This window comes from Pseudomonas sp. BMW13 (assembly GCF_013357275.1).
GTDB lineage: Bacteria > Pseudomonadota > Gammaproteobacteria > Pseudomonadales > Pseudomonadaceae > Aquipseudomonas > Aquipseudomonas khazarica.
In genome coordinates this window covers 1-55,988 of the sequence record NZ_SUKD01000011.1, presented here as the reverse complement: position 1 = coordinate 55,988, position 55,988 = coordinate 1, and the positions used below count along the sequence as shown (strand labels likewise).

The following is a 55,988-nucleotide window of genomic DNA, read 5'->3' as shown; positions in this document are numbered from 1 at the left end:
CTGCTGATCGAGTCCACCGGCATCAGCGAGCCGCTGCCGGTGGCCGAGACCTTCACCTTCCGCGATGAGCAGGGGCGCAGCCTGTCCGACCTGGCCCGGCTCGACACCATGGTCACGGTGGTCGACGGGGTGAACTTCCTGCGCGATTTCCACGCGGCGGACAGCCTGGCCAGCCGTGGCGAAACCCTGGGTGAGGAGGACGAGCGCTCGATCACCGACCTGCTGATCGAGCAGGTGGAGTTCGCCGACGTCATCCTCATCAGCAAGATCGACCTGATCAGCCAGGCCGAGCGCGAGGAGCTGATGGCCATCCTGCGTGGGCTCAACACCCATGCCGAGATTGAGGTCATGAGCATGGGCCGGGTCGCCCTGGACACGATCCTCGACACCGGCCGCTTCGACTTCGACCGCGCCTCGCAGGCGCCGGGCTGGCTCAAGGAGCTGCGCGGCGAGCACGTGCCGGAAACCGAGGAATACGGTATCGCCTCCAGCGCCTACCGCGCGCGGCGGCCCTTCCACCCGCAGCGCTTCTTCGACTTCCTCAGCCGCGAGTGGAGCAACGGTCGCCTGCTGCGCTCCAAGGGCTTCTTCTGGCTGGCCAGCAAGTACCAGGAGGCGGGCAGCTGGTCGCAGGCTGGCGGCCTGATGCGCCATGGTCTGGCCGGGCGCTGGTGGCGTTTCGTGCCCAGGCAGCACTGGCCGCAGGACGAAGAAGGTCTGCAGGCCATCATGAAGCACTGGAGCGCCGAGGTCGGCGATTGCCGCCAGGAGCTGGTGTTCATCGGCCAGAACATCGATTTCGCACGCCTGTGCCGTGAGCTGGACGACTGCCTGCTGAGCGACGCCGAGATGGCCGGTGGCCCGGAGGCCTGGCGCCTGCTCGCCGACCCGTTCGGGCCCTGGCAGCAGGAGGCGGCCTGATGTTCGCCCTGCAGTTGCCGAAGGCCTCCCGGCAGGTGCTGGGCGAAGGTGTCGAGGTGCTTGGCGAGGTGCTGCACGACAGCGTCAATCTGGCGGTCTGGCAGCGCCAGCTGCCGGCGCGGATCAGCCTGTTCGCCGAGACCTTGCTGGCCCAGGGCGAGCCGCTGGCGCAGTCGATGACGCTGGAGCTGGCGCAGCCGGACAGCGAGCCGAACCTGTTCGGCCTGGTGGCGCAGTACGCCGACATGCCGGGGCAGAGCGCCTTCCTCGCCGACGTGGCCTGGCTGGTGGGCGCCTATGCCTGCCTGCTCGATGCGCGGCGCATCGGCCTGCGCCTGCGGGTGCTGGACAAGGCCATGTGCCCGCGCTTCCACGTCGATCATGTGCCGCTGCGGCTGATCACCAGCTACGCCGGCGTCGGCAGCGAGTGGCTGGAGGAGGGGGGCATGCCGCGCAGCCGGCTGGGTCAGGCGGCTGCCGAGCCGCAGGATGAGGCCTGCATCCGCCGCCTGGTCGCTGGCCATGTGGCCTTGGCCAAGGGTGAGAAATGGCAGGGCAACGAAGGGCGCGGCCTGATCCACCGCTCGCCGCAGCCTCCGGCCGGCGAACGACGCCTGCTGCTGACGCTGGACTGGCTGGCCTGAGGCGAGCGCTCCATGTAAAGGACGCCGCTGGCCGGCCAGGTGCCGGAGACACCGACGGGGCAAAAAAAAGCCGGAGCGACTGCCCCGGCTTCAAGCACCAAGAGATCATGTCGACGCGTGACTCGACATGAGGGTTACGTGAGGTACCCGTGGCTATTAGGCGCTTGTTCGATGACGCTTTGATGTCAGGGCTTGATCCACTTGCCGCGATACTGGCTGGTGCAGGCGGGCTCCAGATACAGCGCATCGCTGGCCACGCCGTAGTAGTGGATGTCCTGCTGGTACAGGTCGTTGCCGGCGAGCGCGTTCTGGCAGACCCCGTAGGCGCCTTGCGGGCATTGCTCGACGAACTCCACCTCGACCTTCTGGCCCTTCAGCTGCGGCTGGCAAAAGCCCTCGTGGAACAGCGAGGAGGGGATATTGCGGTTCTCCTGGCACACCTTCACATCCAGGCGCTCCGCCTGGCTACGCACGATACAGGCCTCGGCGAGCGCCAGGCCCGGCAGTAGGGAAAACAGCAACAACCATGCACGCATCTGCTCGACTCCGGGAAAAACCGTCCGCGAATCTAGCACGCCGACCCGTTGCAGTCTGTGCCATGAAGCACCGACCATAGGCCCATGCTCACTCACATCCCCACTCATCTGATCGCCGGCCCGCTGGGCGCAGGCAAGACCAGCCTGATTCGTCATCTGCTGGCGCAGAAGCCGGCGCACGAACGCTGGGCGGTGCTGATCAACGAATTCGGCCAGATCGGCCTGGACGCCGCGCTGCTGGAGCAGGGCGACGATGCTGTCGCCATGGCCGAGGTGGCGGGCGGTTGCCTGTGCTGCGTCAACGGCGCGCCGTTTCAGGTCGGCCTGGGCCGCCTGCTGCGCAAGGCCAGGCCCGACCGCCTGCTGATCGAGCCGTCCGGCCTCGGTCACCCGGCGCAGTTGCTGGTGCAGCTGCGTCAGCCGCCCTGGCTCGGCGTGCTGGCCGTGCAGCCGGCGCTGCTGGTGCTCGATGCCCAGGCGCTGGCTGAGGGCCAGGCGTTGCCGGAGGTGCAGCGTGAGGCCCTGGCGTATGCCGGCTTGCTGCTGCTGAACAAGAGTGCCGGGCTGGATGCGGCGAGCCGCGCGCGGATTGCCGCCGCGCTGCCACCCGTGCCACTGCGGTGGAGCGAGCATGGGCAACTCGATCTGGCCGAGCTGCCGGGCGTGGCGGCGCAGGCCGCAACGGGCGGGGTCGGCGCCGGGTTACCCACAGGTGCGGCGAGCCTGCCGCAGATCTGGCGCAACGCGGCCGAGCCGATCTGCCAGGTGCAGGCTCAGGCGGAAGGCTGGAGCATCGGCTGGCGCTGGCACCCGAGCCAGCGCTTCGACCTGGCGTCGCTCGGGCAGTGGTTGCAGGGCCTGGACTGGCGGCGTGCCAAGGCGGTGGTGCACGGCGCGGCCGGCTGGCGTTCGCTCAATGCCGTGCAGGGGCAGGCGTTGCAGGACTGGGGGACGAGCGAATGGCGCAAGGACTCGCGTCTGGAGCTGATCTTCGCGCAGGCGCACGACGCCGATGCGCTGACGGCGGCGTTCGCCCGCTGCCGGATCGCCCCGGCTGGCTGATACACTCGCCGCGCTTTCATCGCTGTGGATAACCTCATGCAACTGCTGTCCTGGTCTCACGCCACTTCTGCCGGTTTCACCCTGCGCGGCTGGCACAGCCCGCCGTCGGGCAAGCCGCTGCTGCATTTCCTGCATGGCAACGGCTACTGCGGGCGGGTCTACACGCCGATGCTGACGCTGCTGGCGGAGGACTTCGACCTCTGGCTGTGCGACGCCCAGGGGCATGGCGACAGTGATCATGGCGGCCGCTTCCACGGCTGGAACCGCAGCGCCGAGCTGGCGGTGGAGGCATTCGAGGCCCTGCGCGGCCCGTTCGGCGAGGTAGCGCGCTTTGCCGTCGGGCACAGCTTCGGCGGGGTGCTCACCAGCCTGATCCTGGCCCGCCATCCCGAGCTGTTCCGACGCGCCGTGCTGCTCGACCCGGTGCTGTTCAGCCCGGCGATGATCGGCGTCATGGCACTGTCCGACGTGGTTGGCCTGGCGCAGCGCACCGGGATGGCGAAACGGGCGCAGAAGCGCCGCCGGCAATGGCCGGACCGCGCCAGCGCCCATGCTGCCCTGCACGGTCGTGGCATGTTCAAGGGCTGGGATGAAGCGGCCTTCGCCGCCTACGTCGAGCATGCCTTGAAGGATGTCGAGGGTGGCGTCGAACTCAAGTGCCGGCCGAGCCGTGAAGCCGACATCTTCGGCTCCTACCCGCGCCGGCTGTGGCCGTCGCTGGGCAAGATCTCGACGCCGACGCAGGTGATCCACGGCGCGCGTACCTACCCCTTCGTGGCGAAATCGGTGGCGCGCTGGTGCGCAGGCAACGGCCACGTCCGCAGCCAGGTGGTGCCGGGCGGGCACTGCTTCATGCAGGAACAGCCGGCAGACAGTGCCGAACGGGTCGCGAATTTCCTGCTGCAACGCGGCTGATGGGGCACCGCGTCATGTAGGAGCCGGCTTGCCGGCGATCGAGTGGCAGAGTATCGCCGGCAAGCCGGCGCCCGGGACCAAGGCTGCGCGCTGCCTTACTGCGCCTTGCGGCGCCAGTCTTCCAGGCGGATGACGTTGCCCGGATGCTGCACCGAAACCGGCTCGGGCTGCGGCTCCAGAACCGGGTGCGGCTCCAGCTCGATGCGCCCGAGGTGTGCGCCGAACATGCTGATCTGCCCGCGCAGACGCTGCTCGCCGGTGACGGTGAACTCGAAGTCGTAGAGCCGGGCCAGCCGGCGGTGGCCCCTGGCGTCGCGCTGGATGGCCAGGCGACGCAGCGCCACGGCACCGTCCAGCAGCTCCACATCGAGCTTGGCGCAATGCTGCTTGGCCAGTTGCAGGGCCCGTTCGCGAATGCCGTGGCCGCGCCACAGCCAGGCGCAGACGGCGGCGAACAGTATCAACAGGAATGCATCGAACAGGTTGATCATGGTGACTCCGACTTCGGGAGACAGAGCTTAGCCTATCCGCCAAGCAGTTCTCAGCTACCAACTTGCCCTTGTGTCGGCTGTGCATTAGCGTGCGCGCATTCAACTGGAAAAGGACGTCACCATGCACTGCCCCGCCTGCCGTACCAGCCGCCTGCAACCGGCAAAACTCGAAGACGGCCTGCTGGGCCATGGTTGCCCGCAGTGCTCGGGCACCCTGGTCAGCCTGCTGCATTACCGCGACTGGGCCGAGCGCCAGCCGGAGCAGGAGGGTGTGGCGACACTGGCTGCCGAGGAACAAGTGGGCGAGTCCAGCCATGCCCTGAGCTGCCCCAAGTGCGCCAAGCTGATGAGCAAGTTTCAGATCAGCGGTACCCGTGCCAACCGTCTCGACCTCTGCGGCACCTGTGACGAGGCCTGGCTCGACAGCGGCGAGTGGCAACTGCTCAAGGCGCTGGAGCTGAGCCACCGCATGCCGGCGATCTTCACCGAGGCCTGGCAGCGCCAGGTGCGTCAGCAGGCCAGCGAGCAGGCGCGGCGCGAGCGCTTCACGCGCATCGCGGGGGACGAGGCGATTGCCCGTGCCGACGAGATTCGCGAGTGGCTCAAGGACCATCCGCAGCGCCGCGAACTGTTGTTCTACATCGGCCACGACTGAAGGCGCGGCCTCTGGCAGGACGTGCTCAGGCCTTTTCCTCGCTCAGTGCCTTGTAGCGCAACTGCAGCTCCTCGCGGATCTGCCGGCGCTGTGCGGCCTGGCGTTGACGGCGCAGGCCGTCCGGGGTGTCCGGTTGCAGTTCGGGCACCGCTGCCGGGCGTCCCTGGTCGTCCATCGCCACCATGGTGAAGAAACAGCTGTTGGTGTGGCGCACCGAGCGTTCGCGAATGTTCTCGGTGATCACCTTGATGCCGATCTCCATCGAGGTGCGCCCGCAGTAGTTGACCGAGGCGAGGAAGGTGACCATCTCGCCGACGTGTACCGGCTCGCGGAAGATCACCTGGTCCACGGACAGGGTCACCACGTAGCGCCCCGCGTAGCGGCTGGCACAGGCGTAGGCCACCTCGTCGAGGTACTTGAGCAGGGTGCCGCCGTGGACATTGCCGGAGAAATTGGCCATGTCCGGGGTCATCAGTACGGTCATCGTCAGTTGCGCGGTTCCGGCTTCCATCATGGCTCCGAGTACGTGTGGGGCTGCTGAGAGTAAGGCCCGTCGGCCCTGGGGATGCAAGATTCAAACTAGACTCGCCACTTCCTGTTGCAAGGATGCCATCCATGCCAATCCGCTCGAAACGTCTGTACCTGTCCCTGCTGCTTGCCGTCGCCGGCAGTGCGCAGGCAACCGAGGACTGCGCCACCGTGGTGCAGTGCAACCAGCGCGGCACGGCCGCCTACCAGGCCGGCCAGTATGCGACGGCCATCGAAGCGTTCGAGCGTCAGTTACGACGTGTCGAGCAGGGTGACTCGGCACAGTTGGAGCTGGCCCTGAACAACCTGATCCTGGCCAACCTGCGCGCTGGCGATGCCGGCATGGCGCGGGCCTGGCTGGGCGTGGCCCTGGACAGGCAGCTCAACGGCGCCTCGACCCGCCTGCACCTGGGCAAGGTGGCCGAGGCGCTGGACTACCAGGCGCTGGCCGCCAGTCCCCAGGGTCGCTATCTGCGCTACGGCGGCCAGGCGGTGTGGAGCGAGCTGCAGATCAGCGCCGACCCGCAGGGCGGCTATCGCGCTCGCTTCTCGCCGCTGCGCGCCGGGGCGCGGGTGGAGGAATACGGCCCGGCAGCCATCGGCAAGCTGGACGGTCGCCTGCACGGCGATGGCGCCGCGATGACACTGCAGGATGCCCAGCTGGGCGCCGGTTGCGCCGTGCAGCTGCTGCGCGAAGGCATCGCCCTGCGCGTGCTGGAGGTGTTCACCGAGGGCTGTCAGGACTACGGCGGCATGGGCATCAGCGTGGCGGGCGGGTACATCAAGGTGAGCCGGTGATGCGCAGAGGGATCGTTGCACTGCTCGCGAGTCTGCCGGTGCTGCTGGTCGTGAGCGGCTATGCCTGGATGCGGGATGAGCCGCTGAGTGCCGACGCCCAAACCTGGCTCGAACAGGCCCAGGTCGATGCGGGGCAGAGTCGGGCCTATGTGTTTCTCAATGGTCTGGATGCCGATTCTGGGCAGTCGCCAGAGGCACTGGGTGCCGAGCGGCTGCAGGCCTATCGCACCTGGCGCAGCAGCCACGGCCCGTTGGATGAGGGTTTTACGGAGCCGCTGGTCCCGACGTTGGCTATAGCGAATGGACCATTGTTCTGTGCGATAGAGAAAGATGGCTGTCTGAGCACACTGCTGAGCGGGGTGTCTGGCTGGGTGGAGACGGATGAGCAGCGTCTTCTGCGCGAGCGCTACTGGCAGTTCCTCCAGCTCGATGACTACCGCAATCTGCTGGAGGACAGCATCATGGCCCCATTGCCGCCCTACCACTACCTGGTGAATGGCCAGCAGCTGCTGGCTCTGCAGCTGCTCAAGGCGGCTCAGGCGGGGGAAGGTGAGCAGGTTCGGGTGCGTCTCGACGAGGAGCTGCAGCTGCTGCGAGGGCAGATGCGCCGCGCCGATACGCTGATCGCGAAGATGATCATGGTGCGTATGGTCGAGCGCAACATGCGCTGGCAGGCCGTGCTCTATCGCCAGGGGCTGATGCCCGCGGCGAGCAGCGTGCCGGCATTCGATCAAGCCGAGCGCAGCTTGCTGAGGCCGCTGCAGTATGAGTTTCGGAGTGTGGCCCTGATGTTCAAGAGCCAGTCCAGCAGCAACCTGGACTGGAAGGAGCGCCTGCTCATGTGGTGGGGGCTGCGTCCGCAGATGAGCATCAACGCCAGCCTGAGTTTCTATCAGCCACTGGCTGAGCTGTCGCAGCTTCCGCCTGCGGAGTTTGCCCCTAAGGTCCAGCAATTGCCTGAACCTCAGTGGCAGAAGAGCCGGCGCAATCCCGTGGGTAACGTGCTGCTGGGTATGGCCATACCGGACTTTCGTGACTATGCCGTGCGTGTGCAGGACCTTGAGGCCCAGCGCCGTCTCCTGCAAGGGATGTCTCAACTGCCTCAAGGTGTGCCAAGTGCCGAGCAGTTGCATGCCTTCGACAACCCCTACTATCCGGGCCAGCCGGCGCTGCTCGATGAGCGTGACCGGCTGTGCTTTGCCGGACCTTTGCCAGTGCGAGACGGCGCGCGCTGCCTGCCGCTGTGAACGGGACGTAGCCCGGATGCAATCCGGGGGGCGGTTTGGCAGCGTCCCCGGATTTCATCCGGGCTACATGGCGCAGTCGGGTGGGTGACGCTTGTTCATCCACCTGCCCGACTCAGGCGTGGCTCAGGTACCAGCGCCAGTCCTGTTCGCCCACTTCGCCCATGAACTGGCGGTACTCGGCCCATTTGATCGCGAGAAACACCTTGAGGAAGTCCTCGCCCAGCGCTTCGCGCGCCCAGCTTGAACCTTCCAGGTTGCGCAGGCCCGTAGCCCGGATGCAATCCGGGGGGGCGGTTCGGCAGCGTCCCCGGATTTCATCCGGGCTACATGGCGCAGTCGGGTGGGTGACGCTTGTTCATCCACCTGGGCGAGTCAGGCGTGGCTCAGGTACCAGCGCCAGTCCTGTTCGCTCACTTCCCCCATGAACTGGCGGTACTCGGCCCATTTGATCGCGAGAAACACTTTGAGGAAGTCCTCGCCCAGCGCTTCGCGCGCCCAGCTTGAAGCTTCCAGGTTGCGCAGGGCGGTAAGCCAATCCGTGGGCAGCGTTTCGCGGGCCTGTTCGTAGCCGTTGCCGACGATGGCCGCCCCCGGATCGATCTGCTCGCGGATGCCCTTGTGGATGCCGGCGAGAATCGCTGCCGCCGCCAGGTAGGGGTTGGCATCGGCGCCGCAGATGCGGTGTTCGACATGACGGCTGTGGGCCGGCCCGCCCGGCACGCGGAAGGACACGGTGCGGTTGTTCACCCCCCAGCTCTTGGCCAGCGGTGCATAGCTGTTGGCCTGGAAACGGCGGAAGGAGTTGGCGTTGGGGCAGAAGATCGCCAGCGCATCGTCGAGCGTGGCCATCATGCCGCCGATGGCGTGGCGCAGCAGCGGCGTGCCCTGCGGGTCGTCGCTGGCCATCAGGTTGTTGCCGTTCTCGTCGGCCAGCGAGACGTGCATATGCAGACCGCTGCCGGCCAGGTCGCCGAAGGGCTTGGCCATGAAGCAGGCCTGCAAGCCATGTTTGTTGGCCACGCCCTTGACCAGGCGTTTGTAGCGCACGCCTTCATCGACGGCCTGCAGGGCGTCGAAACGGTGCTCCAGGGTCAGCTCCAGCTGGCCCGGCGCGTATTCGGAGATCGCCGTGCGCACCGGCAGGCCCTGCACCTCGCAGGCGGCGTAGAGGTCGTCGAGGAACGGCTGCAGCTGTTCCAGCTCGTAGACGCCATATACCTGTGGCGCCTGTGGGCGCACGCCGTTCATCTGCACGGCAGGCTGCGGGCGACCATTGGCGTCGCGCTGCTTGTCCAGCAGGTAGAACTCCAGCTCCACCGCCATCACCGGGTGATAGCCGTCGGCCTTGAGCGCATCGATGGCCCGCACCAGCACGTGGCGTGGATCGCCCGGCGTGGCTGGCAGGCCCTGGGTCGGGTGCATGCTCACCTGCAGCTGGCCGGTGGGCACGGTGCGCCAGGGTTGCAGGGTCAGGCTGCCGGGTAGCGGGTAGGTCCAGCAGTCGGCATCGGCCACTTCCCAGACCAGGCCGCTGGCCTCGACGTCCTCGCCCTGGAGGGTCAGCGACAGGATCGAGCTGGGCAGCGGCCGGCCGTTCTCGTAGATGGCCAGCAGCTCGTCGCGGTGCAGCAGCTTGCCGCGCGGGATGCCATTGGCGTCGATCAGCATCAGTTCGATGCTGCGCACCTCGGGGTGGCGTTCGAGGAAGTCGTAGGCTTCCTGAGGGGGGGCGAATTGCATGTGGGTCCTCGTAGAAGGTCGTGGGGCGCGTCTGTGGGAGGCGCTTCAGCGGCGACTGTCGCGGCTGAAACCCCTCCCACAGGCATCCTTTGGGGCTTACTCGCGGGCGCCGGGGATGGCCAGTAGCTCGCTCAAGGCCAGGTCGAGTGTGACGATCAGCTTGTCCACATCCTCGGTCGTGGTGCTCGGACAGCACAGGGTCATGTTGTGGAACGGGGTGATGAGGACGCCGCGGTTGATCAGGTACAGGTGCAAGGCCATCTGCAGCTCGTCATGGAAGGCGGCCTCGGCTTCGGCCCCGGTGCGCGGCGGCGTGGCACAGAACTGGAATTCGCAGCGTGCGCCCAGCTCGGTCACCGACCAGTCGAGGCCGTGCCGGCCTATCAGCTGACGGAAGCCATCGGCCAGGCGCGCAGCCAGCGGCAGCATGCGGTCGTAGGCGTCCTGGGTCATCACCTGCTCCAGGTTGGCGCGCATGCAGTGCATGGCCAGGGCGTTGGCCGACAGGGTGGTGCCCATGCCGCTGTGGCCATGACCCTGGCTGCCTTCGCTGGCGCGCTGGCGGGCTTGGTTCATGGCGCTGGCCATCGCCGCGCTGCAGCCGAAGATACCGCAGGGCACACCGCCGGCGATGGGCTTGCCGACCACGAAGAAGTCCGGCTCCAGCCCCCACAGGCGGGTACAGCCGCCGATGTCGGTGGAGATCGTATGGGTCTCGTCGATGATCAGCAGGCTGCCGTACTGGCGCGTCAGCTCGCGGCAGCGCTGCATGAAGCCCGGATCGGGGAGGACCATGCCGATGTTGGTCATTGCCGGTTCGCAGAGCAGGGCGCAGACATCACCCTGGGCCAGGGCGGCCTCCAGTGCTGCGACATCGTTGAAGGGGATGGCGCGGCTGTGCTCGGTCAGGTCGTAGGCCTGGCCGATCAGCCCCGAGCGGTGCACCGTCTGGCCGTCCCTGTGGCGCACCATCACGTCATCGACGGTGCCGTGGTAGCAGCCATCGAACACCAGCAGGGTCTTGCGCTGGGTGATGGCGCGCGCCCAGCGCAGCACGTAGCGGTTGGAGTCGGTCGCCGTGGCGGTGACCTGCCAGTAGGGCAGGCCGAAGCGCTGCGCCAGCAGTTCGCCGCAGACCACGGCATCCTCGCCGGGGAGCATGGTGGTCAGGCCGTTGCCGGCCTGTTCGGCAATGGCGCGGGCCACGGGATCGGGCGAGTGACCGAACATGCTGCCGGTGTCGCCCAGGCAGAAGTCGATGTACTCATGACCGTCCACGTCGAAGAAGCGTGCGCCCTTGGCGCGCTCGACGAACAGCGGCACCGGTGTCGACCAGTCGGCCATCCAGTGCATCGGCACGCCGCCGTACAGCGAATGGCGTGCACGTTCGGCCAGGGCGGCGGATTTCGGGTTGCGGGACAGGAACAGCTCGCGTTCGGCAGCGACGAAACGCTCCACGGCGGCTTGGCTGATACCACTGGCAGTGGTCATGGGAAGTACCTCGATGGGGTTTCGAGCATCATATTTTGTGATCACAAAATAGTAAACGATAGGATTTAACCGTTCATTCATGCAGTAAACTGCTAATTTGTGATCACAGAATATTTACGCTATGGCGTTTTTTCACACAAAATCCATATCGACGTAGACTTGTCGGATTTTTCCAGCGGAGCCTTCCATGCGCGACTGTAGCCTCACCCTTGCTCAACTGCCGGCGCCACCGAGGGAGCCGGCCCATGGCTGACAACCTGCAGGAACAGCTGTACCAGAACATTCGCTCGGGCCTGCTGGCCGGGCGCTTCCAGCCGGGCCAGCGGCTGAAGATCCGTGACCTGGCTGCCGAGTGGGGCACCAGCCCGATGCCGGTCCGCGCCGCCCTGCAGCGGCTGGTGGCCGAGGGGGTGCTGGAGGGCGAGCAGCAACGCTCGGTGCGGGTGCCGTCGATGACGCGTGAGCGCTACGAGAACATCTTCCAGGTGCGCCTGGCGCTGGAGGGCATGGCGGTCGAACTGGCGACGCCACGGCTGGACAGCGCGGACCTGGCGCTGCTGCGCGACTGCGTGCAGCGCATGGATGCAGCCATCGAACGACGCCAGGTGCAGGACTACCTGAACGCCAACAGCCAGTTTCATCTGCACCTGTATGGCGCGTGCGGCAACCCGGTGCTGCTGCGCTCGATCGAGGCGCTGTGGCTGCAGATCGGTCCCTTCTTCAACCGCCTGTTCACCGGCGCCGACCTGTCGCTGCGGCTCAACGACTTTCACGAGGACGCCTTCGCCGCCATCGAGGCTGGCGATGCCAAGGGGGCGCGCCAGGCCATGGAGCAGGACCTGCTGTACTTCGCGCGGTTTCTGCTCAATCTGCTGGCGCTGGAACAGGGCGAGGTGTGAGCCGGGTTTGCCTGATGGGCTGTGCTGGTCGCGGCTGAAGCCCCTGCCTCGGGCTCAGGTGTAGCGGCCAGCCGTGGGCGCCGCGTTGGCGGCGACGCCGATCAGCTTTCCAGCCAGACGTCGCGGCACCAGTGCCAGACCGAATCCCAGCTCTCGTCGGTCAGCTCACCCTCGTCGCCGTCCCACAGCCACACCTGGCCTTCCACGTCCACGGCGTAGTAGTCGCGGCCGTCCTGGCACAGCGGCACCAGGTCGCGTGGCAGGCCGAGGTCCCAGGCCACCGAGGCCACTTCCGGCAGGTAGGTGTGCGATTGCGGGTCGCTGGCGGTCACCGGCTCCAGGCGGCCATAGACCACGTCGCTGACCTTGAGCAGGAACTCGCGCAGCTCGAAGGGCAGGTGGATGAGGATCTGCTCCTGAATCTCCACCAGGGTCTCTTCCTCCGGCAGCTCCAGCGGTACCGGCACCGGTTCGTTGAGTTCGCGCAGCTGTTCGATGACTTCTTCCACGGTGTCGGCTCCTGATGCGGTGGGATCGGCTTTATACAGTAGCTGCTGGGTGGAATGAAAACCTCCGGGCGTCGCGGCATACTGCTGATTTTTACGGAGCACCCTTATGCCGTCTCTCTCCTGGCAATGCCTGCACCACCGCGAACTCGATACCGCCACGCTCTACGCGCTGCTGGCGCTGCGTACCCAGGTGTTCGTGGTCGAACAGAACTGCCCGTATCTGGAAACCGATGGCCAGGACCTGCTGGGCGACACCTGCCACCTGCTGGCGCGCGACGAGCATGGCCTGGTGGGCTATCTGCGTCTGCTCGATCCGCAGCGCATGGACGGTGAGGTGGTGATCGGCCGGGTGGTGATCGCCGCGTCGGCGCGAGGCAGCGGCCTGGGGCACCAGCTGATGGAGCGGGCGCTGGCCGAGTCTGGGCAGCGCTGGCCTGGCGTGCCGCTGTACCTGTCGGCGCAGGCGCACCTGCAGGGCTACTACGGGCGCTATGGCTTCGAGCCGGTGACCGAGGTCTACCTGGAGGACGACATCCCGCATATCGGCATGCGCCGGGCGGCGGGCGAGCAGGCGTCCGGCTAGGTCGCCGCTGCAGCGCCGCCCTCGGATGTGCCCGCTGCGCCGCTGCCGAACGGGCTGACGGTGTTGCAGGTGCGCTCCCGGCCGCGCAGGCCGGCCAGGGCCGAAACGAAAAACCCCGGGCAAGCCCGGGGTTTTCATGCTGCGCTGCTGATCAGTTCTGGCGGATGCCGGCGATCAGCCAGGGCTGGTTGTCGCCCTGGGCGCGTTCCAGGCGCCAGCTTTCGCTGAACGCTTCGCCCTGGTCGAAGCGCGAGGTCTTCGACAGGCCGCTGAAGGTCAGGGTGGCGATGGTCTTCTCGGCGTTGTCGTCGACGCCTTCGAGCTGCACGTCGAGCTCGTCGATGTAGGTGGACTGGAAGCCGTCACCCAGCTCGGCGCGCTCGCGCTTGAGGAAGTCCAGCAGTTGCGGGGTGACGAACTCGGCGATCTTGTCCATCTCGTTCGCGTCCCAGTGCTGCTGCAGGTTCATGAAGTGCTCGCGGCCGGCAGCCAGGAAGCTCTGCTCGTTGAACCAGGCCGGGGCGTTGATCACCGGGCGCGCTGCCGCAGCGCCGCTGCCGCCGAAGATCGAGGTCGGTGCGGCCTGGGCCGGCATTTCGCGCTGGTACGGAGCGCCAGCGGTGGCGGCTTGCGGCTGCTGCTGAGCACGACGGGCGGCGAGGAAGCGGAAGATCAGGAAGGCGATCAGGCCGAAGATCAGGAAGTCCATGATCTGCAGGCCTTCGAAGCCATCACCCATGAACATCGAGGCGAGCAGGCCACCGGCGGCCAGGCCGGCCAGCGGGCCGAGCCAGCGCGATGCGCCGCTGGCGGCAGCGGGTTGACGACCTGCGGTGGGCGCGGTGGTTGCCGGTTGCGACTGCGGCGTGGCCTGGCGAGTCTGGTGGCTGGGCGCGGAACCGAAGGACTTGCCGCCGCCAAAGCGCTTGGCGTGGGCTTCGAAGCTGAAGGTCAGCGCCAGGCACAGGACCATGGCGATACTGAGGAAACGCTGCATCACGGTTTTCTCTCTTGTGGAAAAGCTTGGGCGGCATCTTGCCCGGCAAGGATGGGCGTGGCCAGTGACAGAATGTTTCTGGCTTTTGCCTGGCGCGGCAGGCCCCGCGCGGACGAAATCCGCGCGCCTGCCCGAACGACGAACGGAGCTCGCAGGCGCCGTCCATTCAGCGCCAGTCGTAGAGTTCCTTCTCCGACAGCGCCTGCATCGAGGTGGCCAGCGCCTGGAAGGCCTGCATCGAGGCCCAGATGCGGCCGTTCAGTTCGCTCTGCGCGGCCAGTTCACCGAGTACCTGTTCGGTTTCCTGCTGCATGGCCAGCAGCACCTCGTCGGGGAAGCGCTTGAGCAGCGTGCCGCTTTTCTTCAGCTCGTCCAGCGCCAGGGCGTTGTTGAACACGTAGTCGTCCATCATGTCCAGGGTCGAGGCGCGGGCCGCCTCGGTGACGATCGCCTGCAGGTCGGGCGGCAGGCTGTCGAAGGCCTTCTGGTTGATCAGCAGCTCCAGCACCGACTGCGGTTCCTGCCAGCCGGGGTAGTAGTAGTACCTGGCGGCTTTCTGCAGGCCGAAGGCGAGGTCGTTGTAGGGGCTGACCCAGTCGGTGGCATCGATGGCGCCGGTCTGCAGGGCGGTGAAGATCTCGCCGCCCGGCAGCACCACGGTGGTGGCGCCGAGGCGACTCCAGACCTCGCCGCCGATGCCCGGCATGCGGATCTTCAGGCCCTTGATGTCGGTCAGGCCGTTGATTTCCTTGTTGAACCAGCCGCCCATCTGCATGGTGCTGTTGCCCGCCGTCAGCGGCTTGAGGCCGAAGGGCGCGTAGGCTTCGTCCCACAGCGCCTGGCCGCCGCCATGGCTGAGCCAGGCGTTCATTTCCAGGGTGGACAGGCCGAAGGGAACGGCGCCGAAGAACTGCGCGGCCGGCACCTTGCCCTTCCAGTAGTAGGGCGTACCGTGGCCGAGCTCGGCGGTGCCACGGGAGACGGCATCGAACACTTCCAGCGCCGGCACCAGCTCGCCAGCGGCGTAGACCTTGATGGTCAGGCGCCCGGCGCTCATGGCGTTGATCCGCTCGGCCAGACGCTCGGCGGCGACGCCGGTGCCCGGGGCGTTCTTCGGCCAGGTGGTGACCATCTTCCAGTGGAAGCTTTGCGCAGGCGCCTGGGCTGCGTCGGCAGGGGCGGAATCGTCCTTGCAGCCGGTCAGGCCGAGGGCGAGCAGGGGCAGGAGAAGCAGAGAGCGAAGACGCATGGACAGTCATCCCTAAGAAAAACGGGGCCTTCAGTGGCCCCGTTCGATTGGCTCAGCGCCAGTTGTACAGCTCTTTCTCGGTCAGTGCCTGCATGGCGCTGGCCTCTTCGAGGAAGGCTTTCTGCGAGGCCCAGATGCGGCCGTTGAGGTCGCTGGCGGCCGCCAGTTGCTCGAGCACGGCTGCGGACTGTTCGCGCATGGCCTGCAGCACGTCGTCCGGCAGGCGCTTGAGCTGCACGCCTTCGGCCTTGAGGCTGCCCAGCGCCTTGGCGTTGTTGAACACGTAGTCGTCCATCATGTCCAGGGTGGCCGCGCGTGCCGCCTCGACGACGATGGCCTGCAGGTCGGCCGGCAGGGCGTCGAAGGCCTTCTGGTTGACCATCGACTCGACCACCGCCTGCGGCTCCTGCCAGCCCGGGTAGTAGTAGTACTTGGCGGCCTTGTGCAGGCCGAAGGCCAGGTCGTTGTAGGGGCCGACCCAGTCGGTGGCGTCGATGGCGCCGGTCTGCAGGGAGGTGAAGATCTCGCCGCCGGGCAGGTTGACGGTGATCGCGCCGAGCTTGCTCCAGACTTCGCCGCCGAGGCCTGGCATGCGGATCTTCAGGCCCTTGATGTCATCCAGGCTGTTGATCTCCTTGTTGAACCAGCCGGCCATCTGCATGGTGGTGTTGCCAGCGGACAGCGGCTTCACGCCGAACGGCGCGTAGGTCTCGTCCCACAGTGCCTGGCCGCCGCCGTGGCTGAGCCAGGCGTTCATTTCCAGGGTGGACAGGCCGAACGGCACGCTGCTGAAGAACTGCGCGGCCGGTACCTTGCCTTTCCAGTAGTACGGGGTGCCGTGGCCCATCTCGGCGGTGCCGCGGGAAACGGCGTCGAACACTTCCAGGGCGGGCACCAGCTCACCGGCGGCGTAGACCTTGACGGTCAGGCGCCCGGCGCTCATGGCGTTGATGCGCTCGGCCAGGCGCTCGGCTGCGGTGCCGAGGCCGGGGAAGTTCTTCGGCCAGGAGGTGACCATCTTCCAGTGGATGGTCTGTGCGGGCGCGGCTGCGGCTGCGGTTTGCTCGCTGCCAGCCTTGTCTTCCTTGCAGCCGAGCAGGCCGAAGGTGGCCATCAGGGCCAGGGCGGCGCCGAACAGGTTGCGGCGATTCATCGATGGTTCTCCAGATACGGTAGGTTCTAACAGGCTTCCAGCTTGGCATAGGCCAGCATCAGCCACTTGCTGCCTTCGTTTTCGAAATTCACCTGTACCCGCGCCTGTGCGCCGGCACCCTCGAAATTGAGGATGGTGCCCTCGCCGAACAGGCTGTGTCGCACACGTTGCCCCAGGTTGAAGGGCGTCTGCGGTACGGCGCTGCCGGCGAACAGGCTGCTGCCACCCATGGAACTGGTGTTCACCGGGCGGCTGACGCTGTTGTTCAGGCGGACTTCCTGAATCAGTGGTGCGGGTATTTCGCGGACGAAGCGCGATACCTTGTTGTAGGTCTCGCTACCGTAGAGACGCCGGGTTTCGGCGTAGCTGATCACCAGCTTCTGCATGGCACGGGTAATGCCGACATAAGCCAGGCGGCGCTCTTCTTCCAGTCGGCCCGGTTCTTCCAGGCTCATCTTGTGCGGGAACAGACCCTCTTCCATGCCCACCAGGAACACCAGCGGGAATTCCAGGCCCTTGGCGCTGTGCAGGGTCATCAGTTGGATGCTGTCCTCGTTCTCGGCGGCCTGGGTGTCCCCGGCCTCCAGCGAGGCGTGGGTGAGGAAGGCCTGCAGCGGGGTCAGCTCGTCGTCTTCGTCATTCTCGAAGGTGCGTGCCGCGCTGACCAGTTCCTCGAGGTTCTCCACGCGGGCCTGGCCTTTCTCGCCTTTTTCCGCTTCGTGGTAGGCGAGCAGGCCGCTCTGCTCGATGACCACCTGGGTCATCTGGTGCAGGGGCATCGCCAGGACCTTCTCCGCCAGGCCTTCGATCAGCTCGATGAAGCCGCTCAGGGCGCTCGAAGCGCGGCCCGGCAGGGCCTTGTTGGCGAGCATCAGGCGGATCGCTTGCCACATGTGCACGTCATGCGCGCGGGCGTATTCGCGAATGGTCTCGATGCTCTTCTCGCCGATACCGCGCGCCGGCACGTTGATGATGCGCTCCAGCGCGGCATCGTTGCCGCGGCCGTCGAGCAGGCGCAGGTAGGCCATGGCGTTCTTGATCTCGGCGCGCTCGAAGAAGCGCTGGCCGCCGTAGATGCGGTAGGGGATCTTCTCGCGCAGCAGCGCCTCTTCCAGCACCCGCGACTGGGCGTTGGAGCGATAGAGGATGGCGATCTCGCTGCGCTTGAGGCCGTCCTTGCGCAGGGCGTCCTCGATGCTCTCCACCACGTAGCGGGCTTCGTCGTGCTCGTTGAACGCGGCGTACAGCGCCAGGGGCTCGCCGTCGCTGCCGTCGGTCCACAGCTCCTTGCCCAGGCGCCCGTTGTTGTTGGCGATCAGGGCGTTGGCGGCCTTGAGGATGCCGGCCGTGGAGCGGTAGTTCTGCTCCAGGCGGATCAGCTGGGTGTCGGGGAAATCGCTGGAGAACTGCTGGATGTTCTCGATCTTCGCGCCGCGCCAGCCGTAGATCGACTGGTCGTCGTCGCCGACCACCATCAGGCTGTCGCCGCCCTTGGCGAGGAAACGCAGCCAGGCGTACTGCACGGCGTTGGTGTCCTGGAACTCGTCGACCAGGATATGGCGGAAGCGCCGCTGGTAGTGTTCGAGCAGGCCCGGCTTGTCGCGCCAGAGGTCGAGCGCGCGCAGCAGCAGCTCGGCGAAGTCGATCACCCCGGTGCGGGCACAGGCCGCCTCGTAGGCTTCGTAGATGCCGCGCATGGTGGCGAGGAACAGGTCGCCGCCCGCCTGGATGTGCGCCGGGCGCAAGCCCTCGTCCTTCTGGCCATTGATGAACCACTGCGCCTGCTTGGCCGGCCAGCGCTGTTCGTCCAGGCCGAGGTCGCGGATCACCCGCTTGATCAGGCGTTGCTGATCGTCGGAGTCGAGAATCTGGAAGTTCTCGGCCAGGCCGGCTTCCTGCCAGTGCGCGCGCAACAGGCGGTGGGCCAGGCCGTGGAAGGTGCCGACCCACATGCCGGCCGGGCTGTGCCCGAGCATGTCCTCGATGCGCTGGCGCATCTCGGCGGCGGCCTTGTTGGTGAAGGTCACCGACAGGATCGAATGAGGCGAAGCACCCATGGCCTGAATCAGGAAGGCGATGCGGTGCACCAGCACACGGGTTTTCCCGGAGCCGGCACCGGCCAGTACCAGTTGGCGGCCGAGCGGGGCAGCCACGGCCTGGACCTGGGCGTCGTTGAGCGAAGCGAGGAGGAGTTCGGGGTCGTTTTGCATCGCGGCATTCTAGGGGGCCGGACAGGGGAGGGCAAACCGTGTCGACCAGGCGGTTTGCCGAGGCCTGCGCGCGGAGTAGACTGCGCCTCTCAATGGATCTGAAGGAGTCGTGACGCCGATGTCTACCGGTACCCACGCCATGGAAAGCCCCCTGCTGGGCATCGACCTGGGCACCACCAACAGCCTCATCGCGGTTTGGCGCGAGGGGCGTGCGGAGCTCATTCCCAATGCCCTCGGCGACGTCCTCACGCCGTCGGCGGTGAGCCTGGACGAAGATGGCAGCATCCTCGTCGGCAGCGCTGCCCGTGCCCGGCTGACCACTCATCCACTGCGCAGCGTGGCGGCGTTCAAGCGCTACATGGGCAGCGACAAGCGTTTCACGCTGGGCGACCGCCAGTTCACCCCGGAAGAACTCTCGGCGCTGGTGCTCGGCTCGCTCAAGGCCGATGCCGAGGCGCACCTCGGCATGCCGGTGAGCACGGCGGTGATTTCGGTGCCCGCCTATTTCAGCGATGAACAGCGCAAGCGCACGGTGTTCGCGGCGGAGCTGGCCGGGCTGCGCGTCGAGCGCCTGATCAACGAACCGACCGCCGCGGCGATGGCCTACGGCCTGCACGAGCAGCAGTTCGAACGCACCCTGATCTTCGACCTGGGCGGTGGCACCTTCGACGTCACCGTGCTCGAATACGCGCTGCCGCTGATCGAGGTGCATGCCTCCACCGGCGACAACTTCCTGGGGGGTGAAGATTTCACCGAAGCCCTGCTCGGGGCCTGCCTGGACGATTGGCAACTGGCGCGCAGCGCGCTGGACAGCCAGGCGCTGGCGAGCCTGGAAGATGCCCTGGAGCAACTCAAGCGGCGCCTCGCCGACGGTCCGCAGACGCTGGACTGGATGGGCCGCCAGTGGCAGCTGGACGAGGCGCGGGCGCAGCAGATCTGGACGCCGCTGCTGACCCGTCTGCGCCAGCCCATCGAGCAGGCCCTGCGCGATGCGCGGCTCAATCCGCGCGACCTCGACAGCCTGGTGCTGGTCGGCGGCGCCACACGCATGAGTGCGGTGCAGCAACTGGTGGCGACCCTGTTCGGCCGTCTGCCCTACCGGCACCTCGACCCGGACACCATCGTCGCCCTCGGCGCCGCCGCCCAGGCCGCCTGCAAGGCGCGCGACCATGCCATCGAGGAAGTCATCCTCACCGATGTCTGCCCCTATACCCTGGGGATCGCCTCGCGCCGCAGCGACGAGCAGCCCGGCGCCTTCTCGCCGATCATCGAGCGCAACACGGTGATCCCGACCTCGCGGGTGCAGCGCTACTACACCACCCACGCGCAGCAGGAGTACATCCGCATCGAGGTCTACCAGGGCGAGCGCCCCTGGGTGCGCGACAACATCTTCGTCGATGCCTTCGAGGTGAAGCTGGTCCAGACCGGCCAGATGCAGGCACTGGATGTGCGCTTCAGCTACGACATCAACGGCCTGCTGGAAGTGGACGTGACCCTGGAGAACGGCCAGCGCCACGGCCATGTGATCGACCGCAGCCCCACCGGCCTGAGTGCCGAGGCACGGGCCACCAGCCAGGCGCGCCTGGCCGGTTTGAAGATCCACCCGCGCGATACCTTGCCCAACCGCACGCTGCTGGCACGCCTGGAACGCGCCTGGATGCAGACCCTGGGGGCCGAGCGCGAGCAGATCGGCCAGTGGCTGGACGAGTTCCAGAACGTGCTCGGCACCCAGCAGGAGCAGCCGATCACCGCCGCGCGGCAGCGCCTGGAGCAACAGCTGCAGGCGCTGCGCTTCTAGCCGGCCGGCGGCTCGCGGAAGCCGTTGAGCTGGCGCAGGCGGGCCTGCAGGCCCTGCCCGGCGTCGGCCCGTCGGCCAGCGGGCGGGCCGTAGCGGTTGGGCAGCGGGTCGCCCGGCCAGAAGAACAGCAGCAGCGCTATGTAGGGCATAAAGAAGCTGCCGGCCAGCAGCATCACCAGGGTGCCGGCGCCACGGCTCATGTCGTGCAGGCGGCGCAACTGGCAGCCGATCAGCGCCAGGCCGATGACCAGCAGCGTCGCCAGGGCCAGACCGTTGCCGGCCTTGCTGGCGAGGCCGGCCAGGGGCACGGCGATCGCCGCCAGGGCGATGGTCTGCAGGGTGAAGTTGAGCCGGTTCAGGCGCCCGCCCAGTCGCCAGGGTTGCCACTGCGCGCGCAGGCTGTCGGGCTGATGCCGAGGCAGCAGGCGTTCGCTGCGTGACAGCAGCAGGGTGATCGCCAGGCGCACCGCGATGGGCGTCACGGTGCTGTCCTTGGCCTGCTGCAGCGAGCGCAGCTGACCCGAGGTGGGAACGCCAGGCTTGGTCTGATACAGGGTGCGCATCGACTCGAAGATCGTCTGCATGGTCGAGAAGGGCAGTCCGTTGTCCTTGCAGATCGACTGCGCCAGGGACTCGGGACGTGCCTTGACCAGGCCTTCGCGGAACGCGTCGAACCAGGTGCTGGGCCCGGTGAAACCGTGCAGCCGCTGCAGGGCCTGGTCGCGCAGCGCGCGCGGCAGGTCCGGGTCGTGGTAGAGCAGGGCGTCGAGGATCATCTGGCCGAGGGGATCGCCCGCCAGCTCATGGCCGTGGTGCCGGGCGCCGGCTTCGATCCGGGCGACCGAGGGCAGCCGGCGGCTGCCCAGCAGCACGCTCGGGCTGACCAGTTCGGCCGCCAGCAGTCCCTGCAAGGCATCGCCTTCGTCGAGGTCGAACAGCCACTGCTGAGGCGCGGCGTCGGCCGCCAGCCACTGCGTCTGCAAGGCGTGGGCCGGATGCTCGGCGGAAGTGGGCACGCGCCCGACACGCTCACGCAGCCGTCCCAGCCACTGCAGTGGCTGCTCCAGCAGGCCGATCAGCAGCAGGGTCTGGCGCTGCAGCTGCCAGCGCGCCTCGGGCTCGGCGGGCAGCGGCGGCAACGCCTGTCCCGCTTGCAGCAGGCGCAGTTGCAGCTTCAGGCAATAGGGATGCAGACCGTCCGCCAGCGGGGCGAGCACGTCCTGCAGGCGTTGCAGGGTGTCGGGTGCATAGTGGCGCAGGCGGCGAAGCCAGCTCAGCATCTGCGCGCGGGCGACGCTGTTGTCGCCCAGGGCCTGGGGCAAGGCCGCGCCGGGCGTGGCCAGCGCATGTTGCAGTGCCTGCACGGCGGGCGATTCGCGCAGCCATTGCAGCTGTTGCCCGGCCAGGTAGGCGAAGCCTTGCTGCACGACGGCAGCGAGCGGATGTTCATCGACCGTCAGGTTCAGCAGCGGCTCGATGTCCGCCGCCTCGCCACGCTGCAGCAGCCAGGCCTGGCGATACAGGCGGGTCAGCGGCGTATCCAGTGCGCTGAACAGTTCGGCGAGGAACGGCCATTCGCTGTCGCCCAGCTGCCAGGCGACGAAGGTGCGTGCGAGGGCCGGCAGGTCGGTGTCGGCCGCGCGCAGCCAGCGGGCCAGGGTCTGCGGGCTCTGCGCCGGCTCGCCATCGCCCAGACGGTTGTCGTCCAGGGCGTACTGTCGGTCCACATCCTGCTGGCTGCGGTCGCAGGCCATGATCAGCAGGGGCAGGTGCTCCGGCGCATGGTAGGCGCTCCACGCCAGCAGCCAGGCGGCCGCTTCGGGCATCTCGCGTTCCAGCCACAGGCGCGTCCACAGGTCGAGGGCATCCTGGTCATGGTGCTGCTTCTGCAGCGCCAGCAGGTAGAGGATGTCGAGATCGTCCGGCTGCTCGGCGTGACGCGCCTGGTAGTGCTCCAGGGCACCGCTGAGGGCCACGCCGGCCAGGGTGCACTGACGGTACAGGTGCGGGTAGTAGGCCGGGTCGGCGGGCATCGGCAGGCACAGGTGCAGGGAACTCCAGCCGCGGAACTCCTGCAACGGCCGGTTCTGGAACAGGTGCTCGAGGGTGCGCACGTACCAGAGGTTCTCCACCTGCGCCACGCTCGGCCAGTCGCTGAGGGTGGCGAGGTCGAACGGGTCGGGTTCGGCGATGCGCTGCAGCAACTGGTCGAGCGGCTCGGCTTCTTCGAAGGGCAGCTGCATCAGGCGGTTGGCCCAGGCCATGCGCTCGGTCAGCAGCTGCGCGCAGTGGTGCGACAACGGCCCGTTGCTGAGCAGCAGGTGACGCAGCGAGCCGTCGATGCTCTCCAGCACGTCCAGCGGCAGCTGGTCCAGCGACCGGCAGTAGTCCTGCCAGGCCCCGGGGCGAAAGCGCCGGCCGGCATCCTGCAGCAGCTCGACGAACTGCTGCACGGCCTGTTCGCTGGCGCTGGGCAGTGCGACCGCCTCGCCGGCCTCGTTCGTTTCGCCGCGCGCGTGGCGCAGGGCGTCCTCGTAGGCACCGCGCAGCGCCTGGAAGCCTTCGGGGTCGCGCTCCGGATGGACCTCGGGCAGGCGTGTGCGGTAGGCCGTGCGAATGGCGTTCTGATCGTCTGTCGGCTCGATGCCGAGGTGTTCCCAGCAACTCATGACCAGTCGAATGCCTCCAGCGATTCAGGTTTTTCCGGCAGATCCAGCTCCAGGTCCCAGTGCAGGTCATCCAGTCCTGCCGCCGGGTTCATCGCCAGCTCGCGTGCCAGCGCGACGTGCGTCGGGTTGCTGCCCTGGCGGCTGATGCACAGCGCCAGCTCGTCTGCCTGCTCGTGGCCGAGGCAACTCCAGTAGCTGCGGCCGATGAGAAAGCCGGCCAGGTAGCTCTGCCAGTTCTGGTAGTAGTAGCGCGCTCGCAGGCTCAGGCGGCTGTGCAGCCAGAGGTTTTCCTCGAGGCTGAGCCAGCCGTTGAGCTGACCGATGCGGGCGAGGAAACTCATGCGCCCCAGGTCCCAGGCGCGAATGCCGCCGGAGCCGCACACCAGGATGGTATCGGCGACGTAGCGGTAGGCGACCTGCTGGCTGGCATCCAGGCTGTCGACCAGCTTCTGCCATTCGCTTGGCAGCAGGCGCGCGTTGTCCCAGTAGGCGCCGCTCAGATCGCTGGCATGGCCGTTGTCGGTCATGCGCTGGATCATCGCCAGCAGGGCTGGGCGATCGGCGATGTCCCAGGACTCGGTCAGGTCGACGAACTCGTTGTCCGGGTAGAAATTCGGCAGGTCGTAGCGGGCGTCGTAGCGGGCATTGATCGCCACCATCGGTGCGGACAGGGCGAAGAGCCAGCGTCGTTGCAGTTCATCCATGGGCTGAGGGCCATTCTTCCTTGAGCGGGAGGGCGCCATCCTAGGAGCTGTTGGCAGGGGGCTGCAAGTGCCTTGCGGGCGGCCCGGGCGAAAGCGCTCAACCGATGACTGGCAGGTCAGCCGGCCGGTGTCCGCGCGCGTTGCGCCCCTGGCGCGGGACGCCCGCCGAAAGTTGGACGCCAGGTTGTGAAATTGCCCACATCTCTGTTGGGCACAGCGTCTGTCTCGGGTATTCTGCCGCCACGTCAGGGCTGCGACCGCCGCTTGCGCGGGCAGGCCCTCAGGCACCATTACAAGAACATCGCCTATGACCGCCACTACTAGCGCCGCAATCCAAGAGATGACGCTGGACCCGCATCAGACCGAGCATCAGTTCGCCACGGATATCGCCGTCGAGCGCACGCGCCTGCTTTTCCAGGGCTCGCGTCTGCCCACGTTGCTGATGTTGCTGGTCGGCCTGGCCTGCCCCCTGCTGCTGTGGCATCAGCAAAGCGTGCCCCTGCTCGCGCTGTGGCTGGCCTGGGTGGTGCTGCTGGTGCTGCTGCGCCTGACCCAGGTGAAGGCCTTCGACGACGCCCTGCCCAGCCGCCAGGCGGAACCCTACTGGCGCCGCGTGTTCCTGCTCGGCGCCGGTGCCTCGGGGCTGAGCCTGGCCTTCGCCGTGATCGTCCTGGTGCCCGCCGATGTGTTCTACCAGCAGGCCCTGGTCTATGGGCTGATCGCCGCGGCCATCCTCTCCGCCAGCGTCGCCTACGCGGTCAGCCTGCCGGCGTTCCTCACCTTCGCCTTGCCCTGCCTGCTGCCGTCGGCGGCCTTCCTGCTGCTCAGCGACAACAGCCTGCAGCGCGGCTGGGGGCTGATCAGCGTCATTCTCTTCCTGGCACTGCTGGTCGTCGCCTGGCAGGTCAACCGCCTGGTCCAGCGCAGCCTGTTGCAGCGGTTTCACAACCTGGCGCTGATCGCCCATCTGGAGCACGCCAAGCAGCGCGCCGAGGGGCTGAACGGGGAGCTGGCCAGCGAGGTGGAGCAACGTCGTCGCGCCGAGCGCGAGCTGCGCGATGCCCATGGCGAACTGGAAATGCGCGTGGCCGAGCGCACCCTGGAGCTGGACGAGGCCACGCACGCGCTGGGCAAGAGCCAGGCGCGCCTGTCGCTGGCGCTGGAGGCCAGTGAACTGGGGCTGTGGGACTGGGACCTGCAGAGCGACCAGGTGCACCACTCGCACCTGCGCGAGCTGTTCGGCCTCGACCCCGAACAGGTCAGGGAGATGCTGCGCGACCTGCGCCCGCGCCTGCATCCCGACGACCTGCCGACGTTGCGGCGTGCCTTGCTCGAGCACATGAAGGGACGCAGCGAGGACTATCACGTCGAATACCGCGTACGCCACGCCGACGGGCACTGGGTGTGGGTCGAGGACCGTGGCCGTGCGGTCGAGCGCGACTCCAGCGGGCGCGTGCTGCGCATGCTCGGCACCCGCCGCAACATCAGCGCGCGGCGCCAGCAGGAGCAGCAGCAGCGGCTGGCGGCGATGGTCTTCGAAGCGGCCAGCGAGGGCATCTTCATCCTCGACCCGGACTACCGTCTGCTGGCGGTGAACCGTGCCTTCAGCAGCGTGACCGGCTATTCGCGGGACGAGGTGCTCGGGCGCCGGGTCACCAGCCTGCTCGGCAGCGACGAGATGCGCCGCCAGTACCTGAGCATCCGCCAGGAACTCGATGGCAGCGGCAACTGGCAGGGCGAGCTGATCGAGACGCGCAAGAGCGGCGAACTCTACCCGCAGTGGTTGCAGCTCAATATGGTGCGTGACGTAGCTGGGCGGCCCAGCCATATCGTGGGCTTCTTCGCCGACCTGACGGCGCGCCGCGAGGCCGAGGAGCGCCTGCGCTACCTGTCGCACTACGACGAGCTGACCGGCCTGGCCAACCGCACGCTGTTCCGCGAGCGCCTGCACGAGGCCAGCCAGCGTGCGCGGCAGACGGGGCGCAGCATCGCCCTGATGCACATCGACCTGGACCGTTTCAAACTGCTCAACGACAGCCTCGGCCACGAGGTCGCCGACCAGCTGCTGCGGCAGATGAGCCGTCGCCTCACCCAGACCGTGCCGGAGGCCGACTGCATCGCGCGCCTGTCCGGCGACGAGTTCGCCATCATCCTCGATGCCTACGGCAGCCTCTCCAGCCTGGCGCGGGTGGCCAGCCGTCTGCTGGCCAAGCTGCGCGTGCCGATGACCGTTGGCGGCCACGAGCTGGTGGTCAGCGCGTCGCTGGGGATCAGCCTGATGCCGGACTATGCCCGCGAGGTCGGCACGCTGATCAGCCAGTCGAACATGGCCGTGCAGCATGCCAAGCACCTGGGCGGCAACACCTTCCAGTTCTTCACCGACAACCTGCAGGCCTGCACCCTGGGGCGCCTGCAGCTGGAAAACCAGCTGCGCAAGGCGATCGACGAGGGCCAGCTGGAGGTGTTCTACCAGCCCAAGCTGAACCTCGCCGACGATCAGCTCAACGCCGCCGAGGCGCTGGTGCGCTGGCGTCATCCGCAGCAGGGGCTGGTGCCGCCGGGCGAATTCATCGGCCTGGCCGAGGAGACCGGGCTGATCACCGCGATCGGCGAGTTCGTCCTGCGTCAGGCCTGTCGCCAGGCGTGCGAGTGGCAGCGCCAGGGGCTGGCGGAGATTCGCGTGTCGGTCAACCTGTCCGTGCACCAGCTGCGCCAGGGCAATCTCACCAGCCTGGTCCGCCAGGTGCTCGAGGAGACCGGGCTGGCGCCCGAGTACCTCGAGCTCGAACTGACCGAGAGCCAGCTGCTGGACAACGTCGAGAGCGTCATCGTGACCTTCCAGCAGTTGCGCGCGCTGGGTGTGAAGCTGGCGATCGACGATTTCGGCACCGGCTACTCCTCGCTCAGCTACCTCAAGCGCTTCCCGGTGCACTACGTGAAGATCGACCAGACCTTCATCCGTGACCTGTCGCCGGGGGGCGAGGACGCGGCGATCACCCGCGCCATCATCGCCATGGCGCACAGCCTGGAGCTCAAGGTGGTCGCCGAGGGCGTGGAGACCCAGGCGCAGATGGACTACCTGAAAAGCCAGCACTGCGATGAGATCCAGGGCTTCCTGATCAGTCGTCCGGTGGAGGCGAGTGCCTTCGCCGAGCTGCTGCGCGCGCAGATCGAGCGCGCGCCGGGTTGAGCCGCGTTTCCTCCCTACCCAGTCACGGCTGAACGCGGCGGGCGTGACCGGCGCAAAGATGGCTGCGCCCCGCGTGCCGCTGCGCGATGCTGCGGGCCTCGCTCACGACAAGGAGGACCCGATGGCCAAAGCCCCCAACCTGAGCCTGTCCCAACGCCTGCTGCTGGCTTCGCAGCGCATGGCGCCGGTGGCGGTGAAAGCGGCGCTGGTGCAGCAGCTGGGCGCCGAACAGGCCGCGCAACTGTCGCCGCACATGCCGCCGGCGCAGTTGCGCGAACTGATCATGACGCTGCCCATCGAGTTCCTTGCCGAGGTCACCACGCACCTCGATCCGCGCAGCATCCTCGATACCTACCTCAGCCTGCCCGACAGCCTGCACCTGGAGGTGGCCCGGCGGCTGTGCGTGATCGGGGCCTTCGCCACCGCGGCGCGCTATGCCGAATGTCTGTCGCCCAGGCAGGTGAAGGTGCTGATCTACGGCATCCACGACGCCGACCAGGTGCTGCAGATCGCCCGTCATATCGTCGACATCGAGCTCATCGTGCAGAGCCTGCGCAGCTTCTCCACCAGCTACCTGTGCAAGCTCACCGAGGCGGCCGCCGCCGATGCCAACGTGGCGCTTTCCGCCCGCGTGCTCAGCGGCCTGCCGCTGCCACGTCAGGTCGATATCTGCGCCCATCTTGCGCCAGCCGTGCTGGAGCCACTGCTGCCGCTGCTGCTGCAGGCCGACGCGGCGCTGCGCGAGCTGTTGCCCGAGCCCGCGCAGCCTGTAGCCGAGCTGCCCTAGGCGCGCGCGAGCCGGGCGGTTGGCGGCGGCGCCGGACCTAGCGCGCGAACAGCTGGCCGATGTCCTTGAACGCCTTGAACTCCAGGGCGTTGCCGCACGGGTCGAGGAGGAACATCGTGGCCTGTTCGCCGACCTGCCCCGCGAAGCGCACGTAGGGCTCGATGACGAAGCGGGTGCTGCGGCTGCGCAGGCGCTCGGCCAGCGCTTCCCAGTCGGCCCAGGCGAGCACCACGCCGAAGTGCGGCACCGGTACGTCGTGGCCATCCACCGGGTTGCTCACCGCCGACTCCTGGTAGGCCATCTTCGGCGCCTGGTGGATGACCAGCTGGTGGCCGAAGAAGTCGAAGTCCACCCAGTGCTCGCTGCTGCGGCCCTCGGCGCAGCCGAACACCTCACCATAGAAATGCCGCGCGGCGGCCAGGTCGTATACGGGAATTGCCAGGTGAAAGGGAGCAAGGGCCATCACGGAGTACCTCTGTTGGTTTTTGTTCCAGCCTACCAACAGCAAAATTGATCGAAAGCGAATATCCTTGCTAGCAAGCTCAAATATTTTTGATCGATAGGGGCCGCCGTGCTGCGTGAGCTGAAAACCTTCGTCACCGTCGCCCGCCTGGGCACCTTCGCCGCGGCCGGCCAGCAGGTCGGCCTCACCCAGTCGGCGGTCAGCGCCCAGATGCGTGTGCTCGAACAGCAGCTCGGCGTGCGCCTGTTCGACCGCAGCGGCCGCAGTGCGGTGCTCAATGCCGCCGGCCGGCATGCCTTGCCGTTGGCCGAGCAGATGCTCGCCCTGTACGGGCAGATGGCCCTGCCGCCAGGGGCTGGCGACTGTGTCGGCGAGTTGCGCGTCGGCGCCATCGCCACCCTGCAGACCGGCCTGCTGGCCGAGGCGCTGCCGCGTTTTCGCCAGCTGGCGCCACGGGTCGAGCTGAAGCTGGTGCCGGGTGTCTCGCTGCAGCTGTTCAGTCAGCTCGATGCCGGCGAGCTGGACCTGGCCTTGCTGATCAAGCCGCCGTTCGCCTTGCCCAAGGAGATTCTCGAAGTGCCGCTGGCGCGCGAACCTTTCGTGCTCGTCGCCCCTTTGCACGTCGAGGGGGATGACCCGCTGCGGCTGCTGGCCGAGCAACCGTTCGTGCGTTACGACCGCACCTCGTTCGGCGGTCGCCAGGTCAGCCGCTTCCTGCGAGAGCAACGCCTGACGGTGCATGAGGCGCTGGAGCTGGACGAACTGGAAGCCATCGTGCGCCTGGTGGAAAACGGCATGGGGGTGTCGCTGGTGCCGCGTGCCGGCCTGTGGCTGCAGCGCCCGACCCGCCTGCGGGTGATCGAGCTGGGCGCGTTGACCTTCCACCGCGAACTGGTCGCCTTGTTGCGCCGGGCACAGCGCCAGCCGGCACTGGACTGTCTGCTGAGCTGCCTCGAGTCGATAAATTGAAAATGCTTCTCAATAAAAATAAGATGCCGCTTTCCTATCGCCCAAGACCAGGGATGCACGATTGTCGGACTTGGATCTCAAAGGCCTGTTCCAGAAGCACGCCAAGACCCTGCACAGCTTTCTGCTGCGCAAGAGTCGCGACCCGCAACTGGCCGCCGATCTCACTCAGGAGAGCTTTCTGCGTCTGGCCGAGCAGAGCGGCGGCGAGCGCATCGACAATTCGCCGGCCTACCTCTACCGTACGGCCAGCAACCTGCTGATCGACCACCAGCGCCAGCAGATTCGGCGCAGGACCGACCTGCTCGGTGATGACCTGTTGCATGAAATCGAGGCCGAAGGCAGCTCGCTGGACGACATCACCGCCGCGCGCCAGCGTATCGAACGCCTGCAGGAGGCCGTCGCCGAGCTGCCGGCGCGGACTCAGGAGATCTTTCGCCTCAACCGCATCGAGGGCCTGACCCACGCCCAGGTGGCGCGTCAGCTGGAGATCTCCGACAGTTCGGTGCAGAAGCACCTGGCACGCGCCCTGGCGCATGTGATGGAGCGCGTGCTCGAGGTGGACGAACAGGCATGACGATGGTTTACGGTAAACCCCCGCGTCGCACGTCATTACTTGAAACGGGTATCAGCCGCCCGCTCCGCAGCGACCTATAACGAGAATCCAGAGTGAGCGTGATTAGCCAAGATCCGCAGCAGCGGAGCATCCGTGAGGCCGCCGCCGAATGGGCGGTGCTGCTCGCTGACGATGCACTCGACGACGCCCGGGCCGAGGCGCTGCAGCATTGGTTGCAGGCCGATGTCCGGCATGCCGAGGCCCTGGCGTTCGCCCAGCGTACCTGGGCGGCCCTGGCGGGTCTGCCGGTCGACAGGCCCCGGCAGCATCGGGCGCCGCCAGTGGCCTCTGCCAGGCCCCAGCATCCCGTGCGCAAGGCGCGCCTGCGGCGCTGGGGCGCGGCGGCCTGCCTGGCGCTGCTGCTCGGTGGCCTGGGGTTGAGCCAGCGCGACCGCCTGTTGCTGCCGCTCATGGCCGACCATCGCACCGCCAGCGGCGAGGTGCGCAGCCTGACATTGGCCGATGGCAGCGAGGTGATCCTCGACAGTGCCAGTGCCATCCGCCTGGACTACTCCGCGACCCGGCGGCGGGTGGAGCTGCTGGCCGGTGCCGCCATATTCCAGGTGGCGCCGCAGGCGGATCGGCCGTTCGTCGTCGAGGCGTCCGGCGGGACGGCACGCGCCCTGGGCACGCGCTTCCTGGTGCGGCGCGAGGCTGACGAAGGCGCTCTGGTCGGTGTGCTGGAGCACGCCGTGCAGGTCAGTGCCGGCGGCCAGCAGCAGCGTCTGGAAGAAGGGGACAGCGTGCATTACGACGCCTCGGGCATCAGCGACGTGGCGCTCGACCTGCAGCGTGTCACCAGCTGGCAGCGTGGCTTGCTGGTGTTCGACCGCGTGCCGCTGGCGCAAGTGGTCGAACAGCTCAACCGCTATCGCAGCGGACACATTCTCCTCGGCAGCGAGGCGCTGGCACAGCGCGAGGTGAGCGGGGTTTTCCGCCTGGACGCACTCGACGATGCCCTGGCCACCCTGGCGCGGGAAATGCACCTGCAGCGGGCAGAAATGCTGGGCATCAGCCTGATCTACTGAGGCGCATCGAGGCGCTCCGACAGGACCGGCAGAAAAATTTTCACTATTTCCTTACTGAGTTTCTCCGGGTTGCGCGTCTTTGTTGGTAGTGATTTTCATTATCAATAAAGAAAGCCCTGGGGTTAGTCGTGAGTCGTCGTCGTTCTGCAGCATCACCTGCTCTCCGTCATCCTTCATCCGTGTTGCTCAGTGGTGTCGCGCTGGGCGTGGCCCTGGCCTTGAACGGCGCCGCGCTGGCGGCCGAAGCCGTGGCCGAGGCGCGCTCGACCCAGCACGAGGTGATGGCATTCGACATCCCCGCGCAACCGCTGGACCGCGCTGCCCTGGCCTTCGCCGAGCAGGCGGGGGTGCAGGTGTTCTTCGACAGCGCACGCCTGCAGGGCTTCGCCAGTACCGCACTGAGCGGGCGCTACCCGCTCGACGAGGCGCTGCGTCGCCTGCTCGGCAGTGCGCCGGTGGATTATCGCTTCGACGGCCTGCGTCAGGTCACCCTGACCCGCCGTGCGCTGCGCGATGAACAGACGCTGCAGCTGCAGTCGACCACGGTGCAGGGGCGCCAGCTCAGTCAGCGCCAGGAAACCTACCTGCAGCCACGCTCGGTCGCGGTGATCGACCGTGAGCAGATCGACAGCCGTCCGCCGCGTCATGCCGCCGACATGCTGGAAGAAACCTCCGGCGTCTACACCGCAGTCAGCCAGCGCGATCCGGGCCTCTCGGTGAACATCCGTGGCGTGCAGGATTACGGCCGGGTGAACATGAACATCGACGGTATGCGTCAGAACTTCAGCGTGAACGGCCATCAGCAACGCAACGGCGTGATGTTCATCGACCCCGAGCTGATCTCCAGCGTGGAGATCGACAAGGGCACCAGCGCGGGCATGGGCGGGGCAGGTGTGCTGGGCGGGATCGCCTCGTTCAACACGGTCGATGCTCGCGAATTCCTCGGCGAAGGCAAGGAGTTCGGTGGACGCCTGCGCGCCGGCCATGGCATCGGCGAACTGGGCAATGGTACCTATTTCAACGGCAGTGCCCTGTTCGCTTTTGGCAACGAGCTCGGCGATGTCCTGCTGGGAGTCAGTGAGCGTCACTTCGGTGATTACCGCGCCGGCACCAATGACAAGGACAACCTGGGCACCCAGATAAACCTGCGCCAATTCTATCCAACTGCCTGGGAGAATTGGCTGAACTCGGAGGTCGGTGAAATGGACAGCGTGACCCGCTCACGCCTGTTCAAGTTGGGCCTGAATCTGCCAGCAGATCAGCGTCTGCAACTGAGCTACATGGAGTACGACACCGACAGCAAGGATGCATGGGTCTACCGCAACAGCGATGGGCGGAGCATTTACTACCGTCGCAATGGCAAGAGCGATGTGATCGCCCGCAATACCGCCCTGGACTACAGCTACAACCCTGACGACGATCTGATCGACTTCAAGGCCAAGCTCTACTACGTCAGCACCCGCCAGGACCGCTGGAATGCCGCCAGTACCGCCAGCCAGAACAGCGGCAACTGGTACCCGGACTATACGGACAGCTACCGCACCGATACCTGGGGCCTGCAGCTGCAGAACACCTCGCGCTTCTACCTGGGTGACGCGCACCAGTTCGCCGTCACCTATGGCAGTGAAGCGTTCCGCGACACCTTCTCCCCCGAAACCACGCGTACGCCATCGACCAACGAAACGGCCTATCCCTATATCAAGGGGGCTACGCCCGAGGGCGAACGCACCATGGCCAGTCTGTTCGGCCAGGTGGCCTACGACTACGACGGTTGGCTGACTGTCGATGCCGGGTTGCGCTACGACCGCTATCGCCTCGAGGGGGATACCGGGTTTACGGTATGGACGCTACCCGATGGTCAGTTCACCGCCAGCAACAATGTCGAGCGCTCGCTGGTATTCGACGTGGATCGTGAGGAAGGACGCTTCTCGCCGACTTTGGGTGTCGCGATCAAGCCGGGGCTGGACTGGTTGCAGCTCTATACGCGCTGGGGTAAAGGCTGGCGTCCGCCGGCGGTGACCGAGGCTTTCATGTCTGGCCGTCCCCATGGTGGAGGTGGCTCGGAACAGGTATATCCCAATCCCTTCCTCGAGGCGGAGCGCTCTCACAACTGGGAAGTGGGTTTCAATGTATTCAAAGAGTCCCTGTTGCGTGATGGCGATCGTCTGGGCATCAAGGTGGCCTACTTCGATACCCGTATCGACAACTTTTCCTTCATGGATATCAACGTTAGCGTACCGGGCCGTACGGTTGGCGGTACCGGCCTTGGCCGCTCGGCCTACCAGAACAACCAGGAGCAAACCCGTTTTCGCGGTGTCGAGTACAACCTCGATTACGACGCTGGCGACTACTACGGTCGCCTCAGCTACACCCACATGATCGGCAGCAACGACTTCTGCTCGAAAGAGTTCTACATGGGCGGGGCGCAGCAGCGCGTACAGGTGGGTACCCAACCCGGCTTCATCCAGGTCGGGCCGATCCAGATTCCGGTGCAGGTGCCGGTCTACGAGGCGCAGCCCAATGACGCGCTGAACGATCTGGTCACTTGCGGCCAGATCATGGGCAACGCGTCCTATATGCCGGCTGACCGCGGTTCGCTGACCCTGGGCATGCGCTTTCTCGACCGACGCCTGGATGTAGGAGCGCGCCTGCGTTACAGCGCCGGCAATGGCGAGAACCTCAATAACCACACCTATGCGCAGATCGACCAGGCGCTCTGGCCACAGTACGAGGTGTACGACCTCTACGCCAGCTACTGGATGACCAGCAGCCTGAACCTGGCGCTTTCGATGGAGAACGTCACCGATCAGGCCTACTTCGTCGCCATGGGCGATGCCAACAACCTGTCCCTGGCCCGTGGCCGCACCCTCACCGGGATGCTCGAGTACCGCTTCTGAACGGCCCCGGCCAGGGGGCCGGGGCAAGGCTTTGCCCGTTTTGGGCAAAGGCGATGGTGCTTGATTCACCGTCGTCCATCACTCCATGCACAAGAGGATTTGTCATGAGCGTTTCCGTTACCTATGACCCGATTTTCGGCAGCTCGACCATCGATGATTACCTGGCCTTCTGGACCACGGGTTTTGCCACCGCTGGCCATGGCGACAGTAACACCGGTGGTTTTAGCAATGGCACATTCAGCGGTGATCAGTACGCCACTCATGGTGCTAATGGCTCGGACTACGCCTTTATCGCCGACAGTGACGCCAGCAACGGCTTGCAGTACGTATTCAACCCGCTGCTGCCGGCTGGCGACAACCAGAACCACTACCTCTACGGCCAGCTGGACAATGTCTCTCTGGGCGAAGTGCTCGGTGGTGGTTCGGGCAGCGACTTCAGCCTGAGCAACTACGTGGTCACCTTCAGCGGGCTGGACCTGTCCGCCGCATTCGGCGCCGGCCGCGTCGGCAACGAAGTGCACGAAACGATCTTCGGCCTGATGCAGGGCGACACCGCGCCTCTGGAGTCGGTCCTGGACGATCTGTTCGCCGCCTACGGCGTCTCCACCGACGACAGCTTCGACGTAGTCGCCGCTGCCCTGGCAGCCGGTCCGCTGAGCACTGGCTCGGCCGAAACGGTTGGCGTACCGGAGCTGGCCGACGACCTGGCCCTGGCGGCCTGATCGGGCGGTGATGAAAAAGGCGGCGGGGAGATCGCTCTCCCGGCCGCCGGCAACGACCGCCGTGGTGCTGGCCTGAACAACTCGCGCCACGGTGGTCGCACGAATTCTCGACAAGCGCGGCCTGCTGCGTCAATCACGGCAGGCGGCGTTCCTGGGGCTCGAAGGCATGCAACCCTCCAATGAAATCCTCGCCGCGCTGGCGTCCTGCCGGCGTGGCTTCGTCAGCATCGGCGCGTTCAGCGCGGTGATCAACCTGCTGATGCTGGCCCCGGCGTTGTACATGCTGCAGGTCTACGACCGCGTGCTGGCCTCGGGCAACCACATGACCCTGGCCATGCTGACGCTGATGGTGCTCGGCCTGTATGCCTTCATGGGCCTGCTGGAATGGGTGCGCAGCCTGGTGGTGATCCGTCTCGGCGCGCAGGTCGACCAGCAGCTGGGCGGTCGCGTCTACGACGCCACCTTCGATGCCAGCCTGCGGGTGGCGCGCGGCAGCAGCGCGCAGCCGCTGAACGATCTGACCAGCCTGCGCCAGTTCGCCACCGGCAATGCGCTGTTCGCCCTGTTCGATGCGCCCTGGTTCCCGCTCTATCTGGTGGTGCTGTTTCTCTTCCATCCCTGGCTCGGCTGGCTGGCGCTGGGCGGTGCCGCGCTGTTGCTGGTGCTGAGCTGGGCCAACCAGTGGCTGACCCGTGCGCCCCTGGCCGAGGCCGGGCAACTGGCGATCCATTCGACCCAGGCGGCCAGTGCCCATCTGCGCAACGCCGAAGCCACCGAAGCCATGGGCATGCTGACGCGCCTGCGCCAGCGCTGGCAGGCCGAGCACGGGCGCTTTCTGCAGTTGCAGAATCGCGCCAGCGAGCAGGGTTCGGTCTTTGCCGCGGCCTCGAAGGGCGTGCGCCTGGCCCTGCAATCGCTGATGCTCGGCCTGGGCGCGTTGCTCGCCGTGGATGGGCAGATCACGCCGGGGATGATGATCGCCGGGTCCATCCTCACGGGCCGCGTGCTCGGTCCGCTGGACCAGCTGATCGGCGCCTGGAAGCAGTGGAGCGGTGCGCAGCAGGCCTACCAGCGCCTGCGTGACCTGCTCCAGGCGCAGCCGCCGCGTGCCAGCGGCATGAGCCTGCCGGCGCCGCGTGGCGAGCTGCGCGTGGAGCAGCTGTCGGCCTGTGCGCCGGGGGCGCGCACGCCGGTGCTGGCGGGGGTCAGCTTCGCCCTGGAGCCGGGCCAGCGTCTGGTCGTGCTGGGGCCGTCCGGTTGCGGCAAATCCAGCCTGGCGCGCCTGCTGGTGGCGGCGCAGGTGCCGCTGGCGGGCAAGGTGCGTCTGGACGGCGCCGACCTGCAGCAATGGGACAAGCAGGCGCTTGGCCCGTACCTCGGCTACCTGCCGCAGGACGTGCAGCTGTTCGCCGGCAGCATCGCCGAGAACATCGCCCGCTTCACCGAGGTTGAGGCGGACAAGGTGATCGCCGCCGCGCAGATGGCCGGCGTGCACGAACTGATCCTGCGCCTGCCGCAGGGTTACGACACACGCCTGGGCGAAGGTGGCGCCGGGCTGTCTGGTGGGCAGAAGCAACGCATCGGCCTGGCCCGGGCGGTCTACGGCCTGCCGGCGCTGATCGTCCTCGACGAACCCGACGCCAACCTCGACGAGGCCGGCGAGCAGTCGCTGCTGGCCGCGCTCGATCGCCTGCGTGAGCAGGGGCGCACGCTGGTGCTGGTCAGCCATCGCCCGGCGTTGCTCAAGGGCGCCGATCAGTTGCTGGTGCTGCGCGCCGGGCAGATGCAGGCCTTCGGCCCGGCCGCACGGGTGTTGCAGGATCTGCAGCAGAGCGCCCGTTCCGCCGCGCAGACTGCGCCGGTGCGGCGGGTCGCGCCGGCGCTGAGCATCAGCTACGGCGCCCAGCCGGGAGGCCAGCAATGAGTGCCCCGGCTCCTGTGCAGGGGTTGCATGCGGTCGATGCCGGGGCACCGACTCGCCTGGGCTGGTGGCTGTTGCTGGTCGGCTTCGGTGGCTTCCTCGCCTGGGCCGCGCTGGCGCCGCTGGATCGCGGCGTGCCGGTCAGTGGCACGGTGATGGTCAGCGGCAATCGCCAGGCAGTGCAGCATCCCGTCGGCGGTACGGTGCGGCGCATCCTGGCCCGCGACGGCGACTCGGTGCAGGCCGGCCAGGCGCTGCTGGAGCTGGACGACCAGGCATTGCGGGCCCAGGCCGAGGCATTGCGCGCGCAGTTGATCGGCAGCCGCGCCAGTGCCGATCGCCTGGCCGCCGAGCGTGACACGGCCGAGCGCATCGACTTCGATCCCTGGCTGCTGGCGCGCGGTGATGATGCGCTGGTCAGTGCCAGCCTGGAATTACAACGACAGCTGTTCGCCAGCCGCCAGCAGGCGCTGCGCCTGGAGCTCGAGGGGCTGGCGCAGAACCTCGCTGGCAGCGAAGCGCAGCTGGGTGGCCTGCGCGCGCTGCGCAGCAGCAAGCAGGCGCAGTTGCAGGTACTCGATGAACAACTGCTGGGCCTGCGCGAGCTGGCTGCCGAGCAGTACATCCCGCGCAACCGCCTGCTCGATGTCGAGCGCCAGCGTGCCGAATTGCTCGGGCTGGTGGCGGACGACAGCGGGCGTATCGGCCAGTTGCAGCGGCAGATCGCCGAGTTGCGCCTGCGCGCCGGCCAGCGCCGCGAAGCCTTCCAGGAGCAGGTCCGCAGTCAGCTGGCCGAGGCGCAGGTTCGCAGCGAAGAACTGCGTCATCGCCTGGCGGGCCTGGAGGTCGAACTGCAGCAGGTGGTGCTGCGTGCGCCGGCGGCGGGCCAGGTAGTGGGCCTCAGCGTGTTCACCGAGGGTGGCGTGGTGGCGCCGGGGCAGGCGCTGATGGAGATCGTCCCTGAGCATCAGCCACTGCTGGTCGAGGGCCGGCTGAGCCCGGCGCTGGTGGACAAGGTCCACGCCGGCCTGCCGGTGGAGCTGCTGTTCAGCGCCTTCGAGCAGAGCACCACGCCACGGGTGCCGGGCACGGTGCAACTGGTCTCGGCCGATCGCCTGGAGGACGAGCGCAGCGGCGATGCCTACTACGCCGTGCGCATCCGCGTGGATGACGCAGGCATGCAGCAGCTCGGCGGCCTGCGCATTCGTCCCGGCATGCCGGTGGAAGCCTTCGTGCGCACGGGCGAGCGCTCGTTGCTCAACTACCTGTTCAAGCCGCTGCTCGACCGTACCCACCTGGCCCTGGCGGAAGACTGAGCATGCGCGTGATCTGTTTCCTGCTGCTGTTCTGCCTGGCGCTGCCGGCGCAGGCCCTGGCGCTGCTCGATGCCTACGCCCTGGGGCTGCGCAACGACCCGGGCTTCCAGGCGGCCATCGCCGAGCGTGACGCCGGCCTGGAAGAGCGCGCGGTAGGTCGTGCCGGGCTGCTGCCCAGGTTGTCGTGGAGCTACAGCAACCAGCGCAACGAATCGGAGGTGAGTGCGGGCGGGCAGCGCGTCGACCGCGACTATCGCAGCTACGCCTCGGTGCTGAGTCTGCAGCAGCCGTTGTTCGACTACGCCGCCTGGGCCGACTATCGCCAGGGCGTGGCGCGCGCCCTGCTGGCCGATGAGCGCTTCCGTGCACGCAGCCAGGAGCTGGCGGTGCGCCTGTTCGAAGCCTACAGCCAGGCACAGCTCAGCGACGAGCGCATCCAGCTGGCGCGCGCCCAGCGCCGTGCTCTGGTCGAGCGCCTGCGCCTCAATCGACACCTGCTCCAGGCCGGCGAGGGCACCCGGACCGATGAACTGGAAACCGAGGCGCGCCTGGCCCTGGCCGAGGCCGAACTGATCCAGGCGCGGGATGACCTCGATGTTGCCTTGCGCACGCTGGAGAGCATCGTCGGCGAGCCTCTGGACCGTGCCGATCTGCTGCCACTGGCCGACGACTTCACCGTGCAGCCGCTGCAACCGGCGCGCTTCGAGGCCTGGCGCGACCTGGCCATCGCCGGCAATGCCGAACTGGCGGCGCAGCGCCAGGCCGTCGAGGTGGCCGCAAGAACGATCGACAGGCAACGTGCCGGGCACCTGCCGACCCTGAGCCTGGTGGCCAGCAACCGTCTGACCAGCTCCGACTCGGAGAGCAGCTACAACCAGAAGTACGACACCGACAGCGTCGGCATCCAGCTCAGCGTGCCGCTGTTCGCCGGTGGCGGCGTGTCGGCGGCGACCCGCCAGGCGACGGCGGCCCACCTGCAGGCCGGCTTCGAACTGGATGCGCAGCGTGCCGACGTGCTGACGCGCCTGCGTCAGCAATTCAACCTGTGCAGCAGCGCGCAGGCGCGGTTGCGCGCCTACCGGCTGGCCGTGGCGTCTGCGCAGACCCTGGTCGAGGCCACGCGCAAGAGCGTGGCCGGTGGCGAGCGGGTAAACCTCGATGTGCTGGACGCCGAACAGCAGCTGTATGGCGCCCGGCGCGACCTGGCCGAAGCGCGTCATGGCTACCTGCGCGCCTGGTTGCAACTGCGCCAGTTGAGCGGCGTGCTGGCCGCCGCCGACCTGGAGCGCCTGGCCGGCTATTTCGTCGACGCCGATTACTGAATGAAACCGACTGATTCGTCTTTACCTAACCGAACCATTCAGGGCTACCGCCATGACCGCACCTTCGCAACTTTCCCACCCGCTGCGCTCGCAGCGTCTCAACGCCATCACCCACGAGCCGCACAGCCGCCTCGATCAGCTGGTCAAGAGTCATGATCCGTTCGCCAGCCCGGAGCGTTTCGCTCATTTCGTGGCGGCGCAGTACCTGTTCCAGCGCGACCTGCAGGCGCTCTACAGCGATCCCGAGCTGACCCGGCTGATCGCCGACCTGCCGCAGCGCTGCCGTGTCGAGCAGGCCAGGCTGGATCTCGCCGACCTGCAACGTGACCTGCCGCAGGGCGATGAGCGCATTCGTGGCCAGGCCATGGGCACCGGCGAGGCGCTGGCCTGGTTGTTCGTTTCCGAAGGCTCCAAGCTCGGTGCGGCCTTTCTGCTCAAGCGCATGCCGGCGCTGGGTTTGAGCGAGAGCTTCGGCGCCCGTCACCTGGCGGAGCCGGAAGGCGGTCGGGCGCAGGGCTGGAAGGCTTTCACGGCGGTGCTCGACAGCATCGAACTGGACGCCGAGCAGGAGCGCCAGGCCGAAGTGGCGGCGATTGCGGCCTTCGAACGCTTCACCGAGCACCTGGAGCGCTGCTTTGCCTGACGCCAGCCTGCAGCCCGCCTGGCAGCGCTGGCTGTGGCTGCTGCTGGCCTACCTGAGCATCGGCATGGCCATGCTCGGGGTGATCCTGCCGGGGCTGCCGACCACCGAGTTCGTCCTGCTGGCCGCGTGGGCGGCCTCGCGCAGTTCGCCGCGCCTGGCCGCCTGGCTGGAGAACCATCGGGTGTTCGGCCCGCTGTTGCGCGACTGGAAGAACGGCGGCCTGGTCGCCCGGCGCACCAAGTGGCTGGCCAGCCTGAGCATGCTGGTAGCGCTGGGGATCATGATCCTGACGGTCGAGCACCGGCCTTCGGTGCTGTTCGCTGCGGTCGGTATGAGTTGCGGCGCGCTGTTCATCTGGACCCGCCCGGAGAAGCCCAGGGCTGCCTAGTTAACCCTGGGGTGGCCGGCGAGAAGGGCTCCGGATCTCATCCGGGCTACGCCGTGCCAGCGCTCCCTTCTGCTGACCCCAATAAAAATGCCGCGTGGCTGGACGGCCACGCGGCATCGGGTACGACGGGGGCGATCAGCGATCAGAACGCCGGTACGACAGCGCCCTTGTACTTCTCTTCGATGAATTGCTTGACCTCGGCGCTGTGCAGGGCCTTGACCAGCTTCTGCACGGCCTCGGCGTCCTTGTTGTCGGCGCGGGTCACCAGGATGTTGACGTACGGCGAGTCGCTGCCTTCGATGGCCAGGGCGTCCTGGGTCGGGTTCAGCTTGGCTTCCAGGGCGTAGTTGGTGTTGATCAGGGCGAGGTCGACCTGGCTCAGCACGCGCGGCAGGGTGGCCGCTTCCAGTTCACGCACCTTGATCGCCTTCGGGTTCTCGACGATGTCCTTCGGCGTGGCGAGGATGCCGGCGTCCGCCTTGAGCTTGATCACACCGGCCTTCTGCAGCAGCAGCAGGGCACGGCCGCCGTTGGTGGCGTCGTTGGGGATGGCCACGGTGGCGCCCTGCGGCAGTTCGCTCAGATTCTTGATCTTGCTGGAGTAGGCGCCGAAGGGTTCGACGTGGACGCCGGCGACGCTGACCAGATCGGTCTTGCGGCTGGCATTGAACTCGTCCAGGTACGGCTGGTGCTGGAAGAAGTTGGCGTCCAGGTTGCCCTGCTGCACCTGCAGGTTGGGCTGCACGTAGTCGGTGAACACCCGCACCTTCAGCTCCACACCTTCTTTGGCCAGCGCCGGTTTGACGAACTCGAGGATCTCCGCGTGCGGCACCGGGGTGGCGGCGACGTTGAGGGTTTCGGCCTGGGCCGAGAAGGCCGCGCAGGCAGCCAGGGCAGTCAGCAGTTTCTTCATTTCGAGGTTCCTTTTGGGAAGGTTGGCGCGGGTCTCGCGGGTGGCGAGTCGCCGCTTTTCATCATTACTTGCGAGAAAAGTGCACCACCAGGCGGTCACCGACCATCTGCAGCACCTGCACCAGAATCAGCAGCAGTACCACGGTCACGGCCATCACGTCGGGCTGGTAGCGCTGGTAGCCGTAGCGCACGGCCAGGTCACCCAGGCCGCCGCCGCCGACCAGGCCGCTCATGGCGGTGTAGCCGACCAGGGTGATCGCGGTGACGGTGGTGGCGGCGAGCAGGCCGGGCAGGGCCTCGGGCAGCAGCGCGCGGGTGATGATCTGCCAGGTGCTGGCGCCCATGGCCTGGGTCGCCTCGATGATGCCGCGCTCCACTTCGCGCAGCGCGGTTTCCACCAGGCGGGCGAAGAACGGCGTGGCGCCGACCACCAGTGGCGGGATGGCCCCGGCGACCCCCAGCGAGGTGCCGACCACCAGCTCGGTGACGGGCAGCATCAGGATCAGCAGGATGACGAAGGGCACCGAGCGCAGGACGTTGACCACCAGCGACAGCACGCCATACAGGGCCTTCTGCTCGAACAGCTGGCGCGGGCCGGTGAGGAACAGCAGCACGCCGAGCGGCAGGCCGAGCAGCACGGTGAACAGCATCGAGCCGAGCAGCATGTTCAGGGTGTCGATACTGGCCTGCCAGATTTCCGGCCAGAAGACGTTGGGCAGCAGTTGTTCGAGCATCAGCGCAGTACCTCCAGATGCACGTCGGCGGCTGCGAAGCGCGCCAGCGCGGCGTCGATGTCGCCACCGGTCAGGGCCAGGGTGAGCTGGCCGTAGGGGGTGTCCTTGATGCGGTCGATGCGCCCGGCGAGGATGCTGTAGTCCACCCCGGTCTCGCGGGCCACGGTGCCCAGCAGTGGCGCGTAGGTGGCGTCGCCCTGGAAGGTCAGGCGCAGGATGCGGCCTTCGACATGGGCGAAGTCATCGCGCTGTTCGGCTTCGTCGACGTGCTCGGACTCCTGCACGAAGCGCCGGGTGGTCGAGTGCTGCGGGTGCAGGAACACCTCGGCCACCGGGCCTTCTTCGACGATGACGCCGGCATCCATCACCGCCACGCGGTCGCAGACGCGGCGAATCACATCCATCTCATGGGTGATCAGCACGATGGTCAGGCCCAGCTCGCGGTTGATCTCGGCCAGCAGGTGCAGCACGGCGGTGGTGGTCTGCGGGTCGAGGGCGCTGGTGGCTTCGTCGCACAGCAGGATCTTCGGCCGGGTGCTCAGCGCGCGGGCGATGCCGACGCGCTGCTTCTGCCCGCCGGAGAGCTGCGCCGGGTATTTCTTCGCATGCTCCTGCAGGCCGACGCGGGCCAGCAGTTCGGCAACACGGGCATCGATCTCGGCACGGCTCAGCTCGCCGGCCAGGCGCAGCGGCATGGCGATGTTGTCGGCGACGGTCTTCGACGACAGCAGGTTGAAGTGCTGGAAGATCATCCCGACCTGCTGGCGGAAGCGGCGCAGGCCATTGGCGTCGAGCGCGGTGACATCGACATCGTCGATCTCGATGCGCCCGCCGCTGGGCTCCTCGAGGCGGTTGATCAGGCGCAGCAGGGTGCTCTTGCCGGCGCCGGAGTGGCCGATGATGCCGAACACCTGGCCGCGTCCGATCTGCAGCGTGGTGGGCTGCAGCGCCGGAATCTCGCGGCCCGCGACGCGGTAAGCCTTGTGGACGGATTGAAACTGGATCACACGAACGACCTTTTGGGTGTGTTCAAGGGCGGGCTACGGGGTTGTCGAGCCGGCCATCGGGCGCCGGGTGGGCGCAAAAGGGCGCTAGTTTACCCGGCGGTGTTTAGGCCGAGAAAATCTTTGTTGGCCTATGGTTATTACAAAATGGCATTACCTGCAGCGCAGAAGCCGGTGTGCGGCACTACTTGCGCTGCGGGCTCAACAGCAGACGCGGCACTTGCTGCGGCACGATCTTCTGGCTCAGTCGCGGGCGGAAGGTCGGGTCTAGCTTCTTGATCCGTGCCGAGAGCAGCGCCGCGACCCAGGGATAGTCCTTGGCCTCGCGTACTTCGATGCGCACCGCACAGTGAAAGGTCACGACATCGGCCGCGACGCTGTCGAGCAGGCGGCGCAGGTTTTCGTTGTCCTGGTTGTCCAGCATAGGCAGGGCGACGCTGCTGGTGGTGGCGTCGAGGTCGATCACGCGTGCCTTGGGTGCGCGCTCGACGACCGGCTCCACGGCAGGTTCGGTGACTGCAGCGGCGGCGGCCTTGAGCTGACGCTCGGCCGCCAGGCGCTGCTGGCGCAGCTGTTCCTGACGCTGTGCATCGAGCCTGGCCGCCGCCTCCCGCGCCTGTTGTTCGGCGGCGTTCTGGCGGGCCTCTCGTGCGCGGTCGATCGCCTGGTTCAGGTCATGGCTCAGCGACGGTGCCTGCGGCAGCAGGCTGCGTGCCTGGCCCAGCGCCTGCGCGGCGCGATCCAGATCGCCCTGTTGCAGCGCCTCGCGGCCCTGTTCCATGTAGGCATCGGCCAACTGACGCTGGTACTGCTCCAGGCGCGTGTCACCGCTGGCGCGACGCTGCAGGGCATCGAGCTGGCTGCGCGCGTCGTCGAGCCGCTCCTCGGCCAGGCTCACGTCAAGCTGGCGGAAGGCGCTGACCAGTTCATCGACCGGCAGCACGTTGTGCGATGGCGTGTTCTGGCAGCCGGCCAGCAGCAGAACCAGAACCAGGGGAAGACCACGAAAAGCGAACGACTTCATGACTACGCGTCTCGAGTTGTGCAAAAAACGCGCAATCATACAGGTTTGCGGTGCCGATTTCACGCCGCACGCTACACCGCTCCCCGGATGGCGCTCGGTTTAAGCGGCGCGCGCCATCATCCGTTGCGCTTGGGCAGGGCGAAGCTGGCCAGGAACAGTCCGGCGGCGCTGACCACGATGGACGGCCCGGCCGGCGTGTCCTGGTACCAGGACAGCGTCAGGCCGCAGCACACCGCCAGCAGGCCGAGCAGGCTGGCGCCGATGGCCATCTGTTCCGGCGTGCGCGCATGACGCTGGGCGGCGGCGGCGGGAATGATCAGCAGCGAGGTGATCAGCAGGACGCCGACGACCTTCATCGCCACGGCGATCACCACCGCGATCAACAGCATCAGGGCCAGGCGAATCGCCGCCACCGGCAGGCCTTCGACGCGCGCCAGCTCCTCGTGCACGGTGATCGCCAGCAGGGGGCGCCACAGCCAGGCCAGCAGCGCCAGCACCAGTGCGCTGCCGCCGACGATCCAGGCCAGGTCGCTGTGGCTGACGGCCAGCAGGTCGCCGAACAGGTAGCTCATCAGGTCGATACGCACGTCATGCATGAAGCTCAGCGCCACCAGGCCCAGCGACAGGGTGCTGTGGGCGAGGATGCCGAGCAGGGTGTCGGAGGCCAGTGGCTGGCGCTGTTGCAGGGTGACCAGCAGCACGGCCAGCAGCACGCAGCCGACGGTCACCGTCAGGGTCGGGCTGACGTCGAGCATCAGGCCCAGCGCCACGCCGAGCAGGGCGGCATGGGACAGGGTGTCGCCAAAGTAGGCCATGCGCCGCCAGACCACGAAGGAGCCGAGCGGGCCGGCCACCAGGGCCAGCGCCAGGCCGGCGAGCAGGGCGTTGAGGAGGAAATCGGGCATCAGTGTTTGCAACCTGGACCGTGAACGTGAGCCGGGCCATGGATGGTCAGGCCCGCCTTGACCACGCCGCCATGCAGGTCGTGATCATGGTCGTGATGGTGGTGGTAGACGGCCAGGCTCTTGGCATCCTGGCCGAACAGTTCGATGAAGGCCGGGTCGCCACTGACCTGTTCCGGGTGCCCGGAGCAGCACACGTGACGGTTGAGGCAGACCACCTGGTCGGTGGCGCTCATCACCAGGTGCAGGTCGTGCGAGACCATCAGCACGCCACAGCCGTAGCGTTCACGCAGCTGCGAGATCAGCCGGTACAGCTCGGCCTGGCCGGCCACGTCGACACCCTGCACGGGCTCGTCGAGCACCAGCAGCTGTGGCTCGCGCAGCAGCGCCCGGGCCAGTAGCACGCGCTGCATCTCGCCGCCGGAGATGCTCTGCAGCGGGCTGTCGATCACCTGTTCGGCGCCGACCTCGGCCAGCGCCGCGAGGGCGCGCTTGCGGTCCACCCCCGGCACCAGGCGCAGGAAACGCAGCACCGACAGCGGCAGGGTGGCGTCGACATGCAGCTTCTGCGGCATGTAGCCGATGCGCAGGCGTGGCGCACGCCGGACCTTGCCCCGGTCCGGCTGCAGAAGGCCGAGCACGACGCGCACCAGGGTGGTCTTGCCGGCGCCGTTGGGGCCGATCAGGGTGACGATCTCGCCAGGTCTCACGCTGAGCTGAACGTCGTCCAGCACGGCCTGGCCGTTGAATCCGACGGCCACGCCCTGCAGCTGGATCAGCGCGTCGCTCATCGCTCGTCCTTGCAGCCGGCGCAGAGGCCGACCACTTCCACGGTCTGGCTTTCCACCGCGAAACCGACGCCTGCGGCGCCGTCGACGATCGCCTGGCTGATGGCCGGCTGTTCCAGCTCGGTCGCGGCATGGCACACCCGGCAGATCAGGAACTGGCCCTGGTGGGCATGCTCAGGATGGCTGCAGCCGACGAAGGCGTTGAGCGACGCAATGCGATGCACCAGGCCGTTCTCCAGGAGGAAATCCAGCGCGCGATAGACGGTAGGCGGCGCGGCACGGCGGCCATCTTCCTCGCTGAGTACGCCGAGGATGTCGTAGGCGCCGAGAGGCTTGTGGCTGGCCCATACCAGCTCCAGCACGCGCTTGCGCAGGGTGGTGAGGCGCAGGCCCTGGCGGGCACAGATGGCTTCGGCCTCAGCCAGGGCATGACTGACGCAGCGGGAGTGATCATGGGGGCGCGAGGCCAGTGGCGTGTCGGTCATGGGCAAGGACGGCGCTGGTAGGAGACGTTATTATATTACTCGCTCAGTGCGTCTCTAAAAACCACCTGCGTTGCCATCGCTGCGTTGAAACCAGGTCCAGAATGCTCATTTACCGTAGGTAAACTGCATCTTCTCGCCTGCCGGACTCGCTGGCGCTCAGCCTTCGGACCAGCCTCTGGCTGATATGTCCGTTGGTCTTGCGCCTTGCGCTGGCTGCCGCGCCCAGGTTTGCAGAGATGTCCACCCATCCAATCCGAGTATGTCCCGTGTCGCGTCTTATCTGTCTTATCGCCCTGTTCTTCGTCGCCAGCGCCCAGGCCGAGGTGCGTGTCCTGACCAGCATCAAACCGCTGCAACTGATCGCGGCGGCCGTGCAGGATGGCGTTGGCGCGCCCGAGGTGCTGCTGCCGCCCGGCGCCTCGCCGCACCACTACGCGTTGCGTCCTTCCGACGTGCGCCGGGTGCGCGATGCCGATCTGCTCTATTGGGTGGGCGCGGACCTGGAGAATTTCCTGCCGCGCGTGCTGAACAATCGCCAGAAACCGCAGGTGGCCGTGCAGGATCTGCCAGGCATGGCCCTGCGTCACTTCGGCGACAGCCACGAGGAGCATGCTGGGCACGGGGAGGATCACGCCGATGAGGACCTCGGGCATGACCACGACCACCGCCCGGGCAGCCTGGATGCCCATCTGTGGCTGTCACCGGTCAATGCCAAGGTGATCGCGGCGCGCATGGCGGCCGACCTGAGCGCGTTGGACGCGGCCAATGCGGCGCGCTATGCCGCCAACCTGCAGGCATTCGAACAGCGCCTGGATGCGCTCGACGGGCGCATTCGTCCGCAACTGGCGGCGCTGCAGGGCAAGCCTTATTTCGTCTTCCACGAGGCCTTCGACTATTTCGAGGCAGCGTATGGCCTCAAGCATGCCGGCGTATTCAGCGTGCTGACCGAAGTGCAGCCAGGGGCGCGGCATGTCGCGGCGATGCGTGAGCGTCTGCAGGCTGCGGGGCCCAGTTGCGTGTTCAGCGAGCCGCCGCTGCGCCCGCGCCTGGCGGAAACCCTCACCGCCGGCCTGCCGGTCAGACTGGCCGAGCTGGATGCACTGGGCGGCACCTTGCCGGTCGATGCCACGGCCTACCCACTGCTGCTGGAAAACCTGGCCAACGGCCTGAGCGAGTGCCTGAACAGCCTGTAGGGTGGAGCGCGCTGCAGCGCTCTACCGGATAAACGCCGGCCCGAGCCCTTGATGGTGGATGAAAAAGGCGTCATCCACCCTACGCACAGGAAGATCCGCCGGAGCTTGCGCGAGCGACGCCCCGGATTGCCTTCGGGCTGCGGGCTGGCAAGGCTGTTGTGGGAGGGGCTTCAGCCGCGACCCACTGCGCTACGAACTGTAACCACCGCTGCGTTGCCGCTCGCAGGCGCAAACCACTAGGCTTGCGCTTTTGCCGCGAGCGCCTGCCATGTCGCCATCCGCCTCTCGCCCGTCCAATGCCACGCTGGTGCTGCTGGCGTCGCTGTATTGCGCGCAAGGCCTGCCCTCCGGGCTGATCGCCCATTCGCTGCCGGTGCTGTTGCGTCAGCATGGTGTCGACCTGGCGCTGATCGGCCTGCTCAAGCTGCTGGCGTTGCCCTGGCTGCTCAAGGCGCTGTGGGCGCCCTGGGTCGACCGGCTGGCCTCACCCCGCCTCGGCCACCATCGCGGCTGGATCCTGCCGCTGCAGAGTGGTGTCGTGGTCTGCCTGGCCGCGCTGGCGCTGCTCGCGCCGCAGACCCTGTTCGGCTCCGGCCTGTGGCTGCTGCTCGGCCTGCTCGTGCTGATCAACCTGCTGGCGTCCACCCAGGACGTCGCCACCGACGGCCTGACCGTGCGTCTGCTGCCGGAGCGCTGGCGCGGCCTGGGCAACAGCCTGCAGGTGGGCGGCTACAAGGTCGGCATGATCGTCAGCGGCAGCGGCCTGCTGCTGGTGATCGACCCGCTGGGCTGGAATCTGGCGCTCGGCCTGCTGGCCGGGCTGGTCCTGCTGATGAGCGTGCCGATCCTGCTGTTTCCCGAGCGCCGGCTCCTGCCTTTCCAGCCCGCCCTGGCAGAAAGCGCCCTCGGCCCGCGTCTACTGCTGAGCCATTATCGCGGCCTGCTGGCACAGCCCGGCATGCTGCTGTGGCTGGCGGTGGTGCTGACCTTCAAGCTGGGCGACTCGCTAGGCTCGCCGATGATCAAACCGATGCTGGTGGACCAGGGCTGGAGTACCGCCCAGCTGGGCCAGCTGACCCTGATCGGCAGCCTGGCCGGCATCGGTGGCGCCCTGCTCGGCGGCCTGCTCTACGCCCGCATCGGCGTGCTGCGGGCATTGATCCTGTTCGGCGCCCTGCAGGCGCTCGGCATCGCTGCGCTGGCCTTGCTGGTGGGGCAGGGCGCCAACACCGGGCTGGTGTATGCCGTGACCCTGTTCGAGCAGGTGGCCGACGGCATGTCCACCGTCGCCCTGTTCGCCGCCATGATGCGCATGTGCCGCCCCGAACACGAAGGCGCCGACTTCACCCTGCAGGCGTCGGCGCAGTTGCTGCTGTCCGGTTTCGTCGGGGCCGGCAGTGGCGTGTTGGCCAAGGGAGTGGGGTATGAGGGGTTGTTTGTCGGTGCGAGCGGATTGGGATTGCTGGTTTTGCTCCTGGTATCCACGCTCGCCCGCCAGCAGACTCGGAAAGTTCAGAACTAGTTGGCATAGTTTCAGTCACAGGCTCGCTTACGTTTTGATATGACGAGCTCCTCATAGCTGAGACTTGAGCTTGGCGTCGCATGCCCTGCGCTAGGTAAGGTCGTACGCAGAGTTAGAAGTGTTTTCTGACGGGCCTGCCTGATTGGCCAACTTAATCTGACAAGGACGTTGCCATGAACAAGCGACTGATACTCCTCCTTTTATCACCCATGTTGCTCGTTGGCTGCCAGGCGCAGTCGCAGTCCTTGCCCAAAAGCGAAAAGCTTAGCCCGGAAAAGGTTGCTGCCATCACCGAGCGCATTGATGCGCAGTACCCCAAGCTCTCGTCTGAAGTGCGCCGCCAGATTCTTGGGGCGGTGGTGCGCTCGCTGGATGAGATGGTGTTTATCGAGGGTGGTGAGTTCGAGATGGGCGACTTTGGCGCGCCCTGCGATTTCGACCAGACCAATATGGGTACCTGGCCCTATGGCTACGAGCCGGATGAGCTGTGCCCAATTACCCCGCGTTCGACGATGACTATCTACATCAGGTGCGTTTGAGCAGCTACTACCTGGCGAGTTACCAGACTCGGTTGGGGGATTTTGATCTGTTTCGCACCAGCCAGGGCTTACCTTTGTTCGATGTGGAGTATCGTGATCGAGAAGACCTACAGTTTCGTTATTAAAAAAATAATCCCGCCTCGCTCAAAGATTGGCAAGAAGCCAAGAGTTATTGTCTGTGGCTGGGCCAGCTAAGTGGTTATCCAGTTGACTTACCAACTGAGGCTCAATGGGAATATGCCGCCCGTAATCGTGGGCAGTACGTGCAATTCCCTACGGATACGGGAAGCCTGGACTATGGGCGTAATATCCCTCGTGATGAGGACGCAGATATACATCCCGTTGGGCAGTTCGCCTCGAATCCATTGGGCCTATATGATGTGGCGGGTAACGCAACCGATTGGGTCAATGATTGGTATGGCGCTGATTACTATCGGAGTTCACCTGTTGATAATCCGCGAGGGCCAGAGACAGGTACCCAAAAAGTTAGGCGCGGCTCTGATTTTTCAGAGTTAGGCTGGCAGTCTGCAAATACGGTTCGGCGTTGGCCTGACAACCCAGTTCAGAAAAATTATTACTCAAGTACCAGCTTTCGCTGCGCCATTCTGCTCGACCAGAGGCTATAAGTGGTCTGGCCCTCCGTCTGGAAAGCTCTGGCTATCCGCGGCTTTGGGCGTTTTGTCCCGGCCGGGTGGGGGCGTATCAGCGGTCTGCGGCACGGGCCCGTTTCCTATCAGTTGCTGTCATGCGCCCCACCTCGGCCATCAAGTCGAAGATTGAGCTTTGGGGATGACGTTGGTGCAGGTTTGCCAGCAGTTCACGTTGCCTGAGCAGTTCGGCACTGGGCTTGGCCCATTGCTCAGGCGGTAGCGGCTCTGACCAAGCGCGCATGGCTTCGGGAACGTTGCGCTGGTGCATGCGTTTGACCCGACCTATGTCCCACTCCGTAAGGTGGAAAGGTAGCGTCCACAAAGTGCATAGATGGTAGAGATACCAGCCAAGCACATACCACTTGCCAACCTCGCCTTCGTGGTAGCGGCGGCGCATGCGCTCTCTGGCGTTGTAGAAAGTGTGCAGGCCTTCATGAGGTGGGTCGTCCGGGCTTTGCAGGTCGGAGGAATCCTGAATGTCCTTGAGGCTATGGATCTCGTGATCCATATAGGCGCGAATGGCCTCCCAGTTGCCGATGGCCATGCCCAGGCCGCTGGTGGCGAACTCCAGGGTGTAGTCCTGCCCACTTGGCGTATGGTGAAACCCCACGCCCATGGCGAACTGGCTTTGTACGCCGTACTGGGTAACCCCACGCGCCTCGATTACCCAGGCGGAGACCTGCTCCCAAGGGACGAAGATGGGCTCGGTATGCCCCTCGGGTACAAAGCAAACTTCACGGCGTTGGCGGTTGAAGCGCGATGCAGTTACGGTTTTGTGTTGAATGTGATTGTGCCACCAGATGGCTAGGGCTAGGACTAGCATTGCCAGTGTGCCCACTGAGCCTATCTTTAGTCCTGTTTCAAAAGCTCCGGCGGTCATTTGCCAAGTGTCAAGAAGCGTCCCACCGACCAAGGGAGTCAGCAAGGCAGCAAGAAGAGGGGACAAAATAACTGGCATGATAATTCCGACGGCAAATGGGCCTCCCAACCTTAGTTGCCAACCAAATACAGGTGGCAAGCCCGTCCCAAAACTGAGATAGGTGTCATTCACCTCACCAATGGCATGGGCATAGTCATGGGGAGGCTCACCTGTTGGGAGTGGCAGTGGCGCTAGGTAGCTAACCCGCCCGCCTGGAAAGCCCTGGCCATCCCCTGCCTTGTGTGGTTTATCCAGGCCCGGTGGGGCGGCGGTTTGAGTATCAGCGGTTTGCGGCATCTTGGGCATCCAGTAATAGCAAAGGGTCGATCTGCAGCCTGGCTGCGGGCTGACCTTGAATGGTTGCCTGGTTGGCGGAATATTCGCCTGGCTTATCGGGGGCAAGGCGGATGGTGTGGCGTTCTTCGCGATACTGGCCGCGCTCGTTGAGGCGTTCGACCCTTAGCTCCAGTAGCAGTTCTTCCTGGGTGTACCCGCCAATGGCTGCGTCCATGGGCTGTGGGCGTTCGACCCGGAGTGCCAGCGGTGAACTGGCGGCCAGTTCCAGCCCCAGTTCATGGAGCGGGTGCCACCTGACCATGGATTCTCCTTTTTCATAACGCACGGTGCGGATGCGATAGGCGCTGAGGCTAAGCCGTGCGGCGGGTTGCCCGGCAAGAGGCTGCTCAAGCGCTGCCTGGCTCAGACCTGGGAACGCCAGGGCGATATCGATACGTTTGGGTGGCAGCAGCAGGTCTCGCCACCAGCTATCGTGGCTGCCGTGGATAACTGCTGCCGAGGGCCGTTGAATCACCCCAAGCAAGGTCTGTTGGTAGGTCTCCAGCGTATAGTCCTTGCGTTTTTCTGCATCCTGGCTCCAGGGCGTGCTGAGCAGCCAGTCGTCATGGGCGTCGGTATTGTTGCGGTTGTACCACCAGGTGCCGCCCAGCTCCAGGGCGGTGAACAGGGCGCCGGCGATATTGAAACGGAAGAAAACGCTTGCCAGGCGCGGCCCGGCCAGTGCCCAGGCGGTGCGCCGCGCTGCAGCGTTGGATAGATGTTTGACAACCTCACCGCCAGCACGAATGGTATGGGCAAACCCGTAACCACTAGTACCGAACATGCCGCTTGAGCCTGCCAGTGCAATGACAGCACCTTGCTGTGCTTGAGCGTTGCCGCTTTGTACTGCCCCTAACCATTCGTTGTAATGTGCCCTGCTGCTGATGGCAGCAGCGAACATACCTGCGCCATAGGCTATTAAACCAAGGCCGAAATGTAGTTTGCCCATCTGCACATTAGTGGCTGTCAGGGCATGGTTCTGTAGCCCTTTCACCAATTGTGCGGCTCTGGCCTCAAGTGCAGTATTGGCAATGGACTGGGCGGCAGCGAAGCCCGCAGCGCCGGTGGTCATAACGGCGCCAGTGAACGGCATGAGGTCTTTTTTATCGGCTGGCTGCCTAAGAGTCTCTCTGACCACTTGCACCAAATTCACCAACTGCGCCACAAATACCGCCAGCCCCACACCGTCACCCAGCTTGCCGAGGGTGCCGGCAGTGCCGTAACCATTGCGAATATTGCGCAGCCCTGTCGCCACTTCCTGCAGCTCGGCTGGAGGCAGAATCAGGGTGATGCCGGCGCGCCCAGGGGCTGCGCCAGCCACGCGCACGCTGTTCTGTGGCACTTCGGCGATAGGGCTTATGGCTGCCGCCAGGCGAGGTTCGAGCCTATCAAGTTGGGCGCGAACCCTGTCTATTTCGAGTTGCAGTGCCTGTGCGCGTGGTGCTTTGTGGCCATTGTCGGCATTGCTGATGATCACTCCTCGCTGCTTCTTGAGGCGCTTGAGCTCTGCGCGATTGGTCAGCACTTCTTTCAGGTCTTCTACCAACGCGGCTTTTTCCGCCTCGCTGGCGACGACGAAAGTCAGGCCTTCACGCTTCGCCGCGTCGAGCAGACGCTTGGGTAGGGCTTTGGGCAAGCGGCGAAACAGCCCCTCGAGATCAGGTACCTTCTGTTGCCCCACTTCCTCGAAGAAGGTCTGCATGGTTTTGCTGATGCCAAAGCTCAGTGCGGGATCAAGCGTGGATTGAGCGCTATGCCCCAGGGCTTGGGTCGTTTCAGGTAGCTCGTCCAGTGCCGGGATCTTGCCTTGTTCGATTTCTTTCAGCTTGCCCAGCCAGTGATCGATGGCGGCAGCAGCGCCATAGGTGGACAAACCCAGCAGTACATACTGCGCTGCCAGTTCGCTTTGGGTATTCAGCGCTAGGGTGTGGAATAGCGGGCGGTCGTACTGTGGATTTTTTTCCAGCCAGGCGTAGAGCTTTTCATTGGCGGCATCGCAGCGACCGATGTCTTTCAGGCAGGCATATTGGGTGGCGAATGCAAGGCCGACTTGCTCGGCCTGCTGGGCATCGTAATACCAGGCTGCGCGATGAAAGCGCAGCTCAGTGGTCATTTCCGTTCGGTCGATACTGATCCGCTCTAGCAGGGCATCCCAGCGTTGCAGCTTGGCCCGATTAGCGTCCAGAAAGGCATCCATGGCTGGGCGGTCGATCAGGTCATTGATCCCTCGCTGGCCCAGTTTCGCGCCATTGAGTACATCGCTGACTTGCTCACCCAGATCCTTCTTGACCCGAATGATGGTGTCTAAATGGCGCTCTACGAGCGGCTGATTTGCAGACCTCAGCTGATTTCTGGTGAACTGGCGCTCCTGGGCTCTGTGCAAAGGCTCTGGCGTCGTGGGGTCCATTGGCCGGGGCAGAGGGGCACCATTCAAGTAGTCGATCAGAGCTTTTCGGGTTTGCTGCTGTTCGGGTTCGGGCAGCTTGGCAATGTCGTCTACCAGCGCTTGAGCCTTGCTGTCGTCCAGCTTGGATAATTCGTCGGCACTGATTTGTGTCCGCGATTCGATATAGCAGGCGATCATGTAGTCGCGTTCGTTGGCACCTGGCTGTGCGCCGCCATCACGCCATTCGCCGATCCAGCCGACCACCTTGTCCTGAAACTGTGCCAGATCGCGCATGATGCCTATATCGTCGCGCAGCACCAAAAAGAGTGCATCATGCTCGTACGTCGGCAGAATCTTGTCTGTCAACTCACCAATATGGGTATCACGAAATTGTGCTGGATCTTCCCAGACATAGTCCTGTAGTTCCTCCGGGTGCGGCTCCACCAGGGGAGGTCGATTTTGATGATCGGGGTAGGTTTGCTGACCTTGCTCGTCACGATGAACCTTGTTCTGAACGACTTCAGCCAGCCATTTTTCCGTCTGCTCACGAGTTAGCAAGTGTGTGCCGCCTTGCTCGGGATCTGCCTGTTTCAGATTCACCCGCTGCATGAAGTAGTCGCGATCCTCCTGGCTGGCCAGCACCTGCGTACATTTGCGGGCTGTCCATTGCAGTTCGGAGTAGGCCACATGCAGTGTGCTGGATCTGGGGAAGATCAAATGTGGCTCGCCAATGGCATTGGTACGAGTGTCGGCGCGAACCTCGGTATCTTTCCACAGCAGCTTGGTAATGGCGCCTTTTTCGATCTTGTACTCGTGGAGATAACCCGTGCCGTTATCGATGATGTAGAGAAAACCGTCACGCACAAGGCGAATCCCCAGAGGACGGGTCTTCAGCGTGAAGGGCATTGACAGCTCAGAGGATGGATCGACCCATTCGGTCAGCCCGTAGCGCAGTGGAATCAGTTGTACTTCGACCTTCATCAATGGACATGTGCTGGTGGCCGAGCGGCTGTCGCCACAGGAGGCTGCCTTGGCTGCCTGGTTGGCGTTATTGTGAGAAGGTGTGTGCGCTGTCATGAGGTCATTCCTTGTCTCTGCGTGGCGCGCTGTTCTGCCAGATATGCAGCTTGTTCTACCCGCTCTGCTGGCGGACGTGACGAAGAGGCTTCTAACAATTGAGTAATGTCCGAATGCTGTTCCAGTGCAGCGTCTCCAAGAAAGCCGAAAATATTGGCGAATAGAAAAATTTCTCTTTCGGAGCACAGGTTGAGTTGGTAAGCCTTGTTAGCCAGTTCGCGTAGGTGCTGATGACGCTCCGCGCCGTGGAGTGCGGCTTGATAGTGGGGAAAGAACGTCTGGAGGTGCGCGTCCAAGGTCAGGATCGTTTGCCGGAAGCTGACGTTTTCGAGCGCTCTTACTTCTGAGTCACTCAAGCTGTAAGGGTGGCCATGGTCCTTGGTGGGTTTTGTCTCCGGGGCATGTTGTACGTGCCAGGTTGCTTCTGCGCTATCGGGTATGCATAGGTACTCGATTGGGCCAAAAAGCATTGGGTTGCCAACAGTGAATAGCGCATGAGCCACGGCAGGATCCGCCAGGCGCAGGATGAACGCCTGCTGCGCTGTGGTTTGCACTTTTACAAGCCAGCGCAAATGCTGGGTAACCTCATCGAGCGTATTGCTGGTGAAAATCAGGTAGCCCCACTCCTGCGCTGCATTGGCAAGGAAGGCGTCAAGGACTGGATCGCCTGGGTTGTCAATGGCGATTAGGCACGGGGAGAGCTCGTTGAGTTCGCTCAAGTCCGTTCCGAGATACAGCGGCTCGAAATTCGGTTGCTCAGACCACTGATAGAGTTTTTGTGGAAGGCTCTGCACGCTTACGCCGTCGAGCAGCAAATAGCAGTTGCTATGCCAAGGCAGATCATGGGGTAAGGACGTCATGACCTCAGACATTTTCCGCCCTCGCCTTGGCTGCCTCGCAAATGGCGCAGAGTGGTTTTTTCTGCAGTAGCGCCTGCTTCTGCGCCGGCACCAGCAACTCCCCCGCCTTGTCCGCATCCGCCGGCCTCACCGCGCCAGGCAACACCGGCGCTGCCCCCGAACCGCTGCCCGCTGCGCCGCCGGAGTTGATCTTGATCACCGGCCCGACCAGGGTCACGCCGCCGCCGTCGAGCTTGATGAAGCTGCCGCCGCCCTTGAGGGTCAGTTCGCTGCCGGCTTCGAGCACGACCTTGAGGCCGCTGCTGAGGTGAATTTCCTGGCCGGCCTGGATGAACTGGCCGTTGCCCAGCTTGATGTGCTGGCTGTCGCCGACGGTGAGGTGGTCGTTGGCCTTGATCTCGGTCTTGCGATCGGCGTGAGTGGTGCGGTGTTCTTCGGCCTTGAAGTGGCTGTAGGCATTGGCCTCGACGGTGTCGTGGCGTTCGTTGCCGACGCGGATCTTCTGGTCGTGCTCGATGTTCTCGTCCCAGTCGCGCTGGGCGTGGACGTAGATCTGCTCGGCGCCCTTGCGGTCCTCGATGCGCAGTTCATTGTAGCCG

Annotated in this window: 51 protein-coding genes (1 of these 51 running past the window's edge); 26 read left to right on the top strand and 25 right to left on the bottom strand. The window is 65.9% G+C overall.

The window, feature by feature from the left end:
• On the top strand, positions 1-921 hold the 3' portion of the coding sequence (zigA, locus tag E4487_RS09075; protein ID WP_037055578.1) for a zinc metallochaperone GTPase ZigA. 285 nt of this gene lie to the left of the window's left edge; only the last 921 of its 1,206 coding nucleotides appear in the window; its start codon lies off the left edge, out of view; its stop codon occupies positions 919-921.
• Complete coding sequence (locus tag E4487_RS09070; protein WP_175253178.1) at positions 921-1,565, top strand: DUF1826 domain-containing protein; 645 nt, start codon at positions 921-923, stop codon at positions 1,563-1,565. The genes zigA and E4487_RS09070 overlap by 1 nt, the downstream gene beginning before the upstream one ends.
• A 185-nt stretch (positions 1,566-1,750) precedes the next feature.
• On the opposite strand, the gene E4487_RS09065 is transcribed toward E4487_RS09070, so the two are convergent.
• Positions 1,751-2,101: a hypothetical protein gene (locus E4487_RS09065; RefSeq protein WP_037055574.1), complete on the bottom strand. Its 351-nt coding sequence runs from the start codon at positions 2,099-2,101 to the stop codon at positions 1,751-1,753.
• An 84-nt stretch (positions 2,102-2,185) separates the two neighbouring features.
• Between E4487_RS09065 and E4487_RS09060 the strand changes: the two genes are divergently transcribed.
• Positions 2,186-3,163 carry a GTP-binding protein gene (locus tag E4487_RS09060; RefSeq protein WP_175253177.1) on the top strand — a complete coding sequence of 326 codons (978 nt, stop codon included), beginning with the start codon at positions 2,186-2,188 and terminating at the stop codon, positions 3,161-3,163.
• A 36-nt stretch (positions 3,164-3,199) separates the two neighbouring features.
• The gene (locus E4487_RS09055) at positions 3,200-4,078 is read left to right on the top strand and encodes an alpha/beta fold hydrolase (RefSeq protein WP_037055571.1); all 879 of its coding nucleotides are present in this window, start codon (positions 3,200-3,202) and stop codon (positions 4,076-4,078) included.
• A 95-nt stretch (positions 4,079-4,173) separates the two neighbouring features.
• Here E4487_RS09055 and E4487_RS09050 read toward each other — a convergent pair whose 3' ends face one another.
• Positions 4,174-4,569, bottom strand: coding sequence for a DUF3301 domain-containing protein (locus E4487_RS09050; protein WP_037055569.1), 396 nt, complete (start codon positions 4,567-4,569; stop codon positions 4,174-4,176).
• A 121-nt stretch (positions 4,570-4,690) separates the two neighbouring features.
• On the opposite strand from E4487_RS09050, the gene E4487_RS09045 reads away from it, so the two are divergent.
• Positions 4,691-5,224 carry a zf-TFIIB domain-containing protein gene (locus E4487_RS09045; protein WP_175253176.1) on the top strand — a complete coding sequence of 178 codons (534 nt, stop codon included), beginning with the start codon at positions 4,691-4,693 and terminating at the stop codon, positions 5,222-5,224.
• Between the two features lie 25 nt (positions 5,225-5,249).
• Here the strand turns inward: E4487_RS09045 and E4487_RS09040 are convergent, their stop codons facing one another.
• Entirely contained in the window at positions 5,250-5,735 is a 486-nt protein-coding gene (locus E4487_RS09040) for an acyl-CoA thioesterase (protein ID WP_037055566.1), read from the bottom strand.
• Between the two features lie 104 nt (positions 5,736-5,839).
• On the opposite strand from E4487_RS09040, the gene E4487_RS09035 reads away from it, so the two are divergent.
• Together E4487_RS09035 and E4487_RS09030 are read left to right on the top strand one after the other, a co-directional pair.
• Positions 5,840-6,550 (top strand): tetratricopeptide repeat protein, encoded by a 711-nt coding sequence (locus E4487_RS09035; RefSeq protein WP_175253175.1) that lies wholly within the window; start codon positions 5,840-5,842, stop codon positions 6,548-6,550.
• Positions 6,550-7,797, top strand: a complete 1,248-nt coding sequence (locus tag E4487_RS09030; protein WP_175253174.1) for a hypothetical protein — start codon at positions 6,550-6,552, stop codon at positions 7,795-7,797. The genes E4487_RS09035 and E4487_RS09030 overlap by 1 nt, the downstream gene beginning before the upstream one ends.
• A gap of 112 nt (positions 7,798-7,909) precedes the next feature.
• On the opposite strand, the gene E4487_RS09025 is transcribed toward E4487_RS09030, so the two are convergent.
• The 3 genes from E4487_RS09025 to E4487_RS09015 all read right to left on the bottom strand — a co-directional run bounded on the left by E4487_RS09025 (position 7,910) and on the right by E4487_RS09015 (position 11,028).
• Positions 7,910-8,050 (bottom strand): hypothetical protein, encoded by a 141-nt coding sequence (locus E4487_RS09025; protein WP_373921512.1) that lies wholly within the window; start codon positions 8,048-8,050, stop codon positions 7,910-7,912.
• Between the two features lie 119 nt (positions 8,051-8,169).
• On the bottom strand, positions 8,170-9,537 hold the full coding sequence (locus E4487_RS09020; RefSeq protein ID WP_175253173.1) for a glutamine synthetase family protein: 1,368 nt from the start codon (positions 9,535-9,537) through the stop codon (positions 8,170-8,172).
• 96 nt (positions 9,538-9,633) lie between these two features.
• A complete protein-coding gene (locus tag E4487_RS09015) occupies positions 9,634-11,028 on the bottom strand; it encodes an aspartate aminotransferase family protein (protein ID WP_175253172.1) in 1,395 nt (464 codons plus the stop codon).
• Positions 11,029-11,273: 245 nt separating this feature from the next.
• On the opposite strand from E4487_RS09015, the gene E4487_RS09010 reads away from it, so the two are divergent.
• Complete coding sequence (locus E4487_RS09010; protein ID WP_150607227.1) at positions 11,274-11,927, top strand: GntR family transcriptional regulator; 654 nt, start codon at positions 11,274-11,276, stop codon at positions 11,925-11,927.
• Positions 11,928-12,028: 101 nt separating this feature from the next.
• Here the strand turns inward: E4487_RS09010 and E4487_RS09005 are convergent, their stop codons facing one another.
• Positions 12,029-12,436, bottom strand: coding sequence for an SMI1/KNR4 family protein (locus E4487_RS09005; RefSeq protein WP_037055555.1), 408 nt, complete (start codon positions 12,434-12,436; stop codon positions 12,029-12,031).
• Positions 12,437-12,542: 106 nt separating this feature from the next.
• Between E4487_RS09005 and E4487_RS09000 the strand changes: the two genes are divergently transcribed.
• Positions 12,543-13,019 (top strand): GNAT family N-acetyltransferase, encoded by a 477-nt coding sequence (locus E4487_RS09000; protein ID WP_175253171.1) that lies wholly within the window; start codon positions 12,543-12,545, stop codon positions 13,017-13,019.
• 151 nt (positions 13,020-13,170) lie between these two features.
• Here the strand turns inward: E4487_RS09000 and E4487_RS08995 are convergent, their stop codons facing one another.
• The 4 genes from E4487_RS08995 to uvrD all read right to left on the bottom strand — a co-directional run bounded on the left by E4487_RS08995 (position 13,171) and on the right by uvrD (position 18,628).
• Positions 13,171-14,016, bottom strand: a complete 846-nt coding sequence (locus E4487_RS08995; protein WP_037055552.1) for a Tim44 domain-containing protein — start codon at positions 14,014-14,016, stop codon at positions 13,171-13,173.
• 166 nt (positions 14,017-14,182) lie between these two features.
• A complete protein-coding gene (locus tag E4487_RS08990) occupies positions 14,183-15,265 on the bottom strand; it encodes a TRAP transporter substrate-binding protein (protein WP_175253170.1) in 1,083 nt (360 codons plus the stop codon).
• A gap of 52 nt (positions 15,266-15,317) precedes the next feature.
• Entirely contained in the window at positions 15,318-16,418 is a 1,101-nt protein-coding gene (locus E4487_RS08985; protein ID WP_150607217.1) for a TRAP transporter substrate-binding protein, read from the bottom strand.
• Positions 16,419-16,444: 26 nt separating this feature from the next.
• Positions 16,445-18,628 (bottom strand): DNA helicase II, encoded by a 2,184-nt coding sequence (gene uvrD / locus E4487_RS08980; protein WP_037055547.1) that lies wholly within the window; start codon positions 18,626-18,628, stop codon positions 16,445-16,447.
• Between the two features lie 118 nt (positions 18,629-18,746).
• Between uvrD and E4487_RS08975 the strand changes: the two genes are divergently transcribed.
• The gene (locus E4487_RS08975) at positions 18,747-20,426 is read left to right on the top strand and encodes a molecular chaperone HscC (RefSeq protein ID WP_257229379.1); all 1,680 of its coding nucleotides are present in this window, start codon (positions 18,747-18,749) and stop codon (positions 20,424-20,426) included.
• Here E4487_RS08975 and E4487_RS08970 read toward each other — a convergent pair.
• Positions 20,423-23,095: a DUF805 domain-containing protein gene (locus E4487_RS08970; RefSeq protein ID WP_175253169.1), complete on the bottom strand. Its 2,673-nt coding sequence runs from the start codon at positions 23,093-23,095 to the stop codon at positions 20,423-20,425. The genes E4487_RS08975 and E4487_RS08970 overlap by 4 nt on opposite strands.
• Positions 23,092-23,799, bottom strand: coding sequence for a DUF1266 domain-containing protein (locus tag E4487_RS08965; RefSeq protein ID WP_037055542.1), 708 nt, complete (start codon positions 23,797-23,799; stop codon positions 23,092-23,094). The genes E4487_RS08970 and E4487_RS08965 overlap by 4 nt, the downstream gene beginning before the upstream one ends.
• A 307-nt stretch (positions 23,800-24,106) precedes the next feature.
• Here E4487_RS08965 and E4487_RS08960 point away from each other — a divergent pair, with 307 nt between their 5' ends.
• The gene (locus E4487_RS08960; protein WP_175253168.1) at positions 24,107-26,989 is read left to right on the top strand and encodes a bifunctional diguanylate cyclase/phosphodiesterase; all 2,883 of its coding nucleotides are present in this window, start codon (positions 24,107-24,109) and stop codon (positions 26,987-26,989) included.
• Positions 26,990-27,110: 121 nt separating this feature from the next.
• The gene (locus E4487_RS08955; protein ID WP_037055539.1) at positions 27,111-27,776 is read left to right on the top strand and encodes a hypothetical protein; all 666 of its coding nucleotides are present in this window, start codon (positions 27,111-27,113) and stop codon (positions 27,774-27,776) included.
• Between the two features lie 37 nt (positions 27,777-27,813).
• Here E4487_RS08955 and E4487_RS08950 read toward each other — a convergent pair whose 3' ends face one another.
• Positions 27,814-28,239: a VOC family protein gene (locus E4487_RS08950; protein WP_037055538.1), complete on the bottom strand. Its 426-nt coding sequence runs from the start codon at positions 28,237-28,239 to the stop codon at positions 27,814-27,816.
• A gap of 108 nt (positions 28,240-28,347) precedes the next feature.
• On the opposite strand from E4487_RS08950, the gene E4487_RS08945 reads away from it, so the two are divergent.
• From E4487_RS08945 to E4487_RS08900, 10 genes are all read left to right on the top strand, one after another.
• On the top strand, positions 28,348-29,208 hold the full coding sequence (locus E4487_RS08945; RefSeq protein ID WP_037055537.1) for a LysR substrate-binding domain-containing protein: 861 nt from the start codon (positions 28,348-28,350) through the stop codon (positions 29,206-29,208).
• A gap of 61 nt (positions 29,209-29,269) precedes the next feature.
• Positions 29,270-29,782 (top strand): RNA polymerase sigma factor, encoded by a 513-nt coding sequence (locus tag E4487_RS08940; protein WP_037055535.1) that lies wholly within the window; start codon positions 29,270-29,272, stop codon positions 29,780-29,782.
• 98 nt (positions 29,783-29,880) lie between these two features.
• Entirely contained in the window at positions 29,881-30,849 is a 969-nt protein-coding gene (locus E4487_RS08935; protein WP_134676682.1) for a FecR family protein, read from the top strand.
• Positions 30,850-31,028: 179 nt separating this feature from the next.
• The gene (locus E4487_RS08930; RefSeq protein WP_373921511.1) at positions 31,029-33,746 is read left to right on the top strand and encodes a TonB-dependent hemoglobin/transferrin/lactoferrin family receptor; all 2,718 of its coding nucleotides are present in this window, start codon (positions 31,029-31,031) and stop codon (positions 33,744-33,746) included.
• A 104-nt stretch (positions 33,747-33,850) separates the two neighbouring features.
• On the top strand, positions 33,851-34,468 hold the full coding sequence (locus tag E4487_RS08925) for a heme acquisition protein HasA (RefSeq protein ID WP_175253167.1): 618 nt from the start codon (positions 33,851-33,853) through the stop codon (positions 34,466-34,468).
• A 166-nt stretch (positions 34,469-34,634) separates the two neighbouring features.
• Positions 34,635-36,392, top strand: a complete 1,758-nt coding sequence (locus tag E4487_RS08920; protein ID WP_037055532.1) for a type I secretion system permease/ATPase — start codon at positions 34,635-34,637, stop codon at positions 36,390-36,392.
• Positions 36,389-37,705, top strand: coding sequence for an HlyD family type I secretion periplasmic adaptor subunit (locus tag E4487_RS08915; protein WP_175253166.1), 1,317 nt, complete (start codon positions 36,389-36,391; stop codon positions 37,703-37,705). Before E4487_RS08920 ends, E4487_RS08915 begins: the two co-directional genes overlap by 4 nt.
• A gap of 2 nt (positions 37,706-37,707) precedes the next feature.
• Complete coding sequence (locus E4487_RS08910; RefSeq protein WP_175253165.1) at positions 37,708-39,027, top strand: TolC family outer membrane protein; 1,320 nt, start codon at positions 37,708-37,710, stop codon at positions 39,025-39,027.
• Positions 39,028-39,079: 52 nt separating this feature from the next.
• Positions 39,080-39,670: a biliverdin-producing heme oxygenase gene (locus E4487_RS08905; protein ID WP_150607201.1), complete on the top strand. Its 591-nt coding sequence runs from the start codon at positions 39,080-39,082 to the stop codon at positions 39,668-39,670.
• Positions 39,663-40,058 carry a YbaN family protein gene (locus E4487_RS08900; protein ID WP_175253164.1) on the top strand — a complete coding sequence of 132 codons (396 nt, stop codon included), beginning with the start codon at positions 39,663-39,665 and terminating at the stop codon, positions 40,056-40,058. The genes E4487_RS08905 and E4487_RS08900 overlap by 8 nt, the downstream gene beginning before the upstream one ends.
• 142 nt (positions 40,059-40,200) lie before the next feature.
• On the opposite strand, the gene E4487_RS08895 is transcribed toward E4487_RS08900, so the two are convergent.
• From E4487_RS08895 to zur, 7 genes are all read right to left on the bottom strand, one after another.
• Positions 40,201-40,971 carry a MetQ/NlpA family ABC transporter substrate-binding protein gene (locus E4487_RS08895; protein ID WP_037055526.1) on the bottom strand — a complete coding sequence of 257 codons (771 nt, stop codon included), beginning with the start codon at positions 40,969-40,971 and terminating at the stop codon, positions 40,201-40,203.
• 64 nt (positions 40,972-41,035) lie between these two features.
• A complete protein-coding gene (locus E4487_RS08890; protein WP_037055525.1) occupies positions 41,036-41,704 on the bottom strand; it encodes a methionine ABC transporter permease in 669 nt (222 codons plus the stop codon).
• Positions 41,704-42,711 (bottom strand): methionine ABC transporter ATP-binding protein, encoded by a 1,008-nt coding sequence (locus E4487_RS08885; protein WP_175253163.1) that lies wholly within the window; start codon positions 42,709-42,711, stop codon positions 41,704-41,706. The genes E4487_RS08890 and E4487_RS08885 overlap by 1 nt, the downstream gene beginning before the upstream one ends.
• 181 nt (positions 42,712-42,892) lie before the next feature.
• Positions 42,893-43,732, bottom strand: coding sequence for a PA5502 family lipoprotein (locus tag E4487_RS08880; RefSeq protein WP_037055523.1), 840 nt, complete (start codon positions 43,730-43,732; stop codon positions 42,893-42,895).
• 116 nt (positions 43,733-43,848) lie between these two features.
• The gene (gene znuB, locus E4487_RS08875) at positions 43,849-44,637 is read right to left on the bottom strand and encodes a zinc ABC transporter permease subunit ZnuB (protein ID WP_037055522.1); all 789 of its coding nucleotides are present in this window, start codon (positions 44,635-44,637) and stop codon (positions 43,849-43,851) included.
• The gene (gene znuC / locus E4487_RS08870) at positions 44,637-45,425 is read right to left on the bottom strand and encodes a zinc ABC transporter ATP-binding protein ZnuC (RefSeq protein ID WP_037055521.1); all 789 of its coding nucleotides are present in this window, start codon (positions 45,423-45,425) and stop codon (positions 44,637-44,639) included. Before znuC ends, znuB begins: the two co-directional genes overlap by 1 nt.
• Positions 45,422-45,907: a zinc uptake transcriptional repressor Zur gene (gene zur, locus E4487_RS08865; RefSeq protein WP_037055519.1), complete on the bottom strand. Its 486-nt coding sequence runs from the start codon at positions 45,905-45,907 to the stop codon at positions 45,422-45,424. The genes znuC and zur overlap by 4 nt, the downstream gene beginning before the upstream one ends.
• A gap of 266 nt (positions 45,908-46,173) precedes the next feature.
• Here zur and znuA point away from each other — a divergent pair, with 266 nt between their 5' ends.
• The 4 genes from znuA to E4487_RS24510 all read left to right on the top strand — a co-directional run bounded on the left by znuA (position 46,174) and on the right by E4487_RS24510 (position 49,787).
• Positions 46,174-47,100: a zinc ABC transporter substrate-binding protein ZnuA gene (gene znuA, locus E4487_RS08860; protein ID WP_373921510.1), complete on the top strand. Its 927-nt coding sequence runs from the start codon at positions 46,174-46,176 to the stop codon at positions 47,098-47,100.
• A 268-nt stretch (positions 47,101-47,368) separates the two neighbouring features.
• Complete coding sequence (locus E4487_RS08855; RefSeq protein WP_175253161.1) at positions 47,369-48,622, top strand: MFS transporter; 1,254 nt, start codon at positions 47,369-47,371, stop codon at positions 48,620-48,622.
• A 173-nt stretch (positions 48,623-48,795) separates the two neighbouring features.
• Complete coding sequence (locus tag E4487_RS24515) at positions 48,796-49,161, top strand: hypothetical protein (protein ID WP_257229378.1); 366 nt, start codon at positions 48,796-48,798, stop codon at positions 49,159-49,161.
• A gap of 176 nt (positions 49,162-49,337) precedes the next feature.
• On the top strand, positions 49,338-49,787 hold the full coding sequence (locus E4487_RS24510) for an SUMF1/EgtB/PvdO family nonheme iron enzyme (RefSeq protein ID WP_306669872.1): 450 nt from the start codon (positions 49,338-49,340) through the stop codon (positions 49,785-49,787).
• A 76-nt stretch (positions 49,788-49,863) separates the two neighbouring features.
• Here E4487_RS24510 and E4487_RS08845 read toward each other — a convergent pair whose 3' ends face one another.
• From E4487_RS08845 to E4487_RS08830, 4 genes are all read right to left on the bottom strand, one after another.
• Positions 49,864-51,027 (bottom strand): hypothetical protein, encoded by a 1,164-nt coding sequence (locus tag E4487_RS08845; protein ID WP_257229377.1) that lies wholly within the window; start codon positions 51,025-51,027, stop codon positions 49,864-49,866.
• Complete coding sequence (locus E4487_RS08840; RefSeq protein ID WP_175253160.1) at positions 51,011-54,529, bottom strand: toxin VasX; 3,519 nt, start codon at positions 54,527-54,529, stop codon at positions 51,011-51,013. Before E4487_RS08840 ends, E4487_RS08845 begins: the two co-directional genes overlap by 17 nt.
• Positions 54,526-55,401, bottom strand: coding sequence for a DUF4123 domain-containing protein (locus E4487_RS08835; RefSeq protein WP_175253159.1), 876 nt, complete (start codon positions 55,399-55,401; stop codon positions 54,526-54,528). The genes E4487_RS08840 and E4487_RS08835 overlap by 4 nt, the downstream gene beginning before the upstream one ends.
• Positions 55,394-55,988, bottom strand: a 595-nt coding sequence (locus tag E4487_RS08830; RefSeq protein ID WP_175253158.1) for a type IV secretion protein Rhs, incomplete at its 5' end; no start/stop codon positions are given. The genes E4487_RS08830 and E4487_RS08835, both read right to left, overlap by 8 nt.

Excerpts from the sequence above, each read along its gene's own strand:
- E4487_RS08890 (WP_037055525.1), bottom strand. The coding sequence starts at position 41,704 with ATGCTCGAACAACTGCTGCCCAACGTCTTCTGGCCGGAAATCTGGCAG.
- E4487_RS08905 (WP_150607201.1), top strand. The coding sequence starts at position 39,080 with ATGACCGCACCTTCGCAACTTTCCCACCCGCTGCGCTCGCAGCGTCTC.
- E4487_RS08880 (WP_037055523.1), bottom strand. The coding sequence starts at position 43,732 with ATGAAGTCGTTCGCTTTTCGTGGTCTTCCCCTGGTTCTGGTTCTGCTG.
- E4487_RS08920 (WP_037055532.1), top strand. The coding sequence starts at position 34,635 with ATGCAACCCTCCAATGAAATCCTCGCCGCGCTGGCGTCCTGCCGGCGT.
- znuC (WP_037055521.1), bottom strand. The coding sequence starts at position 45,425 with ATGAGCGACGCGCTGATCCAGCTGCAGGGCGTGGCCGTCGGATTCAAC.
- E4487_RS08985 (WP_150607217.1), bottom strand. The coding sequence starts at position 16,418 with ATGAATCGCCGCAACCTGTTCGGCGCCGCCCTGGCCCTGATGGCCACC.
- E4487_RS08970 (WP_175253169.1), bottom strand. The coding sequence starts at position 23,095 with ATGAGTTGCTGGGAACACCTCGGCATCGAGCCGACAGACGATCAGAAC.
- znuB (WP_037055522.1), bottom strand. The coding sequence starts at position 44,637 with ATGCCCGATTTCCTCCTCAACGCCCTGCTCGCCGGCCTGGCGCTGGCC.
- E4487_RS08840 (WP_175253160.1), bottom strand. The coding sequence starts at position 54,529 with ATGACAGCGCACACACCTTCTCACAATAACGCCAACCAGGCAGCCAAG.
- E4487_RS09030 (WP_175253174.1), top strand. The coding sequence starts at position 6,550 with ATGCGCAGAGGGATCGTTGCACTGCTCGCGAGTCTGCCGGTGCTGCTG.
- E4487_RS08995 (WP_037055552.1), bottom strand. The coding sequence starts at position 14,016 with ATGCAGCGTTTCCTCAGTATCGCCATGGTCCTGTGCCTGGCGCTGACC.
- E4487_RS08915 (WP_175253166.1), top strand. The coding sequence starts at position 36,389 with ATGAGTGCCCCGGCTCCTGTGCAGGGGTTGCATGCGGTCGATGCCGGG.
- E4487_RS08895 (WP_037055526.1), bottom strand. The coding sequence starts at position 40,971 with ATGAAGAAACTGCTGACTGCCCTGGCTGCCTGCGCGGCCTTCTCGGCC.
- E4487_RS09015 (WP_175253172.1), bottom strand. The coding sequence starts at position 11,028 with ATGACCACTGCCAGTGGTATCAGCCAAGCCGCCGTGGAGCGTTTCGTC.
- E4487_RS08910 (WP_175253165.1), top strand. The coding sequence starts at position 37,708 with ATGCGCGTGATCTGTTTCCTGCTGCTGTTCTGCCTGGCGCTGCCGGCG.
- E4487_RS08965 (WP_037055542.1), bottom strand. The coding sequence starts at position 23,799 with ATGGATGAACTGCAACGACGCTGGCTCTTCGCCCTGTCCGCACCGATG.
- E4487_RS08950 (WP_037055538.1), bottom strand. The coding sequence starts at position 28,239 with ATGGCCCTTGCTCCCTTTCACCTGGCAATTCCCGTATACGACCTGGCC.
- E4487_RS08975 (WP_257229379.1), top strand. The coding sequence starts at position 18,747 with ATGTCTACCGGTACCCACGCCATGGAAAGCCCCCTGCTGGGCATCGAC.
- E4487_RS08990 (WP_175253170.1), bottom strand. The coding sequence starts at position 15,265 with ATGCGTCTTCGCTCTCTGCTTCTCCTGCCCCTGCTCGCCCTCGGCCTG.
- E4487_RS08925 (WP_175253167.1), top strand. The coding sequence starts at position 33,851 with ATGAGCGTTTCCGTTACCTATGACCCGATTTTCGGCAGCTCGACCATC.
- E4487_RS09040 (WP_037055566.1), bottom strand. The coding sequence starts at position 5,735 with ATGGAAGCCGGAACCGCGCAACTGACGATGACCGTACTGATGACCCCG.
- E4487_RS09035 (WP_175253175.1), top strand. The coding sequence starts at position 5,840 with ATGCCAATCCGCTCGAAACGTCTGTACCTGTCCCTGCTGCTTGCCGTC.
- E4487_RS09070 (WP_175253178.1), top strand. The coding sequence starts at position 921 with ATGTTCGCCCTGCAGTTGCCGAAGGCCTCCCGGCAGGTGCTGGGCGAA.
- E4487_RS24515 (WP_257229378.1), top strand. The coding sequence starts at position 48,796 with ATGAACAAGCGACTGATACTCCTCCTTTTATCACCCATGTTGCTCGTT.
- E4487_RS09055 (WP_037055571.1), top strand. The coding sequence starts at position 3,200 with ATGCAACTGCTGTCCTGGTCTCACGCCACTTCTGCCGGTTTCACCCTG.
- E4487_RS09060 (WP_175253177.1), top strand. The coding sequence starts at position 2,186 with ATGCTCACTCACATCCCCACTCATCTGATCGCCGGCCCGCTGGGCGCA.
- E4487_RS09065 (WP_037055574.1), bottom strand. The coding sequence starts at position 2,101 with ATGCGTGCATGGTTGTTGCTGTTTTCCCTACTGCCGGGCCTGGCGCTC.
- E4487_RS08955 (WP_037055539.1), top strand. The coding sequence starts at position 27,111 with ATGGCCAAAGCCCCCAACCTGAGCCTGTCCCAACGCCTGCTGCTGGCT.
- E4487_RS09010 (WP_150607227.1), top strand. The coding sequence starts at position 11,274 with ATGGCTGACAACCTGCAGGAACAGCTGTACCAGAACATTCGCTCGGGC.
- E4487_RS09050 (WP_037055569.1), bottom strand. The coding sequence starts at position 4,569 with ATGATCAACCTGTTCGATGCATTCCTGTTGATACTGTTCGCCGCCGTC.
- zur (WP_037055519.1), bottom strand. The coding sequence starts at position 45,907 with ATGACCGACACGCCACTGGCCTCGCGCCCCCATGATCACTCCCGCTGC.
- uvrD (WP_037055547.1), bottom strand. The coding sequence starts at position 18,628 with ATGCAAAACGACCCCGAACTCCTCCTCGCTTCGCTCAACGACGCCCAG.
- E4487_RS08835 (WP_175253159.1), bottom strand. The coding sequence starts at position 55,401 with ATGTCTGAGGTCATGACGTCCTTACCCCATGATCTGCCTTGGCATAGC.
- E4487_RS09045 (WP_175253176.1), top strand. The coding sequence starts at position 4,691 with ATGCACTGCCCCGCCTGCCGTACCAGCCGCCTGCAACCGGCAAAACTC.
- E4487_RS08845 (WP_257229377.1), bottom strand. The coding sequence starts at position 51,027 with ATGCCGCAAACCGCTGATACTCAAACCGCCGCCCCACCGGGCCTGGAT.
- E4487_RS09020 (WP_175253173.1), bottom strand. The coding sequence starts at position 9,537 with ATGCAATTCGCCCCCCCTCAGGAAGCCTACGACTTCCTCGAACGCCAC.
- E4487_RS08960 (WP_175253168.1), top strand. The coding sequence starts at position 24,107 with ATGACCGCCACTACTAGCGCCGCAATCCAAGAGATGACGCTGGACCCG.
- E4487_RS09000 (WP_175253171.1), top strand. The coding sequence starts at position 12,543 with ATGCCGTCTCTCTCCTGGCAATGCCTGCACCACCGCGAACTCGATACC.
- E4487_RS08855 (WP_175253161.1), top strand. The coding sequence starts at position 47,369 with ATGTCGCCATCCGCCTCTCGCCCGTCCAATGCCACGCTGGTGCTGCTG.